General features: G+C 50.2%; 58 protein-coding genes, 3 tRNA genes and 1 pseudogene (1 of these 62 running past the window's edge). 21 read left to right on the top strand and 41 right to left on the bottom strand.

Annotated elements, in window-relative coordinates; translation table 11 throughout:
- The 7 genes from ACWKXX_RS00310 to ACWKXX_RS00280 all read left to right on the top strand — a co-directional run.
- Window positions 1-797, top strand: the 3' portion of a protein-coding gene (locus ACWKXX_RS00310; protein WP_017383139.1) for an AI-2E family transporter. Its footprint begins 313 nt before the window's first position; only the last 797 of its 1,110 coding nucleotides appear in the window; its start codon lies off the left edge, out of view; its stop codon occupies window positions 795-797.
- 114 nt (window positions 798-911) lie between these two features.
- Window positions 912-2,696 carry a diguanylate cyclase gene (locus ACWKXX_RS00305; protein WP_261666417.1) on the top strand — a complete coding sequence of 595 codons (1,785 nt, stop codon included), beginning with the start codon at window positions 912-914 and terminating at the stop codon, window positions 2,694-2,696.
- Between the two features lie 383 nt (window positions 2,697-3,079).
- On the top strand, window positions 3,080-3,574 hold the full coding sequence (locus ACWKXX_RS00300) for a molybdopterin-dependent oxidoreductase (RefSeq protein ID WP_023303170.1): 495 nt from the start codon (window positions 3,080-3,082) through the stop codon (window positions 3,572-3,574).
- A 17-nt stretch (window positions 3,575-3,591) separates the two neighbouring features.
- Entirely contained in the window at window positions 3,592-5,529 is a 1,938-nt protein-coding gene (locus tag ACWKXX_RS00295; RefSeq protein ID WP_261666418.1) for a putative bifunctional diguanylate cyclase/phosphodiesterase, read from the top strand.
- Between the two features lie 259 nt (window positions 5,530-5,788).
- Entirely contained in the window at window positions 5,789-6,046 is a 258-nt protein-coding gene (locus ACWKXX_RS00290; protein ID WP_003863178.1) for a YjhX family toxin, read from the top strand.
- 10 nt (window positions 6,047-6,056) lie between these two features.
- Complete coding sequence (locus ACWKXX_RS00285; protein WP_261666487.1) at window positions 6,057-6,803, top strand: SAM-dependent methyltransferase; 747 nt, start codon at window positions 6,057-6,059, stop codon at window positions 6,801-6,803.
- A gap of 487 nt (window positions 6,804-7,290) precedes the next feature.
- Window positions 7,291-8,202 carry a DUF2971 domain-containing protein gene (locus ACWKXX_RS00280; RefSeq protein WP_169724286.1) on the top strand — a complete coding sequence of 304 codons (912 nt, stop codon included), beginning with the start codon at window positions 7,291-7,293 and terminating at the stop codon, window positions 8,200-8,202.
- Between the two features lie 145 nt (window positions 8,203-8,347).
- Here the strand turns inward: ACWKXX_RS00280 and ACWKXX_RS00275 are convergent, their stop codons facing one another.
- From ACWKXX_RS00275 to ACWKXX_RS00260, 4 genes are all read right to left on the bottom strand, one after another.
- The gene (locus ACWKXX_RS00275; protein WP_169724285.1) at window positions 8,348-8,974 is read right to left on the bottom strand and encodes an AbiV family abortive infection protein; all 627 of its coding nucleotides are present in this window, start codon (window positions 8,972-8,974) and stop codon (window positions 8,348-8,350) included.
- A gap of 47 nt (window positions 8,975-9,021) precedes the next feature.
- Window positions 9,022-9,537, bottom strand: coding sequence for a hypothetical protein (locus ACWKXX_RS00270; RefSeq protein WP_257438977.1), 516 nt, complete (start codon window positions 9,535-9,537; stop codon window positions 9,022-9,024).
- Between the two features lie 571 nt (window positions 9,538-10,108).
- On the bottom strand, window positions 10,109-10,564 hold the full coding sequence (locus ACWKXX_RS00265; RefSeq protein WP_234833365.1) for a DNA-binding protein: 456 nt from the start codon (window positions 10,562-10,564) through the stop codon (window positions 10,109-10,111).
- Window positions 10,565-10,599: 35 nt separating this feature from the next.
- The gene (locus ACWKXX_RS00260; RefSeq protein ID WP_126290983.1) at window positions 10,600-10,788 is read right to left on the bottom strand and encodes a hypothetical protein; all 189 of its coding nucleotides are present in this window, start codon (window positions 10,786-10,788) and stop codon (window positions 10,600-10,602) included.
- Window positions 10,789-10,940: 152 nt separating this feature from the next.
- On the opposite strand from ACWKXX_RS00260, the pseudogene ACWKXX_RS00255 reads away from it, so the two are divergent.
- The 3 genes and pseudogenes from ACWKXX_RS00255 to ACWKXX_RS00245 form a co-directional block, all read left to right on the top strand.
- Window positions 10,941-11,251, top strand: a pseudogene (locus ACWKXX_RS00255) (tyrosine-type recombinase/integrase); the annotation flags it as partial.
- Between the two features lie 172 nt (window positions 11,252-11,423).
- Window positions 11,424-12,674: a DUF6538 domain-containing protein gene (locus ACWKXX_RS00250; RefSeq protein ID WP_045616431.1), complete on the top strand. Its 1,251-nt coding sequence runs from the start codon at window positions 11,424-11,426 to the stop codon at window positions 12,672-12,674.
- A gap of 291 nt (window positions 12,675-12,965) precedes the next feature.
- The gene (locus ACWKXX_RS00245) at window positions 12,966-13,637 is read left to right on the top strand and encodes an EAL domain-containing protein (RefSeq protein WP_063946034.1); all 672 of its coding nucleotides are present in this window, start codon (window positions 12,966-12,968) and stop codon (window positions 13,635-13,637) included.
- Between the two features lie 33 nt (window positions 13,638-13,670).
- Here ACWKXX_RS00245 and ACWKXX_RS00240 read toward each other — a convergent pair whose 3' ends face one another.
- The 10 genes from ACWKXX_RS00240 to ACWKXX_RS00195 form a co-directional block, all read right to left on the bottom strand.
- Window positions 13,671-14,348, bottom strand: a complete 678-nt coding sequence (locus ACWKXX_RS00240; protein WP_261666419.1) for a phage baseplate protein — start codon at window positions 14,346-14,348, stop codon at window positions 13,671-13,673.
- Complete coding sequence (locus ACWKXX_RS00235) at window positions 14,349-16,136, bottom strand: hypothetical protein (RefSeq protein WP_261666420.1); 1,788 nt, start codon at window positions 16,134-16,136, stop codon at window positions 14,349-14,351.
- Window positions 16,137-16,219: 83 nt separating this feature from the next.
- On the bottom strand, window positions 16,220-16,411 hold the full coding sequence (locus tag ACWKXX_RS00230) for a hypothetical protein (RefSeq protein WP_261666421.1): 192 nt from the start codon (window positions 16,409-16,411) through the stop codon (window positions 16,220-16,222).
- A gap of 134 nt (window positions 16,412-16,545) precedes the next feature.
- Window positions 16,546-17,580 (bottom strand): major capsid protein, encoded by a 1,035-nt coding sequence (locus ACWKXX_RS00225; protein WP_261666422.1) that lies wholly within the window; start codon window positions 17,578-17,580, stop codon window positions 16,546-16,548.
- Window positions 17,581-17,601: 21 nt separating this feature from the next.
- The gene (locus ACWKXX_RS00220; protein WP_261666423.1) at window positions 17,602-17,970 is read right to left on the bottom strand and encodes a hypothetical protein; all 369 of its coding nucleotides are present in this window, start codon (window positions 17,968-17,970) and stop codon (window positions 17,602-17,604) included.
- Window positions 17,967-18,185 (bottom strand): hypothetical protein, encoded by a 219-nt coding sequence (locus ACWKXX_RS00215; RefSeq protein WP_045350906.1) that lies wholly within the window; start codon window positions 18,183-18,185, stop codon window positions 17,967-17,969. The genes ACWKXX_RS00220 and ACWKXX_RS00215 overlap by 4 nt, the downstream gene beginning before the upstream one ends.
- 619 nt (window positions 18,186-18,804) lie before the next feature.
- The gene (locus ACWKXX_RS00210) at window positions 18,805-19,137 is read right to left on the bottom strand and encodes a hypothetical protein (RefSeq protein WP_261666424.1); all 333 of its coding nucleotides are present in this window, start codon (window positions 19,135-19,137) and stop codon (window positions 18,805-18,807) included.
- The gene (locus ACWKXX_RS00205) at window positions 19,130-19,513 is read right to left on the bottom strand and encodes a hypothetical protein (RefSeq protein ID WP_454540753.1); all 384 of its coding nucleotides are present in this window, start codon (window positions 19,511-19,513) and stop codon (window positions 19,130-19,132) included. The genes ACWKXX_RS00210 and ACWKXX_RS00205 overlap by 8 nt, the downstream gene beginning before the upstream one ends.
- A gap of 405 nt (window positions 19,514-19,918) precedes the next feature.
- Window positions 19,919-20,521 carry a helix-turn-helix domain-containing protein gene (locus ACWKXX_RS00200; protein ID WP_100160586.1) on the bottom strand — a complete coding sequence of 201 codons (603 nt, stop codon included), beginning with the start codon at window positions 20,519-20,521 and terminating at the stop codon, window positions 19,919-19,921.
- Window positions 20,522-20,574: 53 nt separating this feature from the next.
- Window positions 20,575-20,739: a hypothetical protein gene (locus ACWKXX_RS00195; protein WP_261666426.1), complete on the bottom strand. Its 165-nt coding sequence runs from the start codon at window positions 20,737-20,739 to the stop codon at window positions 20,575-20,577.
- A 2,343-nt stretch (window positions 20,740-23,082) separates the two neighbouring features.
- Between ACWKXX_RS00195 and ACWKXX_RS00190 the strand changes: the two genes are divergently transcribed.
- Window positions 23,083-23,643: a tyrosine-type recombinase/integrase gene (locus ACWKXX_RS00190; protein WP_023303153.1), complete on the top strand. Its 561-nt coding sequence runs from the start codon at window positions 23,083-23,085 to the stop codon at window positions 23,641-23,643.
- Window positions 23,644-23,730: 87 nt separating this feature from the next.
- Here ACWKXX_RS00190 and ACWKXX_RS00185 read toward each other — a convergent pair whose 3' ends face one another.
- Window positions 23,731-24,102, bottom strand: coding sequence for a hypothetical protein (locus tag ACWKXX_RS00185; protein WP_023303152.1), 372 nt, complete (start codon window positions 24,100-24,102; stop codon window positions 23,731-23,733).
- Window positions 24,103-24,379: 277 nt separating this feature from the next.
- Between ACWKXX_RS00185 and yecR the strand changes: the two genes are divergently transcribed.
- Entirely contained in the window at window positions 24,380-24,526 is a 147-nt protein-coding gene (gene yecR, locus ACWKXX_RS00180) for a YecR-like lipofamily protein (RefSeq protein WP_261666427.1), read from the top strand.
- A 48-nt stretch (window positions 24,527-24,574) separates the two neighbouring features.
- Here yecR and ACWKXX_RS00175 read toward each other — a convergent pair whose 3' ends face one another.
- The 5 genes from ACWKXX_RS00175 to proB all read right to left on the bottom strand — a co-directional run bounded on the left by ACWKXX_RS00175 (window position 24,575) and on the right by proB (window position 28,269).
- A complete protein-coding gene (locus tag ACWKXX_RS00175; protein WP_023303151.1) occupies window positions 24,575-24,817 on the bottom strand; it encodes a hypothetical protein in 243 nt (80 codons plus the stop codon).
- A 157-nt stretch (window positions 24,818-24,974) separates the two neighbouring features.
- Window positions 24,975-25,133, bottom strand: a complete 159-nt coding sequence (locus tag ACWKXX_RS00170; RefSeq protein WP_023303150.1) for a hypothetical protein — start codon at window positions 25,131-25,133, stop codon at window positions 24,975-24,977.
- Window positions 25,134-25,713: 580 nt separating this feature from the next.
- Window positions 25,714-25,789 (bottom strand) — tRNA-Thr (locus ACWKXX_RS00165).
- 111 nt (window positions 25,790-25,900) lie between these two features.
- Complete coding sequence (gene proA / locus ACWKXX_RS00160) at window positions 25,901-27,154, bottom strand: glutamate-5-semialdehyde dehydrogenase (protein ID WP_017694463.1); 1,254 nt, start codon at window positions 27,152-27,154, stop codon at window positions 25,901-25,903.
- A gap of 11 nt (window positions 27,155-27,165) precedes the next feature.
- Window positions 27,166-28,269 carry a glutamate 5-kinase gene (gene proB, locus ACWKXX_RS00155; RefSeq protein ID WP_015571369.1) on the bottom strand — a complete coding sequence of 368 codons (1,104 nt, stop codon included), beginning with the start codon at window positions 28,267-28,269 and terminating at the stop codon, window positions 27,166-27,168.
- A 305-nt stretch (window positions 28,270-28,574) separates the two neighbouring features.
- Here proB and phoE point away from each other — a divergent pair, with 305 nt between their 5' ends.
- Complete coding sequence (gene phoE / locus ACWKXX_RS00150) at window positions 28,575-29,627, top strand: phosphoporin PhoE (protein ID WP_048973781.1); 1,053 nt, start codon at window positions 28,575-28,577, stop codon at window positions 29,625-29,627.
- 132 nt (window positions 29,628-29,759) lie between these two features.
- On the opposite strand, the gene crl is transcribed toward phoE, so the two are convergent.
- The 3 genes from crl to gpt form a co-directional block, all read right to left on the bottom strand.
- Window positions 29,760-30,161 (bottom strand): sigma factor-binding protein Crl, encoded by a 402-nt coding sequence (gene crl, locus ACWKXX_RS00145; protein ID WP_006809999.1) that lies wholly within the window; start codon window positions 30,159-30,161, stop codon window positions 29,760-29,762.
- Window positions 30,162-30,217: 56 nt separating this feature from the next.
- Complete coding sequence (frsA, locus tag ACWKXX_RS00140; RefSeq protein ID WP_017694464.1) at window positions 30,218-31,462, bottom strand: esterase FrsA; 1,245 nt, start codon at window positions 31,460-31,462, stop codon at window positions 30,218-30,220.
- 104 nt (window positions 31,463-31,566) lie between these two features.
- On the bottom strand, window positions 31,567-32,025 hold the full coding sequence (gene gpt / locus ACWKXX_RS00135) for a xanthine phosphoribosyltransferase (RefSeq protein WP_003863205.1): 459 nt from the start codon (window positions 32,023-32,025) through the stop codon (window positions 31,567-31,569).
- Between the two features lie 260 nt (window positions 32,026-32,285).
- Here gpt and pepD point away from each other — a divergent pair, with 260 nt between their 5' ends.
- Window positions 32,286-33,743 carry a cytosol nonspecific dipeptidase gene (gene pepD / locus ACWKXX_RS00130; protein ID WP_063151724.1) on the top strand — a complete coding sequence of 486 codons (1,458 nt, stop codon included), beginning with the start codon at window positions 32,286-32,288 and terminating at the stop codon, window positions 33,741-33,743.
- A 55-nt stretch (window positions 33,744-33,798) separates the two neighbouring features.
- On the opposite strand, the gene dinB is transcribed toward pepD, so the two are convergent.
- The 8 genes from dinB to ACWKXX_RS00090 form a co-directional block, all read right to left on the bottom strand.
- Window positions 33,799-34,857 carry a DNA polymerase IV gene (dinB, locus tag ACWKXX_RS00125; protein ID WP_033487732.1) on the bottom strand — a complete coding sequence of 353 codons (1,059 nt, stop codon included), beginning with the start codon at window positions 34,855-34,857 and terminating at the stop codon, window positions 33,799-33,801.
- A gap of 107 nt (window positions 34,858-34,964) precedes the next feature.
- Complete coding sequence (gene nqrM / locus ACWKXX_RS00120) at window positions 34,965-35,165, bottom strand: (Na+)-NQR maturation NqrM (protein WP_003863212.1); 201 nt, start codon at window positions 35,163-35,165, stop codon at window positions 34,965-34,967.
- A 2-nt stretch (window positions 35,166-35,167) separates the two neighbouring features.
- Complete coding sequence (gene nqrF, locus ACWKXX_RS00115; protein ID WP_047052442.1) at window positions 35,168-36,391, bottom strand: NADH:ubiquinone reductase (Na(+)-transporting) subunit F; 1,224 nt, start codon at window positions 36,389-36,391, stop codon at window positions 35,168-35,170.
- A 10-nt stretch (window positions 36,392-36,401) separates the two neighbouring features.
- Window positions 36,402-36,998, bottom strand: a complete 597-nt coding sequence (gene nqrE, locus ACWKXX_RS00110) for an NADH:ubiquinone reductase (Na(+)-transporting) subunit E (protein ID WP_003863217.1) — start codon at window positions 36,996-36,998, stop codon at window positions 36,402-36,404.
- 6 nt (window positions 36,999-37,004) lie between these two features.
- The gene (locus tag ACWKXX_RS00105; RefSeq protein WP_003863219.1) at window positions 37,005-37,643 is read right to left on the bottom strand and encodes an NADH:ubiquinone reductase (Na(+)-transporting) subunit D; all 639 of its coding nucleotides are present in this window, start codon (window positions 37,641-37,643) and stop codon (window positions 37,005-37,007) included.
- The gene (locus ACWKXX_RS00100) at window positions 37,636-38,430 is read right to left on the bottom strand and encodes a Na(+)-translocating NADH-quinone reductase subunit C (protein ID WP_023295964.1); all 795 of its coding nucleotides are present in this window, start codon (window positions 38,428-38,430) and stop codon (window positions 37,636-37,638) included. The genes ACWKXX_RS00105 and ACWKXX_RS00100 overlap by 8 nt, the downstream gene beginning before the upstream one ends.
- On the bottom strand, window positions 38,423-39,658 hold the full coding sequence (locus ACWKXX_RS00095) for an NADH:ubiquinone reductase (Na(+)-transporting) subunit B (protein WP_261666428.1): 1,236 nt from the start codon (window positions 39,656-39,658) through the stop codon (window positions 38,423-38,425). The genes ACWKXX_RS00100 and ACWKXX_RS00095 overlap by 8 nt, the downstream gene beginning before the upstream one ends.
- Window positions 39,659-39,660: 2 nt before the next feature.
- On the bottom strand, window positions 39,661-41,004 hold the full coding sequence (locus ACWKXX_RS00090; RefSeq protein ID WP_032647337.1) for a Na(+)-translocating NADH-quinone reductase subunit A: 1,344 nt from the start codon (window positions 41,002-41,004) through the stop codon (window positions 39,661-39,663).
- A 300-nt stretch (window positions 41,005-41,304) separates the two neighbouring features.
- Here ACWKXX_RS00090 and dpaA point away from each other — a divergent pair, with 300 nt between their 5' ends.
- Entirely contained in the window at window positions 41,305-42,045 is a 741-nt protein-coding gene (dpaA, locus tag ACWKXX_RS00085) for a peptidoglycan meso-diaminopimelic acid protein amidase (RefSeq protein ID WP_006810008.1), read from the top strand.
- Here the strand turns inward: dpaA and ACWKXX_RS00080 are convergent.
- Together ACWKXX_RS00080 and lpcA are read right to left on the bottom strand one after the other, a co-directional pair.
- A complete protein-coding gene (locus ACWKXX_RS00080; protein ID WP_017383120.1) occupies window positions 42,016-42,783 on the bottom strand; it encodes a class II glutamine amidotransferase in 768 nt (255 codons plus the stop codon). The two genes, dpaA and ACWKXX_RS00080, sit on opposite strands and share 30 nt — an antisense overlap.
- A 48-nt stretch (window positions 42,784-42,831) precedes the next feature.
- Window positions 42,832-43,410: a D-sedoheptulose 7-phosphate isomerase gene (gene lpcA / locus ACWKXX_RS00075; protein WP_003863232.1), complete on the bottom strand. Its 579-nt coding sequence runs from the start codon at window positions 43,408-43,410 to the stop codon at window positions 42,832-42,834.
- A gap of 239 nt (window positions 43,411-43,649) precedes the next feature.
- Between lpcA and fadE the strand changes: the two genes are divergently transcribed.
- Window positions 43,650-46,094 carry an acyl-CoA dehydrogenase FadE gene (gene fadE, locus ACWKXX_RS00070; protein ID WP_023295961.1) on the top strand — a complete coding sequence of 815 codons (2,445 nt, stop codon included), beginning with the start codon at window positions 43,650-43,652 and terminating at the stop codon, window positions 46,092-46,094.
- A 107-nt stretch (window positions 46,095-46,201) separates the two neighbouring features.
- Window positions 46,202-46,972, top strand: coding sequence for an amidohydrolase (locus ACWKXX_RS00065; RefSeq protein WP_047052437.1), 771 nt, complete (start codon window positions 46,202-46,204; stop codon window positions 46,970-46,972).
- A 101-nt stretch (window positions 46,973-47,073) separates the two neighbouring features.
- Here the strand turns inward: ACWKXX_RS00065 and ACWKXX_RS00060 are convergent.
- Window positions 47,074-47,150: transfer RNA gene (locus ACWKXX_RS00060), tRNA-Asp, on the bottom strand.
- A gap of 132 nt (window positions 47,151-47,282) precedes the next feature.
- Complete coding sequence (gene dnaQ / locus ACWKXX_RS00055) at window positions 47,283-48,014, bottom strand: DNA polymerase III subunit epsilon (protein ID WP_207788757.1); 732 nt, start codon at window positions 48,012-48,014, stop codon at window positions 47,283-47,285.
- Here dnaQ and rnhA point away from each other — a divergent pair.
- On the top strand, window positions 47,968-48,546 hold the full coding sequence (gene rnhA, locus ACWKXX_RS00050; RefSeq protein WP_160840538.1) for a ribonuclease HI: 579 nt from the start codon (window positions 47,968-47,970) through the stop codon (window positions 48,544-48,546). The two genes, dnaQ and rnhA, sit on opposite strands and share 47 nt — an antisense overlap.
- Here the strand turns inward: rnhA and ACWKXX_RS00045 are convergent, their stop codons facing one another.
- On the bottom strand, window positions 48,547-49,263 hold the full coding sequence (locus ACWKXX_RS00045; RefSeq protein WP_017383714.1) for a class I SAM-dependent methyltransferase: 717 nt from the start codon (window positions 49,261-49,263) through the stop codon (window positions 48,547-48,549). It abuts the gene before it with no gap.
- Window positions 49,264-49,295: 32 nt separating this feature from the next.
- Between ACWKXX_RS00045 and gloB the strand changes: the two genes are divergently transcribed.
- Window positions 49,296-50,054, top strand: a complete 759-nt coding sequence (gene gloB / locus ACWKXX_RS00040; protein ID WP_196343712.1) for a hydroxyacylglutathione hydrolase — start codon at window positions 49,296-49,298, stop codon at window positions 50,052-50,054.
- 68 nt (window positions 50,055-50,122) lie between these two features.
- Window positions 50,123-51,487: a murein transglycosylase D gene (gene mltD, locus ACWKXX_RS00035; protein WP_023295957.1), complete on the top strand. Its 1,365-nt coding sequence runs from the start codon at window positions 50,123-50,125 to the stop codon at window positions 51,485-51,487.
- A 52-nt stretch (window positions 51,488-51,539) separates the two neighbouring features.
- On the opposite strand, the gene ACWKXX_RS00030 is transcribed toward mltD, so the two are convergent.
- The 3 genes from ACWKXX_RS00030 to ACWKXX_RS00020 all read right to left on the bottom strand — a co-directional run bounded on the left by ACWKXX_RS00030 (window position 51,540) and on the right by ACWKXX_RS00020 (window position 54,504).
- Window positions 51,540-52,313 (bottom strand): class I SAM-dependent methyltransferase, encoded by a 774-nt coding sequence (locus tag ACWKXX_RS00030; protein ID WP_015571390.1) that lies wholly within the window; start codon window positions 52,311-52,313, stop codon window positions 51,540-51,542.
- 77 nt (window positions 52,314-52,390) lie between these two features.
- Window positions 52,391-53,191, bottom strand: coding sequence for an endonuclease/exonuclease/phosphatase family protein (locus tag ACWKXX_RS00025; protein WP_026080641.1), 801 nt, complete (start codon window positions 53,189-53,191; stop codon window positions 52,391-52,393).
- A 137-nt stretch (window positions 53,192-53,328) separates the two neighbouring features.
- Complete coding sequence (locus ACWKXX_RS00020) at window positions 53,329-54,504, bottom strand: MFS transporter (RefSeq protein WP_261666429.1); 1,176 nt, start codon at window positions 54,502-54,504, stop codon at window positions 53,329-53,331.
- Between the two features lie 103 nt (window positions 54,505-54,607).
- Here ACWKXX_RS00020 and yafC point away from each other — a divergent pair, with 103 nt between their 5' ends.
- Window positions 54,608-55,513 (top strand): DNA-binding transcriptional regulator YafC, encoded by a 906-nt coding sequence (yafC, locus tag ACWKXX_RS00015; protein ID WP_015571393.1) that lies wholly within the window; start codon window positions 54,608-54,610, stop codon window positions 55,511-55,513.
- A gap of 30 nt (window positions 55,514-55,543) precedes the next feature.
- Here the strand turns inward: yafC and dkgB are convergent, their stop codons facing one another.
- A complete protein-coding gene (gene dkgB / locus ACWKXX_RS00010) occupies window positions 55,544-56,347 on the bottom strand; it encodes a 2,5-didehydrogluconate reductase DkgB (protein WP_047738146.1) in 804 nt (267 codons plus the stop codon).
- 160 nt (window positions 56,348-56,507) lie between these two features.
- Window positions 56,508-56,584 (bottom strand) — tRNA-Asp (locus tag ACWKXX_RS00005).
- Window positions 56,585-56,630 lie beyond the last annotated feature (46 nt).

Below are 56,630 nucleotides of genomic sequence, written 5' to 3'. Positions count from 1 at the left end.
TCATCGCCGGTATCTTCAATCGCCTGCCGGACTGGGCCAGCGGCTTCCTGGCGGATCACAACCTGACCAACGCCGCGCAGATTCAGAAAAAGCTTTCCGATGTCGCGTTACAGGGTGGACAGTATCTGGCGGGAAGCGCGTTCCTGATTGGTAAAGGGACGTTCGGCTTTGCTATTAGCTTCGGTATTATGCTGTACCTGCTGTTTTTCCTGCTCAAAGACGGGCCCTATCTGGTGCGCCAGATCCTCGACTCGCTGCCGCTGTCTGACTTCGCCAAACAGCACCTGTTCGCCAAGTTTGTCGGCGTCTCGCGAGCCACTGTAAAAGGTACGGCGGTCGTGGCAGTGGTTCAGGGTACGCTTGGCGGTATCGCCTTTGCCATCGTCGGTATTGACGGTAGCGTACTGTGGGGAGCGCTGATGGCGTTCCTCTCCCTGGTGCCCGCCGTCGGCTCGGCTATCGTCTGGGTTCCCGCCGCGATCTTCCTGTTTGCCACTCACCAGCTGTGGCAGGGTCTGTTCATTGTGGGCTTTTTTGTCATTATCGTCGGGCTGGTGGACAACCTTTTACGTCCGCTGCTGGTGGGCAAAGACACCAAAATGCCGGACTACCTGATACTGATCACCACGCTCGGCGGTATGGAGCTGTACGGCATTAATGGTTTTGTGATTGGGCCGCTGATTGCCGCCCTGTTTATCGCCTGCTGGAACCTCTTCTCCGGCCGCGACCACGCAGGCAACGCCGAGGAGCTGGACGCAGACTTTATCGAAGAGGGAAAAAACCCTCCGGATCTCTAACGAAACGCGTTTTGTCAGGCGGCCCTGTGCCGCCTTTTTTTTCGCGATAAATCAGGGGTTTTCTATAATCTGAAATGAACGCTCTTCCACATTTGTCGTAGAAGGATCCAACAGGTGCGAATCGCCACGATCACAAACTGGGCCTATGGTGTCACGGTGTGCCTGACCATTGCCTCCGGTATCGTCATGCTGATGGCTTCCCATGCCGACAACGTAGAGCGTCAGGCTGTTAAGCAACGACAAATTTTTGACCAGCTTACGGAAGAGATTGAAGCAGAAACCTGGATGCTCTCCGATTTAGCGCGCCTTTACGCCATCAAAAAAGAGCCCGATGTGCTGAAAGCGTACCAGGCGAAAGAAGGTGAACTGAAGAATATTGAACACAAAGTGGGACAGTTAAAAGATACGGGCGCAACGGGCGAAGAGCTGGCGCTGCTGTATGAAGGGCTGAAGATTGTTGATAGCCTACAGGATGAACAGCAGGCAGCAATTGCCAGCGTCGCCCGGGGTGAGGAACAACAGGCCATTGCGTTACTTTTCGGCAAAATCTACGAACTTGAAACGGAACGCGCCCAGAGCAAGATTGACCATTTTCGTATGCTGCTGGATAAGCGCATTATTGCCGATGTCCAGGCGGCGACCAACACGTCGAAAACGCTGCGTACCGCCTCAGAGGTGATGGTCGGCCTGACCGCCCTGCTCTTCTTATTCGTGATGGGCTTTATTCTCAAGCACCGCGTGCTGCGCCCGGTGGTGCGCCTCAGCGATGTGGTTCACCGCCTGGCCTCACAGGATTACGCCGTCGAAACGCCCAATTTCAACCAGGTCGATGAGATAGGCGATATGGCGCAGGCCATTCGCATTTTCCGCGAGAACGGGCTGGCAAGGCAGCGGCTTGAAAAAGAACGCGACGCAGACTGGGCCATCCGCGAGCTGCTCGCGCGAATGACCCAGCGCTTGCAGGGGTGCGAGAACGTCAGCGACGTGATTGAGGTGGCAGAGCTGTTTGCTCCCAACATTGCGCCGGGTATCGCCGGACGTCTGTATATCCTGGATCGAAACCCGTGGGAGATGCGCTGTGCGGCGGAATGGTTATCTCCACAGGGAGAAAAAAATGCTTTCCACCCCGATCAATGCTGGGCCATACGCCGTGGTCAGAGCCATCCACCGGTCAACGGCGAGCCGGATATCGGTTGCCAGCATCTGCCTGAATCACAAAAAGACAGCTCACTGTGCGTGCCGCTCATTGCGCAGGGGGAAGCCATTGGTTTGCTGTCGTTTCAGAACATCACGCCTGAAACGGCACCGTCCCGCGCATATCTCGAATTAATGGCGGAAGCCCTGGGTCTGGCGCTGGCCAACCAGCGTCTGCGCGATGCCCTCCTGGAAAAAGCGCTATTCGACCCGCTCACCGGCTTGCGTAACCGTCACCACCTGGAAGATACCCTGCGCACTCAGATAGCTCAGGCAATGCGCAATGATGAGCCGATGAGCTGCATGATGATCGACATCGATCACTTTAAAAGCATTAACGATCGCTTCGGCCATGAGGCTGGCGATCATGTGATTAAGAGCGTGGCGACAATCGTTCAGCGTGCCGTGCACGATGCCGGCCTGGCCTTCCGCTTTGGTGGCGAAGAGTTTCTGGTGCTGCTAACGGGTGCGGATGAGGAAGCGGCTCACGCCTGCGCAACTGAGATTTATAACGGCGTTCATACGCTGTCGCTGCGCTATGGGCTTGCTGAGATTGGCCCGGTGGATGTGTCGATCGGGATCGCCAGTTACCCGCAGCACGCCCAAAGCGACGACCTGCTGCGCGCGGCAGATGTGGCGCTTTACCGGGCGAAAGAGTTGGGGCGCTCGCGGATCGTCAGTTTCAGTATGCTGGAGACGGGTTAACCGAAACTCAGTGCAAATGACGTCAGAGGTACTCGCACTCTCTTATTCCCTCACATTGAGGGTGCGTTATCATTCTTTGTACAAATAAATTCATCTTAACGATGCCACCATTGATAAAAAATGGGGGTGCGTAAATATATCAATAAATCAAGGCGATCATTTTTTAAACCCGGGTGGCTAATTACACTGAGTTTTTATGTTTTAAAAAACGTAAGCTCCAGCCAGAGGTCTGCAATCACGGGGCAAACAACGATTATCCATTTGATTTTAAAACATTTAATGAAGTATCGTTTGCAAAAAGCCGTGGCGTTCAACAAAATAGACAAACTTATAGGATAATTAACTTATAATTCTTATACTTCTGTTAAAAAGAGGAGGCCAATATGCGAATAATCCTAATGCTGTGCTGCTTTTTGGTACAAAGTTTAAGCTGGGCTGGTGAACTGCCAAAGCCTGTGGGCAAACCCATCTTAACCATTACCGGTAATATAGAAAATACGAACGAAAATGGAAAAGCCGTTTTTGATATTGCCAGCCTGGAAAAACTGGGGATGGTGAGTTTCCAGACGACCTCTCCCTGGTATAATGGCCGCACGAAATTTGAGGGTATCCCTATGCGCAAACTCATGGAGTATGTGGGTGCTAAGGGTTCTGTTCTGAATGTGGTTGCACTCAATGATTATACTACCGTCATCCCTCTCAGCGACTTCCAGAAATACAACGCCATCCTGGCGTTAAAGGTCAATGGCGAATATATGCGCATCCGCGATAAAGGTCCGTCATTCATCGTCTACCCTTATGACAGTCTTCCTGAACTCAATAATCAGATTTATTACTCGCGATCGGCCTGGCAGGTCAGCAAAATGAAGATTGAATAGTAGTTCAGGAGAACATAATGAACAGGATACTGGTTGGTATCATTTTTTCTCTTTTTATCACTACGGGATATATAGCCTTTCTTGTCTACGACCGTCAGCAGGAGTTGCAAAAATTGACTCACTACACTGAGTCCTGGTCTGTAGCCCAACTGGTATCTGAATATTACCGATTTGAATCATGGATTGGACTGTACGCAACCGAGACTGATGACGTTACGGTAGACCAGGTTCGCATGCGCCTGGAAATCATGCTGAGCCAGAATGATTTATTGAAAGAGGGCGGCCTGGGTCGTTATATAAACAGCGCGAAAGCGCATCAGGCGCTCGCCTTACGCCTGGAAAATATACTGAACTATCTGGATGGTCATCTTGAGAAAATGAGCCGTTCAGAGTTAAAGCTCTATCTGAAAAATATGCATTCACTGGATGCCCCGCTAAGCCAGCTTTCATCAACGGCTTTAACAAAAGATGTTAATACAATCAATGAAACTAACCTAAAAATACAGGTTCTGTATTATATTTATTCAGCACTTTCGCTGTTACTGGTTATTTTAAGCTTCATACTGGGCTTTTTGATTATCTATCAAAATAAAAACATTCTCAAAGCACATACACAGGTTAAAACGCTGGCTGAAGAACTTCAGCTGTCCAAAGAAACCCTGCAAATCCAGAATACAAAACTGGAATACGATGTTTATCATGACTCCCTTACCGGCATGAAAAACCGTCTTTTCTTCTGGGATGATCTCAATAAACTTAATCTACAGGCTGAGGAAAAACATATTTCGGTCACGGTGATGTTATTCGATTTAGACCGGTTCAAAGAGGTGAATGATACCTACGGTCATGATGCTGGCGATTTACTGTTACGTGAGGTATCCACGCGCCTTAACGCTTTGAGCCGCTTTTCAGAGACATTTTATCGTTTGGGCGGCGACGAATTTGCTTTTCTCTCCAGTGGCTTAACCGAAGCCGCAGCCGTTTCACGCGCGCGAGAAATCAGTGATAGCATCAGCAAGCCCTATACAATTAATAATCAACTTATAAAAATAGCCACCTGTGTGGGTATTGTTTTATCGGATAACGAACGACGTTCAGATTACCTTTATAAATTTGCCGATCTGGCGCTCTATGAAGCCAAGAAAGAAGGTTCTCAGCAAATCAAAGTCTTCCGCCAGCGAATGCTACAGAAGTTGCAGGAAAGCAGAACCCTTGAAAATGATATGGCAAGAGCAATAGAGAATGATGAATTTGTTGTTTATTACCAGCCTATTGTGAATTCCGTCAGCAAGGAAATTTACGGCTATGAAGCGCTTATTCGCTGGATGCACCCCGTCAAGGGGATGCTCTCCCCGGATAGCTTTATTTTCGCCGCTGAAAAAACAGGCATGATCAACGAGATAGGTAAAACTGTACTTAAACTGGCGTGTAGGGAGGCGGTCTCCTGGGCTGTTCCGGCCAGGATCTCCGTCAACGTCTCGCCTGTTCAATTGGGCAGCAAATCATTTATTAATACGGTGCAGTCCGTTCTGGCTGAGACCGGGCTCCCGGCTAACCGTCTTGAGTTAGAGGTCACAGAGTCTTCCCTCTTCAGTGACAGAAATAACCCCATTGCGATCCTCAAAAAACTACGCTCACTGGGCGTAAGAATTTCTATTGATGATTTTGGCACGGGTTATTCGTCGCTCTCCAGACTCAGCGAACTGAATTTTGATAAAATCAAGATCGATAAATCTTTTGTCAATCCGATATCTACGCAGGAAGATGCGCTTAATATTGTGAAGCTGATTACCGGTATGGCTAAAAGCCTTAATATGGGCGTCATTGCCGAGGGCGTTGAGACCGAAGAGCAGCTTGAGCGGCTTCAGGCTCTGGGTTGCGAGCTTGTGCAGGGATATCTTTTCAGCAAACCACAGCCTCAGGTCGACAGCAAAATTAAGAGCGGCCAGGAATGATCCCCTCTCCTCAGCCCGATACCAACCAGGATCACATTTTTCACCCCTGGGTATTCACTGACAATAACCAGGTGTTATCATTCACCCCGTAAATACCTATCAACTCAATCCGAGGCTTTGATGCTGGAGAATGTAATCATCCGATAATCAGCTTCCCGACCTTTCCAGGCCGGACTGATTATCAATGCGCCGAAATCGTATGCGGACACCGCTGTGTGTTTGCACGTTTTGCACATGATGATTAAACAGGTTTTCCAGTATGAATTTATCCCGTCAGGAACAACGTACCTTACACGTTCTCGCCAAAGGTGGCCGTATTGTGCACGTCCGCGATACCTCCGGCCGCGTCACCGCCGTTGAATGCTATAGCCGCGAAGGGCTACTGCTGGCTGACTGCACGCTCGCCGTTTTCAAAAAGCTCAAAACCAAAAAGCTGATCAAATCCGTTAACGGTCAGCCCTACCGCATTAACACCACCGGGCTGAACAATGTTCGCGCTCAGCCTGATAATCGTTGAGGAGAGGATGATGGATATCCCACGTATTTTTACTGTTAGCGAAAGCGAACACCGCATTCATAACCCCTTTACACCAGAGAAGTACGCGACGCTGGGCCGCGTGTTACGCATGAAGCCAGGCACACGCATTCTCGATCTCGGCAGCGGCTCGGGAGAGATGCTTTGTACCTGGGCTAGGGATCACGACATTACCGGTGTCGGTATCGACATGAGCCCGCTCTTCACCGCGCAGGCCACGCGGCGCGCAGAGGAACTCGGCGTCAGCGAACGCGTCCATTTCATTCATAACGACGCGGCCGGCTACGTCGCGAATGAAAAATGTGACGTGGCGGCCTGCGTTGGCGCAACCTGGATTGCGGGGGGCGTAGCCGGGACAATGGATCTGCTGGCAAAAAGCCTCAAGCCTGGGGGAATAATGCTCATCGGCGAACCGTACTGGCGTCAGGTACCCGCGACGGAGGAGATAGCTCAGGCCTGCGGCATCTCGTCGATTGCAGACTTTCTCACTCTGCCCGGTCTGGTTGCGTCTTTCGATCAACAGGGCTATGACCTGGTTGAAATGGTGCTGGCTGACCAGGAAGGCTGGGACAGGTACGAAGCCGCAAAATGGATGACCATGCGGCGCTGGCTGGAGGAAAACCCAGATGATGACTTCGCGCAGGAGGTTCGGGCGGAGCTGACGATAGCGCCTGAACGTCATGTGACGTACACGCGGGAGTACTTTGGCTGGGGGGTGTTTGCGTTAATGGCGCGATAATATGGCGCTGGCGGTATAGCCTTTAGGGTTATGCCGCCGACCAACTTCTTTGAGGTACAAAACGATGACGCGAAATTGTGCAGCCAATAGCAATATTTGCTGCCATGGTCTGAGAATGAGATTTACTGGAATGGAGGGTAACTATTTGATTTAGATGGTGCGATAATAGGAACAGCACAAGGCATCCAACCCATTGAAATAAAATGATTATCTGTTTTTGTGATACAAAAATACCCCCAGAAGTACCCCCGGCGTTTTTCTTTGCTCAATAAACATACAACCATATGGCGAGTGCCTCAGAACCCTCCCTCAGGTAAGTATTTATCATTCAAGTCTAACTCTACTTGTCATCCATACGAACATGAAACAGTGTTTAAAATGAGATCTTCATAAAATTTGTTAATAATAGATCCGTATTTTCTTGCTCTATCTTTTTAATAAATAGTATTGTAAGAAGTAATAGCACTCATTTTCTTAAGGATTATACATGCGCTCACCGTATCGTTTACATGAACGTAGCTCCTTTTATAAATACATGCCCCTTTCCACAGCTGAAATTGTCCTGCAAAACGCTTCATTGCGATGGAGTTCACCACTAATATTCAATGACCCTTTTGATGTTCCGCGAGAAGTTATCCCAGATGTGAATGAACACGATATTAGCAGAGCATTAGCCAAGAAAATTTTGTTAGAATTAAAAAACCCACGACCTGACACATCCCAACTGAACTCTGGCATAAGGTACCTTCTTGAATTCTATAAAAATTACTTTCCATTTGGACTTCCAGAAGAGTTAATAAAAAAACAAACCGAGCTAATTTTAAACCCTCCCGTAGGTGAAGGAGCAAAGGATGCTTTAACAGGGTTTAGAAATTATTGGGATAACACACTACGAGATAGACGGATATTATGTCTTAGTGAAAGTCCGGTAATAACCTCAATGTGGAATCATTATGCTGACAGCTATAAAGGTATAGTTTTAGAATTTAGTTGCTTAGATGAACTTGATAGCGCTTGGCTTTTAGCTAAACCTGTGAAGTACACAGATGAAAAACCCTTAACTTATACTGCTGAAGGAATGGCTGAATTATTTTTCATGGATGAAGAAATCGTTAAAAATTATATAAATGAAGATATAACTTACATCAAAACCCTAGATTGGCAATATGAAAAAGAATGGAGAGTATCAACTCACAAAAGACCTCTTCAGGAAGGTCTTTATAGTGACCTAACCTTCAACATACACGAACTTAAAACAATCATACTCGGCCCCATGTTTGATATGGATAAATTACCTGCTATAAATGAGCTATCAGAGAAATATCCTTTAGCCAGTGTTTCAAGTGCGACAATTACGCGCTCTGGATTGATTGAAATAATTCCCTTAACTACAAATTGAAATTTATAAACTGCAAGAGGATGTGAAGAGGGTATAAAATAAAGTTAATGAATATCGTATCTATCTAATTTTTAATATTCATTAATAAAACCTCTTCACATTCTCATGAAAAATAAGAGCTATAACAATATTTAGAGCTATAATTTTAATCATCTAAAGATTGTTTTAAAACATGTTCGAATAACTGAGATAATCTTTTTTCAATGTCATAAGTTTTATCGCTATAACCAACTAATCTATCGTCTATAGTTTCAATAGATAAGAGCAACATTTCCTTAGACTTCTCCCTGTCAATCAGTTCATTAGGAGTAATAAGTGAACCGTCCTTGTTAGAGAAATAAAGTGCTTCCTCCCTCAAAGTTCTCAAAGAACCATTTATAACTTCGGAGTATAATTCCTTACATCTTTTTTCACCTAAAGCCTCCAGCAATCTTTTACCCATAAATACCGTTGGAAGAACTGCCATTTTATGTTTAGATAAATGATTGTAAAGTGGATCTTTCTTTCTATTTTGTTTTTCGTTTTTATTATCCCTACGATAAATACCAATCTCAGCCTTCGCAGTCTCTTCTATAGCTGTTACGCTTAGAAATACCGAGGTTCCAAATGACCGGCGCTCATAACACATAAAGGCATCTTCAATAAGTACCATGATATGACCACAAGCCTTATCAAAATCTTGTGTAAACTTATCATGACTAAAAAGTACTGCTCCTGCGTCTGCTGCCTGAAAAATCAATTCCCATCCTGCCAACATCGATTCTTTACTCATGAGACCACCTTATATCTAAAGAAGTAAAAACCATAAATAATCAATCACTATCTTTTTGAAAGAACATGGTTTTTAGAATGATAAAAAGCTATCGCACTGGCGAAGTAGGCTTCGGATATTTGCACAAAAAAACTTATTAAATACGCTGAATCATTTATATCAATAGATGTGGCATGTTCATGCCCCTTAGATACCTTCTTAAAAAAATCAATAAACTTACTTTTATCAGCTTCAGTTAACTTGTAGTTTAAATTGTGGCTTAATTTATTCCTTATACTATTAAAATCTTTCAACCTTATGTAAATCTCATTATAAGGAGGCTCTACTTTTTCTTTTTGCAATAAAGCAATTTTTTGAGAGAAATTTAACTTAGCTTCGTTCCAAGAAAGTGAAGGATACTTTAAAGAAAGATAGTCACTAATATATTTCTCAACACTAAGATGAGCAGTAAGAAATCCTCCGATGAATTCTACATCCACTCCTTCCACCCGATTCCATATACTACCTTCTGAATTTTCGGCCCCAGTGTAGATGGCTGTATGTGCTAAATCTTTCCAATCCATAATTAATCCGTTCTCGTTAAAACATTGTTATGGAGATAATCTTAGAACATCTTATAAAACAAGCTTGAAGTACGATCCTATCATACTGATGGAAGCAACTGTAACTTAGAGCGCGTTCTGCCAAAAATCCCCGCTGGCTGTGCCGGTGGGAGACAAGTTTTGACAACTCAATCTGAACGCCAGCTTCCGGGCAAACCAGAACATCGATCTGAAAGAGGCTCGAGGCTGGTTGTAAATGGGGAGTGCTTAACACCTCCCCTTCACGAGTTCGTGTACCTGAAGTTTTCTGAAGCGGTAGCGGTTGACACTTTCCCCTAGTTTTCCCTAGTAAGGCATAACAAACCATAACAGGCTGACAGCTGCCCTGCTTCGCATCAGGATTAACAAAAGCTAACAGCCAAGGCTCAACAAATCTCAACGCCAGCCCTTTACACTTCTGCTGTAGCTGCTGTTCGTAGGCGTCAGGATCCGTTAGGTTGGGTTGACACTTTTCCCAGTTTCTCGCGAAAAGTGTCAAGTTTGAGGGGCTGGGAGGTTTACAGTTTTTCGCCGTCCAGCAGGCAGAGTGGCATTAAACCAGTTTTGTTCCAGTCATCCAGCGTATCGGGGTGCATCGTGGCAACGAAGCCAGCTCAGAACGAAGAAACCGTAAAGCGCCCGCTGCACGGTCTTTGCCATAGAAGCTGTGGGTTTCTTCATCCAGTCGGAAGAGAATCAGCAATTGTTCATCGGGCTCGTGCTGAACATCAAAACCCAGTTCAGCGGCTGCTGCCTCTATACGCTGGCCAGCATCAATATCCGCCGGCAACTCTTTCCCGCCGTCATGCTTCCATACCCATGCGGCGGCCTGCGCCCATGTCATTTCAGTCTGGTGTTCGCCAGCACCAGCAGAATTTTGTTTAGCCTGCGATGCTTCGACATCCACTTTATCGCCTGAAATTACAATTTCACCGCGGGCTATCCAGCCGTAAACAGTTTGCCGGCTGACGCCCATATGCCTGGCGTAGGCTGATTTACTTAATAGCATCGTGATGTTTCCCTCCGGGCAGAAAAAAGCCGCCCTCAGGCGGCCTGGTTCTCTTCAGAATGTGTCTGCCGCTGGCTGCCTTTGAGCATCGCGCTGACATGTTCGCTTAACTGATCAAGGCCGGTCATGCGTGGCTGAACTTCTGATGGATCGTCGTTCTTCCCGTACACGAGATGTTTTGCCTGTCCGCTCAAATCCAGATCGTTTCGGATGACGTCCAGCAAATCCGCCTCAGCTTCGGCCTGCTGTACCGGGGGTCTTTCTCTCCTTGCAGTACTCGTGATTAAACTCCCGCATGGCGCTTTCTATTCCTTCTGAAAATTATTTCGGCGTCAGCGGCTTGTCGAAGCCGTTCGTCTCTAAGAATGCCAGCTAAACAGCAGCGGTCAGAAAAATGCGGACAGATAGTAATAAGGCATGGAAGGGGGCACTAAAGCGGGCAGGAATTAGCAATTTCCGCTTCCATGACCTCAGGCATACATGGGCGAGCAGGCTCGTTCAGTCTGGCGTTTCACTTCTGGCGCTGAAGGAAATGGGGGATGGGAGACACTGGAAATGGTTCAACGATATACGCATTTATCTGCCGGACACCTGACAGAGCACGCTAGCAAAATTGATGCGATTATTGGTCTCAATGCCACAAATACGGCACAGGAGGAGAACGTAGTTTACTTGAATGTAAGATAAGTAATTGAAATAACTGGTGCCGATAATAGGAGTGTAACACGCGATAAATCTTGTGTTCGGGTCTTCTTCTACGACCTTCGCAACTACCTGATTTAACGATTTTTACGCACGCTGATAATCTGGCATTCACCCTGCACATGATAAACGCCCCTCAACTTTAACGGGGTGGAAAATGAAATACAAGCCGGATCAATACATCATTTCCGATAGTTACGGAGTTTATTACGTCAGGATATCAATTCCTGTATGGCTCCGTAATGCATTTGGTGGAAGAAAAACTCTCGTCCGTAGTCTGAAAACTTCCGATCTTCGTGTGGCTCGTAGGAAGCGTGATGTTATAGCCGATGAATTTCACCACATCAGGCAAATTGCAGAGCCTCCAAAACCGGACAGCTTGCAGGACACGATCAGCTATTTAAAGAGCGTGGCTAAGTACGCGAAAGCTGCCCCGAAAGCATCAGCGCCGATTATCTACCAATGCCCTTCTCTGATTAAGATGTTAGAGATCTACCTTATGCATAACGCTGATCGCCTGAAAATGGGAACATTAAGCAAGACCAGGAAAGCCGTAGAACTATTCCTGAATTACCTGCGAAAGAAGGATGTGGAACTTAACGATATCAACCGTACCACCGTTACAGGCTGGCTTGATCATCTCAGAGAGACAAAGGCAGTCCAGACAGTGGCTAACTATCTATCAGCAATGGCAAACATTTTCGATCTTGCCTCTTCCCGATACCAGGACGCCCCACCGCTGGAAAGTAACGTGTTCAGGGGGCATAAACTCAACACAGCGCAGAGCCGCCAGAGTTACGAGGCATTCACGGAAGAGGATATTACGAAGCTCATTAGCGCGTTTAACAAGTTAGGAGAGGACGAGCTAAGGGATGTGACCACTATCGCCGCTTATAGCGGGATGCGCATTAATGAAATAGCCAGTTTAAAATCAGACAATATCTGTGAAGTAGAGGGGGTGCTATGTTTCGAGGTTACGGAGGGTAAGACACGCAATGCGGCGCGGTTGGTTCCACTTCATAGTGCGATTAGAACAATGGTTCTGGAACGCTGCCAGAAGCCGCACAACGGTTTTTTATTCTACCGTGCAAGTGTGACCAAGAGAGAGGACGGCAAGCGCTCCTCGTGGCATGTAAACCGCTTTGGACGACTTAAACGCGACATTCTCCCAGGGCAGGAAAACAAGGTGTTTCACTCGATCAGGCATCTCGTTGCTCAAACTCTGGATAGGGGCGGGGTTGGTCGAGATAAGTTAAACCCCGTCCCAGAAGATCGCATAGCCCTTCTTCTGGGACATTCGAGAGGAGAAACGGAGAGTTTCAAAACATACAGCAAGAATGCCGCCTCCCCTGTTGAGCTACAGCAGTACATCGAATTGCTACGCTATTCAAAAATTGACAACCCATAAGAAAAGGGGCGTAAGCCCCTCGTTAACTTATCGAATAGAACATTATTACATTACTTATATATTTAGGTGAATATGAACCAGTATCAAACAAAAAACCGAGCAAAAAAACAACCAGAAATACATCACAAGACTAATATAAAAATCAGCAAACACCCACCGCAAAGTAAAAAATCATGTTATATCAATCACTTAGTCAAAACCCTGCATCCGTACCACAAATTTTAGCAATACTATTGCTTTATTGTGATAAAAATTACAATATAATTTTAATTAAAATTTAAGGTATTTGTTATGGATACTGCATTCATTGCTGAGCCTATAGTGAGCATTGACGAGAGGTTGTTAGGCGTTGAGCTTCTCACTCGCTTCATTGCCTCAGATGGACGCCCCCTTCACCCTGAATTCGTAATTTCATCTTGGGATTTAGATAGGAAGCGGCTTTTCCTATACGAACAATGTGGAAACATTGCCACTATGCAAACGTGGTTCGAACGAAAGAATCTATTTTGTACACTGAACATTGATCAGCAAATGGCTTTTTTAATACGTCATGACTACATACTTAGACAAACTTTCGAATCGATGTCATTCATCAAACTTGAACTTTCTGAGCATTTCCCTGGTTTGGATAAGGGATTGAAAAGTCCCTTATTAAAATCGCTGAGCCAGGGTGTAAATGGGCTATGGCTCGATGACCTTGGCGCAGGAAACGCGAATGTAGTTAGTTTGATCGAAGGATACTTTGAGGTTGTAAAGGTAGATCGCTGCTTCTTTAATGAACAGGTGCAGAAACCAACCTTCAACCAGTTGATTGCATCAATCAAAAAACACTGCGACAAAATTATTATTGAAGGGATTGAGAATAGAGATCATATGGGGTTACTGCGTGAGGTGGGAATTTGGGGATTACAGGGCTATCTTTTTAAATCTGTCCCTTTTAAAAATGTGGATTCATTACTTTAGTGTTGAAACCATCAAAAAAGGGGCACAAGCCCCTCATTTTTTAAACTCCGTCGTAACAGTGTCAGATTCAGTTTTCTTAGGTGCATTGTTCACTACCTTCTGTTTAACAGTCCCGCCTACAGATTTATTTCCCTGCGTTTTAGTAGCGATAACATTAACTGTAGCTTTACTGACAAGCCTGATCTGTTCAAATTCAAGATCGAATTGCATCGCGTATTCAGATTTATAATCGTAGGAGATGCCCGAGAGAATAACATTCTCGTACACTTTTTGCTCTGTCACTAATGTGATGGGCTGGCGACTGTCAAACATCTTATCGAGGTATTCGATAGCTTGACTGATACGAGTGCCATTCACACCAGCGCTGTATAACAAATCCTTTTCCAGCCTCAACGGAGTTTCGGAAATAATCCCCGATAGCTTGAATGTATTATTCTTAATCTGAACGTGATCGCTCACCTCTGCCCCGCTCTCAACGGGATAGCTGGTAATATCAGCCTGTCTACGGACTCCCGTGTCCGTCACAGCATCAAACACTATCGCCTGATAGTTTTGAATGTAGCTATCTGAGGACGAATTATATACAGATGCAAGGATGGTGAAGCCGTTTTCACCTTTGGTGCGGGTAGCACTGCTATTATTACTATTAGAGGTGGAATTGATACGGGAGGCATCGCTGCCCCCGATTGTTAGACTTCCAGGTGTTGCCACTTAGCCCCCCGTCCCTTGTCCAGATGAAACAGCCAGCACCATACGCTGATTGTTATCATTGATACGCTGATCAACGGTAGCATTAAGCATGTTTCCAAACGTTGGATCAGGAGAAATAGTTAGATGGATGAGCCCTTCCGGTAGCTGATTCTGCAACACTACAGGTTGCATGATCGGTGCATTGGCTGGCTTAACTGGCGCTGCTGCACTCTGTTTCAACATTGACACAGGAGAGTAATCTCCGTTGGTGCTCTGCGCGTAGCTGCTCACATCTTTAGCGTCGCTTGTCCCGTTCCACCAATCATGGAAAGTATCGAACACATTCGGCTCATGTGTGGCTTTAGGCTGGCTGGCTCCATAGGCGTTAGCCACTGGATTACTTCCAGCCTGTACAGGTGCTGACGTAGTGCCGTAATGCTGGCTAACAGCTTCTTTAGAGGTGTTATCCCCATTGAGTAGGTTGAGCTTACCTGTGATCCAGTTGGTTAGCTTCATCAAGCCGGATACAAGATCTCCGGCTGCTGCCCCTGCCCCCTTGAAGAACGGAAGAGCCTCCTGCATAGCTTCCTTAAACTCTCGCATGGTTTCAGGGTCAATCTCTGACATAAACCCTTCGAAGAATGCCAGCTTCTGGCTATCGGAGAGAATGCTAAGCTCCTGGTTAAACTTACGGTAGGCTACAAGCTGATCCTGCTGTGCTTCATCCAGCCACTGACCATTACGCTTGAGCACGTCCACCTGATCAGTGAGTGCCTTACCTTGATTGCGGAAAGCCCCCACATACAACCCCATGTCATCACCAAGCTGTTCCAAAGATGCGAGGATTTGCTCTGAGGATTTCCCTTGTTTTTCCAAGGTGTTAACATAGGCAGAGGTAAAGCCCATCGGGTTTGTTTGGTAACGGCGTAAATCGTCCATCGTGAATCCGGCAGTGTTCACTGCTGACAGAATCCCCTGATCGCCACCTTTCCACTCTCCAGATTTCTTATCGTATTTAGCCTCATTGAGAGTTTGACCTATGCGGTCCTGGATGTCTTTGTAGTTGTCCAATAGCTTGCGCTGGCCTTGAATACCCATACCGGAATCAATACCGTTAGCCGTCGCATACTGGCTCTGTGCGGCTAATGCGTTAACGTCAACGTTCCCTAATCTGGCACGCTGCACAATCTCGCTACGTTCTTCCTGTGCTGTAACAGCCTCTTTCCCCCATGAATAAGCGCCATAAGCCGCCGCCCCGATACCAGCGCCAGCCAGCGCACCAGTGCCTAAGCCCATCAGAGAGCCAGAGATAGCCCCTGTAGCCTTACCACCGCCACCAAGAGCGTTAGCCCCTCCCGCTTTCGCCGCAGCCCTACGCTCAGCGTTAATGCGTCTGTAGCTCTGCTGTAAGCGCTTAAGCTCGCTGGTCTGCCGTTGTAGGGAGATCGTTCCATCAGCATAACTACGGGTAATCTTGCTGGCCTGTAATGCCGCCTGGGTTAATTCGACGTTGGTAAGGTGTTGCATACTTCTAAAGCTGCTGGCAGTGTCCAAGAGCTTCAATTCAGCCCGTTCACGGCGCTGTGCGTTTCTTGCGGCCTCTTTCGCTGCCTGAGCCTCTACACGGGCTTGCGCCTTAGCTGCCCTTGCCTTTTCTCGTTCATCGCTATTACGTGGCTTAGAGGCTTTCTTATTCAGCTTGTCTAATTCTCTTTCAGCAGATTTAAGCCCCTGGCTGAATTTTTTCATATTCAACGTGGGATCTTTAATGCCTTTGGCTTTCTTCTGAATTTGATCGAAAGCGTCCATAGCGTCCTTCATTGAATTACGGTTAACCACGAATTCGACGGTATTACGGATCGTACTCGTATTAACGATTAGTCCACCTGACATTATTCACCACCTTTCTTACTCATCAGGTAGTTGAGTGCCTCTGATACACTACGCCCACGGTGTAATAACTGACGCAGATGACCGTGATCTATTTCAAGCACACGACACACTCCCGCCAGATTTAATAACTCTTCTGCTGTTTCAGCATTTACGGCGAGGTGAAGCCCCGCGCTTTTTAAAATCACTTGCATCTATCTTTCCTCATTCTGGAAATAAAAAAGGGGCAAGGGCTGGCGCATTTGCTTTGCGTGTTCCAGTTCCCTACGCCCCTGATTAAAGCTCTTCTGTTATTTTTCAGACGTGAAGAGCTAACGTCTATCGCTCGTTATTCTGAGGCTTTGATGTGAACAGAGAAGCCCAACCCGTGGTTAACACTTAGCGCTGAGTTTTCCGAGATCACGTTCACCACGTCGCCACGTTCGCTTTCATAACTCCAGCTATAGGTTTCTGCTGGGGTAGAATCAAGTAGCTGGAAGGAACTCGAAGGGGCACCAAAAATATTTTGGTAAACGCCGGAGCCAGCCGCAAATTGCGGAATAGCGATAGCATCAGCATCACCCATTTGCGCTAAGAGCAGCGGATCTGTCACCTTGATCACGTCCACATTTGAGCCAGGAATGCTGAAAGTGCTTACACCTGGCAGTAGTTCACGGCGCTGATAAACAACGTTCCCTTCATCAAGTGGTGACACGTATCGGAAAGCCGCTTCCATCGCAGGGCTGAAACGCAAATCGCTATAGAATCCACCTTTAGCGAAAACGATAATCCTCTCTACCTGTGACGCCATACCTTGAGCCGCTTCGGTGATCTGGCTCACCATATCGTCAATTGCGCGTAGGGTGCTGCTGTCTGTAGCTGTGAGATCAAGCGTGGTGTTCATTGGCGCTACGCCGAACAGATCGCCAAAGTCGATCAGCACATCATCAGTTTTTGGAGTGTTCACCGTACCGGAGAACAGAGAACGTGCAAGATAGCTCTCACGAGTACGCATAAACGCCACGCTGTGCTTGTGAGTGTAATCAGTGAATAAATCGGTGAGGGTTTCTTGAGTGTCCGTGCCAGGTTTGCGCTTGCCCTGGATATCTGCTGGAGTGATCTGATCCTCACGCATATAGAAGGGAAGCTCCACAAGATATTCTTTCCCGTTCTGCCGTGCTGTCACGTTATGCTCACTTGAGAAACGCGCTGTAGGCTCATTGAACAGAGAACGGTTATCTTCAACAAGACGGCTCACCGCCACTTTATGAGAAGAAACGCCCACACCATCGAACAGCCCCAGTGAGGCCAGCAGATAATTGCGTGTTGGGTTAAGATTGAAGAGTGGAGAAAGATCCACGTAGTTTTGACCTAAAATAGCCATGTTATTATTTTCCTTCCTTGATTAACTGGTGAAGAATTCGCGCATCTGGAAGCCCTGAGCAGCCAGAGCAGCTACAGCGGCATCGTGTGCGCCATCAGCAGCGGTGAGGTTGTCCGATTTGATGCAGACAAGAGAGCCACGCGCCGGAGAGCGTAGGACGTTCACAGCTTTATTCGATCCGGCAGTGATAAATTCACTAACTACCACAAAGGCATCAGCGCCGGAGGCGTAGAGAGCACCCGTGCTATCAAGCACATCGCCGCATTCAACATCAGCAGGAAGAGATGCAAAAATTTTGCTTTCCACAGAGGCGAAAGTGTCTGTGGCATAACTGACAATATCAGTTGGTGATAGGCGCTGCGGGAACAGCGTATCAAGATCAATAATCATTGTTTGGTTGATTCCTTTACTTTACGTGCAATCAAATCCTGAATAGTGGTTTCTTGTTTTGGTGATTCGTCAGGAAAATACGTATCCATCGCTTTGATCACTTCATCAACCGAACAACCAGCATACTGAGCCACCATCTCAATCATCTGAGGATTGACGGTGAGAACATCATTTTTATATTTGAGTACACGCGATTTGTTATTAAGTAGAAACATCTTTTTTGTTTCCTTCGCGTTGCATTAACTTATTTGTTACTGTGGGATAAAAAGAAAGCGGCAATAAAGCCGCTTCTTTGGGATAGCTGGAAATCTTATAAACCAGCCTGGGGATCATTCCGTGTCGTTGCAAAACACGCTTAGGATGAATGATCGCCCTATGGAATTTCTTATCACTACCAAGCCTTTCGACTTAATAATTAATAAGGAGACAATACAACTCGACTAAAGAAAAAATGTTCCAGTGTCTGAATTCTCTGTATTGTCTGACAACTGCGCATTATAAAGACGTATAACGATTTCAGTTGTAAAGAGCGGGATTGCTCTTCTATAAAATCACTCGTTGTGAATTACTACCCTTAGAAGGTGCTCTCCACCGGATATCCCCTATTTACTGTGACAAGCAATAAATAAGGCAGTGGAGATCCCTTGTTAGAAACAAGGGAAACGTAGCAATAAAGGACACAACCAAAAATCACAGAAGGAATGATTTTAGAGAAGAGGGCTACCCTACAAGGGAGGAGTAGCCATCTATGGGAGAAGTGATTCGAATACTCAACCCTTATCTCTATTATGACACAAATAGCACAATATGCCAAGACATTTCGTGACTTTTATGTTATGCGAATTCTTCCGCGATCTGGATGGCAAGCTCTCCGAGTTCAACGGTAATGTGTTGCATAGCCAAGGCGAGTTCCTCCATATCATTGGCAATGCGCCACGCCTGATCCACGGTGACGGTATCCCCGTTCATCTGCACCAGGTGCTCTACAGCAGCATACCAGTGTTCAAGGGCAGTGATTGCCTGTTCAGTGTATTGCACCGCCTCCAGGAGCGCGGAGGGCGTTCTCTCACGCCACGCCTTATTAACAAGCTGCACGGCTGGTAAATGCCAGATATCGTGGAAAGAGTTAATTAGGGTGTTCACGATGTCCATAGTTTTATTATTCATTGTTGTTTTCCTTGTCGTCAAAGAGAATGTCAAAATCTTGTATGTGGTGAGATAAGCCGTTAGTTTGGGAATACCCCACCCAGTCAATATAGTTTTCTGCGTATAGCTGCCACCTCTTAAGATTCGATGAATCAACACGGTATTCACGGCGGCGGCGTGGTTTATAGAAGACGTTATCCGAAGATGCTAAAACATCCTGCAATAGTTCATACTCTGCCCCTACGGGCACCGTTGCAGGGTATTCTATTATTTCGGTGATCCATTCTCCTGGAATAAACTCTCGGGTGAGGTCTTGTAGAGAAGAGGTGTATTTACGTTTGCTGGCGCGTGTTGCTTGTTCTATCCGTTTAATTGGATTTCGTTCTTTTCGTCCCATTCATTTCTCGTTGAGGGAAACTCCGTGTTTTCTCGTTAATGTCCATACTGCGTAAAATGCAAATAACCAATACATAGCGATGATCATAAAAGTTTCCCTATTGTGTGTTTTAGAAATTAGAGTAGATAAATTCTACATTGTCTCGTTCGATGTGTTTCAGCGTGAATGAGAGATAATGGCTTTCATCATCGATATCAATCACACCAATGTTTCGCAGCGCACGAAGCCAGAACCTGATCCCGTTATCACTTACACCGGATTTATCAGATAGCTCTCCGTAAGAAATTTTAGTTTTTCTGCCCTTCCAGAACCAGATAAGCGCATAATAAACGCCCTTCCCGCTATCGTTGATCTGTATCTGGTTTGTGTTGTTCAATTTTATGTATTGTATCAATTAGGTCTCCGTTAAAATGGTATCGTTGATTGTTCAATCTGGGTGTATTCATACGGGTGTGTTTCCTGAAATAGTTGCTCGATTCCCATTGAATGATCTATTCCGATTCGTTGAAGCACTCTTGATGACCAGGAATAAAAGCTCTCGTCCTCTCGTCGTTGTGAGAGATTTTCAAACAGGTGTTTCACTGCGTCAGAAGTACGGATTCTTTGAGGCGTTATCGCTGGTGTGTCTTCGTGGGTTTCTACTGTCTTCACTGGCTCAGGGGCTGGCACTTCGTCAGACACTGTTACAGGTGGCTTCTGGTGATATGGCAGAACAATGTAAATGTTCGTCATCCCTTTTCGGCCTTCACTAACAACTTGCACCCAACCAAAAGACACGAGGTCTTTAATGTGGCGGCGTACAGTTTGATCTGTACCAAGTCCGAGCCGTTTACCAATACCAGTTAACGAAGGTGTCACCTGTTTAAATGTGCCGGATAAACTCAAAAGATAGGAATATACAATCTTGTGATGGAGTTTTACTTCGTGCGTTTCGCCGTTAACTTCTACGGAATTGAATCCGAGTAGGTCATAATCCACCATCAGAAATGGCGTAGTGTGTTTTGTCATTAAATATCCTTCGATGTAATCGCGCTCACGGCGCTACTATGGTGATAATGGGATCACTTGCCCTTGTTAAGATTGACTGCCTCTTTATTCAGAACGTTGAGAATGTATTCTGTGACGGTCACTCTCTGACTTCTCGCTTCTCTGAATAAAACCTGGAAGGTTTCATCTGGAATATGTAGACAAGTGCGTGGTTGTTTCTTCTTCTGGATTTCGCTCATTTGGTTTCTCCTCCTGGTTTATTCGTTAGTTTCTTTCTGTTCCGCTCGGATTAGATCGAAACGGCGAAGCACTTCATTAAAGAACTCTTCACGATCTTTATAACCTTGTCTGCGGTTGGTGTTGCGGATTGCTTTAATCTGAAAGCGAGTGACCTCGCCATTTACAAGCTGTGACACCGTAGTGTCAATGTCAAAATACTTAATTTTGGTTCTCCTTGCGTGAGATAAACGAAAACACCATCTAGGGAGAACGTTAATAACGTTGCCTGATAGTGCAGTGTAATTTAGATTGTTTAAGAGGCTGAACACCTCAGAGATAGAAGGTAAGAATCTTTTTCTTAGCTCTTAATACTACTCTAACACAAAAAATCCATGCTGTCAATGATTATTTTTACCCACTTCAGATCATATCACACCCTTCAGTTGAGATCAACCTCTATCAATCACCATAAAACGCGCTGTATCGCGTCATACGAGGTTTGCATACACATGCACCACATCGGTATTCCCTGCACCGTTTAAAGCGCTCTACGGGCTTCCTGTGCGCCCTCTGGCACTTACCGAAACCAATAGCATAACTACAGAGGGATAACGGTAGTTATCAGGATAGTAGGTGTTGGTATTGGATTGAGGCTGGATGAACTGGCACACGGTACGAGTGATAGTGAAGCCTTAGCCACTGACTTTCTGAAACCTTGCACGTAATGAAATGGAGGGTGAGAGTTGAAGTTAGTCGGCTTATCAGATGGACAACGATAGTTGTTCAGATGGTAATTCTGCGCACAGCGCAAAGATATTGTGCCTCGTTTCACGAAGGCCAAAAGCCTGGCACAATCACAGAGGGGTGTAACTTGCGTAGCGTCGTGAGCGGAACGAGGCCAGCCAACGTAGCCCGAAAGGTAGCGGAGTAAGGCTGCTTGCCAGGAGTGACGGCGATAGACGCCAGGCAAATGATCTTTGCGACCAGCGCGAAACCATAAAAGAATAAAGATCATTCTTATTAGGTTAATTGTTATTAACTTATTCTTATCGGGTATCAGACTTGATAGGGGTACTCCTGTCAAAGTTGATAGGGGTAGGGGGTATCAGTTCTGACAGGGGTATCAATCTTGATAGGGGTACTCCTGTCAAAGTTGATAGGGGTATCATTTCCGGCTCTTCATGCGAGCGAGCCGATCTTATGGCTACGCCATTTGCACAATCAAGCTGATTACGAGGGTATCACGTAAGAGGGGGTATCATTTTAAATGATAAGCCCTTTTACATTTATTTTGATACCTTCGGAAAGTGTAGGCTCACAATGAACCAGCGATCAGCGGGTGAATGTCGCATGAAAAAGTATCTGCTCATGATCATCCTGCACAATGATGTATGTTCGAGGAATACGAGAACATAAGAGAGATAATTAATAACCTTAATTTAATTAAGGGTAGTTAGTAGTTGGTTTGTGTCAGTGAGTGAAGCGAACATGACAAGTTTCTATACAGGAAAAATCTCTTCTCAACAATAACTTTCAGTAGAGGTTACTTTCATGCGCGTGATCAGCGCATACCAAATTGTACAGTCCACTTTATGGAGAATTAACCCTACATCCCTCGTTTCACTCATGATTGCGTGTTAATCGCGAATACTCGCCTCCATAGCGCCGGAAAAACCCCACGCTAAATACATTCTAAATACCAGGTATAGCGATGCTTATTCCATCCTAAATAACCAGCCTGTAACGCTCTCTGAGCGCCTTTCTCACTTTCAAAGTATCTTTCATCACTTATACGAAAGCCTTGCGCCGTGCGGCTCACAGCGATCATTGTCCACAATGTACACTTTCATGACAGCTGCAATGTGCTGAACGAGTTTTCTAAATTGAAACGATGTTTCTTTTTTCATGCCGAAACCCGCCAATTAATTAGCATTCTAATCATTTCTTGATGCAATCAACTCAGATGGGAATCATTATCATCTACGGTGCAATATCCCTACCTCAAGGTTCTATACTAATGTGAGATAGAACACCTAAGCAATTGATTTAGATGACATTAACCACTTTACCTTCAACTTTCCTCTTTAAGATATGCAATGAATCTGCATAAACCGTGCATAGCCTCGCCAGGATTTGGCAACGTTCAAACATCTGTTTAGACTTGCCAACATTATGATTTCGTTCAAGATATTCCTAAATTGTTCGAATTTCAAACAGGAGTCCGTGCTTTTTCGCGTTCAGTAGTGCTGGAAATGGCGCAACCTTCCACCACTCCGTCAAAAAATGTGAGATTGAATAGTTGTAACTTACTGAAAACGATCATAATCTTATTTCACAGTTTCAAGATTTACGGAGATAAGCAGATGGCGACCACGAAGATAATCACCCAGGCAGAGGCTTTTAAGCTGATTAACTGGCTTGAAAGTCATAACAAACAGCTATTCGCAGACGTAGCGGTAACAATGGCCTCTTTATGCTTACGTGTCGGGGATACGGTGAATTTAAAGTTCACCCAGTTCAAGGAAGGAAATACGCTGGAAGTGCTGGAGAGTAAGACGTGCAAGAAGAAAGAAATCATCGTCCCTGCGAAGGTGTGGGAGATTGTAGAACGTCGCCGCCAGGCATTCCCGAAAGACGAATATGTTTTTACGTCACACAGCAATCGTGCATCAGGAAAAGCCCCTGTCAGCCGTGAACAGGTGAACCGTGAGATCAAACAGGCTGCGGAGAATGTGGGGATCAAAGGAACAGTAGGATGCCATTCTTTTCGCAAGTTTTCTGCCACACAGGTGTGGGAGAAGTCTAACGGGAATTTGGCTTTAGCAATGAAAGCGCTGAACCACTCAGATCCCAAAGTCACCATGAACTATTTGAAAATTGACGTTAAGAGCGTGGGCGCTGCCCTTGCAAACATTTGGGAGTGAGCAATATGAAACGCTTGATTGTACTGCCGCTGGCGCTCATGAGACTGAAAGGTTAGCGCAAGGCGCACCAGAGCATTTGGAAAGTAATCAGAACACACCAGCAGTGAGGGTGCACTTGGTAAACTTGTAGTGATCATAAGTGAACTCACAGTACACATTACCCACACCTTGCAGAGATACATCCCCCTGATACTTTCTCTCTCGTGTGTCGGGATCAAATTGGTTGAGGTAAAACTCCCCAAACATACTAAAAAACTTCTTCGCCCCAAATCTGCTCACACGAAGTTCGAAACTATCTATATAACCAGATGAACGCATCTCGACGGCAATAATACGCGCGATGGCAATCGCCTCCTGTTTACTTAACCAGTTATTCACAAACAAGAACACAATAAAAGAGCAACCTAATGTTTCAGGTAATGCCAAGATAGAAACAATTAACATTATCACGCGCAGCAACTATTATTCCTTCTTTCAAGAATCAGACAGAAATCATTAAGAAAACTCTTAAAGTTTTTGAGGCTATATTTTAAGTTAGCAATCTTACCGCAACAACTTAACACAAAAACTCTTGGTAGGGATGATCCTTGATGCGTAAAAGTTTATTGATGTTGTTAGCTTCTTCTCTGCTTCTGTCTGGGTGTGCTGTATAGAAACAACAGGTTCTAACTGGTGGTAGCAAGTCTGATGGGACTGTAAAAACGAGTTATTCTTTCGGGATGTTCGCCCCCCTAAAGTGAACGTCCAGCAAGGCGCTCAAGCAGCAGCACAGCGTTGCGCTGCATGTGGCTATTCTGGTGCTGAGCCTTTCGGCGGTTATACTTCAGTTTGTTCTCAACCATCCTCAAGCGGATGTATGGAAACACTGGTCTCAATGGAGTAGCAATGTACTGGCGATATTAAAAAATAAAATAAAGGGGACATCGCCCCCTTATGCCCTTGCCAACCATTTTGTAGGGATCTCTTCCCACTTTTTGCTTACTTCATCAAAGAAGAAAACATCATCAATGCCATGCTCAAGGAGGTTAACTGTCTGAGTAGCTGTCGGTATATTCAAATCTTCAACAAGCGCTGACAACACGGTATTGATTTGATCACATCCGTCCCATTCAATAATTTTCTCTTTATGTTTTCCATGAAACCCATAGTGGATACGTAACTGCTTATTGGTCATTACCATCCCCCTACTGTTAGTATTATCCTGATACATTGACTCAACAAAATCTCGTTGCTCTCCAGTCAAGGTGAGTGTCTCCAAAGAAAGAGCCCACTAAATTGTGCAACTAATAGATTTTAGACGATATAAGCCATTTAGCACCGTGATGGGTAGCTTAAAACATGTTGTTAGCCGTTCGCGCCAGCTTGATTTCCTCTCGCTCTTCCTGCTTCTTAGCAAGCCAAGCTTTACCTTCTGGCGTAGCAAGGAATTTACGAGCGTGAATCTTACGGTTGTTGCGCTTAGTGGCTGCCTTATTCGTGGCTTTTGACATGATATCACCTCCGCTGAATCTGCCAGCGCTCAACGTACAGCAGAGAGACAGTACAACGAAAGTTACAATCGTGCAGATAATGGATGACCATTACGTGCCGTGTTGGGCACATAAGAAAAGGCGGCGCGTAGCGCTTCCGCAGGGTGTAATCCCTTCGCAGGGAGGATAAAGCCTTAGCACGTTCTCTTATCAGGTGATCGTTATACTCCGGTGATCGAAACCGTGGCAGAGCCGGATTCTTTCCCGATCCGGTTAGTCTTCCCAACATTACGCCTGTTTATTCTCTGCAACGTCATCTCGACGTGTAGCATCATTGAGCGCCGCACGAAGCGCGGAACGTATCGCTAAGGGTTCAAGTGATGTGTTTAGAGAGTCCGGCAACTCTTTTAGCTTCAAGGGATGGCATAATTTCTAATGCTGTTCGGGCTTGAGCCTGGTAACTACCCGCCAGTACGTTGTACAATACTTGAGCCGATACAACGCAAAGGCGTTTACCAGTGCTAACAGACGTTAGAACAGAAGTTACAAACCGTTAGATAAACATGCTAAAGAATGCTGTTTTTACGGGATTTTCTGTTGATGGTGCCGATAATAGGAGTCGAACCTACGACCTTCGCATTACGAATGCGCTGCTCTACCAACTGAGCTATATCGGCCCTGAAAGGCCGGTTACGAGCGTAACCACGGGGCAAAAGAGTAGATCTAACCGGGTGATGCGTCAATGCCCTTTTGAATCAAACGGCTATTTTTGCATCACCCGCGATTATTTACCCACGAATCGTATCATCACCGTAGCCGATCCACTTGTAGGTGGTCAGTGCTTCCAGCCCCATCGGACCGCGGGCGTGCAGCTTCTGAGTGCTCACAGCCACCTCCGCGCCCAGACCAAACTGGCCGCCATCGGTGAAGCGCGTCGAGGCATTCACGTAAACCGCAGACGAATCCACTTCATTCACAAACCGATCGGCATTGCGCAGGGTGCGCGTCAGGATCGCGTCAGAATGCTGGGTTCCGTGTTCACGAATGTGCGCAATAGCGTCATCGAGATCCGCAACCACCTTCACGTTCAGATCCAGCGACAAATACTCATCGTCGTACTGCTCCGCGTTAACCGGAACGACCTTCGCCGGACCGTCTTTCAGCAGGGCGAGAGACTTCTCATCCGCATGCAGCGTGACGCCACTTTCCGCCATCTGCTTGCTCAGCGCTGGCAGGAAGGTACTGGCGATGCCCTGATGCACCAGCAGCGTTTCCACCGTATTACAGGTGCTTGGACGCTGTGTTTTAGCGTTGACGATAATCTTCAGCGCAGGTTCTACCTCCGCGGTGTCATCCACTACGATATGGCATACGCCAATACCACCGGTGATCACCGGAATGGTAGATTGCTCACGGCACAGCTTGTGCAAGCCCGCGCCGCCGCGTGGGATGAGCATGTCGATGTATTTGTCCATGCGCAGCATCTCGTTGACCAGCGCACGGTCGGGGCTTTCAATCGCCTGCACGGCACCCGCCGGTAAACCACACTCCTCCAGCGCCTGCTGAATGACGTTTACCGTCGCGGCGTTGGTGCGCCAGGTCTCCTTCCCGCCACGCAGGATCGCGGCATTACCGGTCTTCAGGCACAGGGAGGCGACATCCACCGTCACGTTTGGACGCGCTTCGTAAATCACCCCAATGACGCCAAGCGGCACGCGGCGACGCTCAAGGCGTAATCCGCTGTCGAGCACCCCACCGTCAATCACCTGCCCTACCGGGTCGGCGAGGTTGCACACCTGACGGACGTCGTCGGCAATACCTTTCAGACGCGCCGGGGTCAGCGCCAGACGATCGAGCATCGCTTCACTCAAGCCGTTGCGACGCGCTTCCAGCAGATCCTGCTCGTTGGCGAGCAAAATTTCCTGCGACTGAGATTCCAGATAATCAGCGATTTTTTCCAGCACGCGATTTTTCTCGCGGCTGGAAAGGAGCGCCAGTTTATAAGAGGCGGCTTTCGCGGCTGCGCCCATTTGTTCCAGCATGTTCTGGCTCCTTAACGAATAATCATGTCGTCACGATGCACGGCAACCGGGCCATATTCATAGCCCAGGATGGCGTCGATCTGCTGGGAATGGTGACCAGCAATCCGACGCAACGCGTCGCTGTTATAACGACTTACGCCATGAGCGATGTCGCGACCTTCAAGGTTACGGATTCGGATCACTTCACCACGCGAGAAGTTGCCTGTCACGCTTTTAATTCCTTTTGGAAGTAACGAGCTTCCTCTTTCCAGAATAGCGGCGGTCGCGCCTTCATCCACGGTCAATTCGCCAGCCGGGGGCGCACCAAAGATCCAGCGTTTTCGGTTTTCCAGCGGGGACGCCTGGGCGTGGAAGCGAGTGCCCACAGAGATGCCTTCCATCACATCACCGATCACACCCGGACGGCTGCCCGCGGCGATGATGGTGTCGATACCGGCTCGGCACGCCACGTCCGCGGCCTGGAGCTTGGTGCCCATGCCGCCTGTCCCCAGACCAGAAACGCTGTCACCCGCAATGGCACGCAGCGCATCGTCAATGCCATGAACGTCTTTGATCAGTTCAGCCTGTGGATTAGAGCGCGGGTCAGCGGTAAACAGCCCCTGCTGATCGGTCAGAAGCAGCAGCTTATCGGCCCCTGCCAGGATCGCCGCCAGCGCAGAGAGGTTATCGTTGTCGCCCACTTTGATTTCAGCGGTGGCAACAGCGTCGTTTTCGTTAATGACCGGAACGATATGGTTATCCAGCAGCGCACGCAGCGTATCGCGGGCGTTCAGGAAACGTTCTCTGTCTTCCATATCCGCACGCGTCAGCAGCATCTGCCCGACGTGAATGCCGTAGATGGAGAACAGTTGTTCCCAGAGCTGTATAAGTCGGCTTTGTCCCACAGCGGCCAGCAGCTGTTTGGAGGCGATCGTCGCGGGGAGTTCGGGGTAGCCCAGGTGTTCACGCCCGGCGGCAATCGCCCCGGAAGTCACAATCACAATACGATGCCCTGCGGCATGCAACTGAGCGCACTGACGTACAAGCTCAACGATATGGGCACGATTCAGGCGGCGCGATCCGCCTGTTAACACACTGGTACCGAGTTTTACCACCAGCGTCTGGCTGTCACTCATGATTCTCTGCCGTTCAACAATAAGGGAAAATGATGTCAGTCAGACGTTTTAACAGGTGTCAGCTCCGTTGCCAACTGCCTTAGCGCATGACCCGTCACTTTGTTGCGCGGGATCAGGAAGCGTAGCGGCAGATTTTGACAATTTTATTACCGAAAAATTAAAACATACTTTTTTAGACATATTCTTACTTTGTCATAAAACTTTCACCCACGAACGATAAAACCCTTCCTGTTTTTCACGGGGTAATAAGTCGAATCTTATTGCTCAGCGAATATTAGCGCGTTTTTATAAAATCAGGATTGAAAATGAAAAAGAGCACTCTGGCATTAGTGGTAATGGGCGTAGTTGCTTCCGCATCTGTTCAGGCAGCAGAAGTTTATAATAAAAACGGGAATAAACTGGACGTGTACGGCAAAGTAAAAGCAATGCACTACATCAGTGATGATGACGCTAAGGATGGTGACCAGACTTACGTTCGTTTCGGCTTTAAGGGTGAAACGCAGATTAACGATCAGCTGACCGGCTACGGACGTTGGGAAGCTGAGTTCGCAGGTAACAAAGCTGAGAGCGACTCTTCTCAAAAAACACGTCTGGCATTTGCCGGGCTGAAACTGAAAGACTTCGGCTCACTGGATTACGGCCGTAACCTGGGCGCGCTGTATGACGTCGCCGCATACACCGATATGTTCCCGGAGTTCGGCGGTGACGGCCTGGCGCAGACCGATAACTTCATGACGAAACGCGCCTCCGGTCTGGCCACATACCGTAATACCGATTTCTTTGGCCTGGTTGACGGCCTGAACATGACCCTGCAATACCAGGGCAAAAATCAAAACCGCGACGTGAAGAAGCAAAACGGTGACGGCTTCGGTACCTCCCTGAGCTATGACTTCGGCGGCAGCGATTTTTCTGTGATTGGTGCCTATGCCAGCTCCGATCGCACTAACGATCAAAACCTTCAGGCACGCGGCGAAGGTAAAAAAGCAGAAGGCTGGGCAACCGGTTTGAAATATGATGCCAACGATATTTATCTGGCCACTATCTATTCCGAAACCCGCAATATGGCCCCTATTTCCGGTGGCTTTGCAAATAAAGCGCAAAACTTCGAAGTGGTCGCACAATATCAATTTGACTTTGGTCTGCGTCCATCTCTGGGCTACGTGCAGTCTAAAGGCAAAGATATCGAAGGTATCGGCGATGAAGATATCGTGAAATACATCGACGTAGGTGCGACATATTATTTCAACAAAAATATGTCTGCGTTTGTTGATTATAAGATCAACCAGATCGATGACGATAATAAACTGGGCGTAAGCAGCGATGATATCGTTGCGCTGGGCATGACCTACCAGTTCTGATGTTGTGGTAATAAAAAAACCGGCGCTGAGCCGGTTTTTTTGTGCCCGGTGACGCTGTGCTTACCGGGCATACGGGATAGTACATTTTTCATGCCGGGTAAGGCGTAGCCGCCACCCGGCGCTGTGACATCATCAGGCTCTCAGTTTCACCGCTTCGCTGGAAAAATCGTCCGCAGGCTCCAGCTTCAGATCCAGCGTTGCCAGCAGGTCGCGAGCTTTGCCGTGAAATTCTTTTAGCGTATGCTCCAGGCGATCGATCACTTCCTGATCTTTGATGCTCGTCGCCTGCCAGTGCCCGTCTTTATTAAACAGGCCAAACTGATAGCTATAGGTAAAACGGTTTTCCTGTGCTTCCATTTCCATCCACCAGCCCCAGAACTCACGTTTTTCGGGTGCAGGCTTCACGTTGACGCAAACAGCCAGGCAGTCGAAAAAAAAGCGATTCTCTTCACACTGCTCTTCTCGAATATACGGGCCAAGAGCCATGAACTTCTTAATCAGTCTACTTTTCGGGTGTCCACTCGGTAACGTCATTGCGATCTCCTTTTGTGAAGCACTGTTTTACCAAACCAACGAAATTTAGCAAACTATTAACACAATCTCTGCGTGATCCAGCGTGTGATCTCTTTCAGCGCTTTGTCAAAATTCTGGTACACCGGGCTGAAGGGTACCTCCAGCAATTTACCATCAGAAGATGACGACGTGATTAAGCGTGACTCCTCTTCCGGGCTAAACGGATCGTTCTTCCAGAAACCGGACATCATCGGGGTTGGGCAGCGGCGGCCGAGTAAGCCCTGCGTTTTTAATGAATAACGATTAAGTTCAATGCGCAACGCTTCGTCTGAAGCATCATGCATGCCAAGTCGGCTCGCCAGCACGTCCAGATACATCTCAGGAACGCTACCCTGACGCGCAGGATCGCTTAACAGAGCATGCACCACCGGGCCAAGACAGGCGACGGCCTTTAGGCGTGAAGATTCAAGGTAGGCAAGCCGTACCGCGACGTTAGCGCCAAAGCGGAAGCCAAACGCGCCAACCCGGGTGTGGTCAACCCAAGGGATATTCTCCAGCGCTTTTAAAGCATGCTGGTGCAGCAGGCTGGAGTCTTGCGTAAGTTTCCATTTGGATGAAAAACCAATGGAAGGCATATCAAGCGTCAGCATGGCGATTCCGTTTGGGGCAAAGTAGCGCTCATACAGGCTGTAATAGTCAATTTGTAACGAGTCCAGTCCACCGCACATCAGAACCGTCGGGAACGGCCCTTCCCCCTCCGGCATATGCAGGAATCCGGTCACCGGGCTGCCACCGGGAATGGCGAACTCAATTTCACGCATCCGGCCAGGCAACCGCTGCGCGGCCTCTTCATAAGCCCGGTTTGCCAGCGCCTGGGCCTGCTCTGCCAGTTCGTCGCCTTTAAGATGCGGATATGCAGCGATGCTGTACAGATTTGCCGCATGCAGCCAGTGCTTTCCGCTGAGAGTGGCGTCTTCTTCCTGGCTCGCTTTTTGCTGCCAGAGCATGGCCTGCTTTGACCATTCGTAGATCCAGTTTCCACCACGGTAGCCCACCACCGTATCGTAGAGATCGCCGTCGGTACGCTCGGACTCACTCATCACGATACGCGCCTGCACGTCGAGGATTTCACGCGGATCGATGCCGCGCCAGATCCACATCAGGCGGTTAATCATTCGATACCAGTGGGGCACGTTCTTACCGTCTAACGCTGACTGAACGGCAGGCATTGTCCCCGGATTAAACCGACGCACCAGCGTCGACGTTTCAGGGTGCTTGAAACGGGGTTTGAAGAGAGTTTCGGTAAGATTCGCCTGCGTCATTGCGTTGCCTCCATGGATACGTCATATGAAGACCATTGTAACGCGTGGCAGGCTAAAAAGAACAACGCCCGGCATAACCGGGCGTGTAAAGTTACGTACTGAAATTAACGGCCAGAGATAGGCGGTACGAAGACCACGCCCATATCCCATGGCTGTTCAATCCAGGTATCCTGCGGGATATCAATAACGTAATCATCAACCAGTGGGCGACCCGCTGGTTTCGCGAAGATAGTGACGAAGTGCGCTTTTGGATACATTTCGCGGATAGCCACCGCAGTACCGCCGGTGTCCACCAGATCGTCGATAACGATAAAGCCTTCACCGTCGCCTTCCGCGCGTTTCAGCACTTTCAGTTCGCGCTGGTTGTCGTGATCGTAGCTGGAGATACATACGGTATCGACATGACGAATACCCAGCTCACGTGCCAGCAGCGCCCCCGGTACCAGACCGCCACGGCTGACGGCAATAATGCCTTTCCACTGTTCGGAAGGCATCAGACGCGCAGCCAGTTTGCGTGCGTGAATCTGCAACATGTCCCAGGTGACGACGTATTTTTCGCTCATGTGAAGTGTCCCAGCCTGTTTATATACGGCTTAAAAAAAAATGAGGGTGAACCAGGTTGCGCGAGATTATAGAGATCTGACGCACTAAAAACCAGTGTTACGCGCCATGAGCCTGAGTTTTTACATGCTTAATGCTACCAGCCACGGGAGAAAGTGGTATTCTCAGTTGCATCTCGCAAGCCTGACTTGTGGTAACGATTAACCTGCTAACCCTGTGACCTGCAACATTGTTTTGCAGCGCATCGACAAGGAGACCTATCGTGTCTGAACTGTCTCAATTATCTCCACAGCCGCTGTGGGATATTTTTGCCAAAATCTGCTCCATTCCGCACCCTTCCTATCACGAAGAACAGCTTGCCGAACATATTATGGGTTGGGCGAAGGAAAAAGGTCTGCACGCTGAGCGCGACCAGGTTGGCAATATTCTTATCCGCAAACCTGCCACCGCAGGTATGGAAAACCGTAAGCCAGTGGTATTGCAGGCGCACCTGGATATGGTTCCGCAGAAAAACAACGATACCGTTCACGACTTCACAAAAGACCCGATTCAGCCGTACATCGACGGCGAGTGGGTGAAGGCGCGCGGCACGACCCTAGGCGCAGATAACGGCATTGGTATGGCTTCCGCGCTGGCCGTGCTGGCTGACGACAGCGTTGAACACGGTCCGCTGGAAGTGCTGCTGACCATGACTGAAGAAGCGGGCATGGATGGCGCGTTCGGTCTCCAGGCAAACTGGCTGCAAGCGGACATTCTGATCAACACCGACTCCGAAGAAGAGGGTGAGATCTACATGGGCTGCGCGGGCGGGATCGATTTCATCTCTACCCTGCCGCTGTCCCGCGAAGCGATCCCTGCCGGATTCGAGACCTTTAAGCTGACGCTGAAAGGGCTGAAAGGTGGTCACTCCGGCGGTGATATTCACCTGGGCCTGGGCAACGCCAACAAACTGCTGGCGCGTTTCCTGGCGGGCCATGCCGCTGAACTGGATCTGCGCCTGGTGGACTTCAACGGCGGTACTCTGCGCAACGCGATCCCTCGCGAAGCCTTCGCTACCGTGGCGGTATCTGCGGCGAAAGCGGACGAGCTGAAAAAACTCTCCAGCGTGTATCTGGAGATCCTGAAAAACGAACTGTCTGCAAAAGAGAAAAACCTGACGGTGGTGCTGGAGTCCGTTACGACGGATAAAGCCGCGCTGACCGCACAGTCTCGTGACACGTTCGTCCAGCTGCTGAACGCAACGCCAAACGGCGTGATCCGCAACTCTGACGTGGCGAAAGGCGTGGTGGAAACCTCCCTGAACGTGGGCGTGGTGACCATGGGTGACGACAGCGCAGAGATCATCTGCCTGATCCGTTCCCTGATCGACAGCGGTAAAGAGTACGTTGTGAGCATGCTGGAATCTCTGGGTACCCTGGCGGGCGCGAAAACGTCTGCAAAAGGCAGCTACCCGGGCTGGCAGCCGGATGCAAGTTCTCCTGTCATGGCACTGGTGCGTGAAACTTATCAGCGTCTGTTCAACAGCACCCCGAACATTCAGGTTATTCACGCGGGTCTGGAGTGTGGTCTGTTCAAGAAACCGTATCCGGATATGGACATGGTCTCCATCGGGCCAACCATCACCGGGCCACACTCCCCGGATGAGCAGGTTCACATTGAAAGCGTCGGTCACTACTGGACGCTGCTGACTGAGCTGCTGAAAGCAATTCCTGTTAAGTAATTAGCCGTTTGATGCCCGGCGGCGCTACGCTTGCCGGGCCTACGATTAGCGTAATCTACAGTCCCAACACCAGTTGACGCTCCAGCTGCGGATCCAGCAAGGTGACGTGCAGCCCCACCAGCCTCACCCCTCGTCCGCCCCGCCGTTCTTCCCACGCCTTTTTCGCCGTCGCGATAAGATCCTCTTTGTTGAGGCGTGGCCAGACGTGCTCCTGCGTCGTCTGCTGAAAATCGTTAAATTTCAGTTTGATGCCCTGTCGGGCAATAAGCAGATCCGGTTTGACCTTCAGTAAGCGTCGTTCAAGCTCAGGATAAAGCTGTTCCGTAATAATGGTTTCACACTCGGTCCAGTCATGGATATCTTCGCTGAGCGTGCGTTCAACGCCGACCGATTTACGCAGCCGTTCGTTGTTCACATCCCGGTCATCAATGCCCTGACTGCGTTCCCACAGTACGCGGCCAAACTTGCCAAAACGCTTAAGCAGCAGCGCCAGATCGCTGCGCTGAACGTCTTCGCAGGTGCGTAGCCCCATACTTTCCAGCTTCGCGGCGGAGACTTTGCCCACGCCGGGGATTTTGCTGAGCGGCAGCGTCCTTAAAAACGCCGGAACCTCTTCCGGAGTGATGACGTACTGGCCGTTGGGCTTATTTAAATCGGAGGCGATTTTGGCGAGAAATTTGACCGGCGCGACGCCTGCCGATGCCGTCAGGTTCAGCTCGTTAAAAATAGTCTGGCGGATCTCCTGCGCCATCAGGGTGGCGGAGCCGTGGCAGTGCACGCTGTGGGTGACATCCAGATAGGCTTCATCCAGCGATAACGGTTCAATCAGTGAGGTGTAGCGGGAGAAGATCTCCCGAATGTGGCTCGATGCTTCTTTATAGGCATCAAAACGTCCGGGCAAAAGAGTGAGATGCGGGCACAGTTTCAGCGCCATCGCTGTCGGCATGGCGCTGCGTACACCGTATTTGCGAGCAGGATAGTTGGCGGTGCTGATGACACCGCGCTGAACCCGGCTGCCGCCAATGGCGATCGGAATATCCCGCAGCGCCGGGTTGTCACGCATCTCCACTGCGGCAAAAAAGCAGTCCATATCGACATGGATTATTTTGCGCATAGTAAGCCCTCACTTATTACTGGATAAGTATACAGTAAACAAATGAGGGTTGAGAAGTGCGCGCAGGAATTGTCGGGTGGCGGCGTTGCCTTACCCGACCTGGAAGACTAAATAATGCGTTGCTGCTCGCGAGCCATCCGCTTTTTCCGCGCATCGCACGGTTCCGGACAATCGCACACTTTTTCCATTCCGATGGAAGAGATGCCTCCGCAACTGCCTTGAATGCTTTTACGCTTGATGATCCAGCCTAAGGACATGCCGAAGATCACCAGCACAAACACCGCAAAGGTCGCCAGAAAAGTCAGCATAATCAGCCTCCGAAATCATCAAGCATGATGTTCTCATCTTCCACGCCAAGATCTTTTAGCATCTTAATCACGGCGGCGTTCATCATTGGCGGACCACACATATAGAACTCGCAGTCTTCCGGTGCCGGGTGCTGTTTGAGGTAATTTTCATACAGCACGTTGTGGATGAAGCCCGTATAGCCTGTCCAGTTATCTTCCGGCTGCGGATCGGATAGCGCCACATGGAAGGTAAAGTTAGGGTTATCACGCGCCAGTTGTTCAAACTCATCGTCATAGAACATTTCGCGCAGTGAACGCGCCCCGTACCAGAAGCTGATCTTACGCTTGCTGCCAAGTCGTTTGAGCTGGTCAAAAATATGCGAACGCATCGGCGCCATACCCGCACCGCCGCCGATAAAGACCATCTCCGCGTCAGTATCTTTGGCAAAGAATTCGCCGAACGGGCCGGAAATCGTCACTTTGTCGCCAGGCTTGAGGGACCAGATATACGACGACATGACGCCAGGAGGGGCATCAGGCACATTCGGTGGCGGCGTGGCGATACGCACGTTGAGCATAATAATGCCCTTCTCTTCCGGATAGTTAGCCATGGAATAGGCGCGAAGCGCGGGCTCTTTTACCTCGGAAACAAAGCGGAAGAGGTTAAATTTATCCCAGTCTGCCCGGTACTCCTCGGGCACGTCGATGTCAGCATACGCGACGGTGTGTGCCGGACATTCAATCTGGATATACCCACCCGCACGGAACGGGACGCTCTCCCCTTCAGGGACACGCAGCTTGAGCTCTTTGATGAACGTGGCTTTGTTATCGTTAGAGATAACTTCGCACTCCCATTTTTTCACGCCGAAGATCTCCTCCGGCAGCTCAATCTTCATGTTCTGGCGCACAGCGACCTGGCACGCCAGACGGCATCCCTCTTTCGCTTCACGCTTCGTGATATGCGACAGTTCCGTTGGCAGAATATCACCGCCGCCCTCTTTGACCGTCACACGGCACTGGCCACAGGAGCCACCGCCGCCACAGGCAGACGAGACAAAAATCCCGTTGCCGGAGAGCGTGTTAAGCAGCTTATCCCCTGCCGGGGTACGGATCTGATTCTGCGGATCGTCATTGATATCAATGATCACATCCCCGGAATTGACCAGCTTCGCACGCGCCGCCAGGATCAGCCCTGACAGCACCAGTACTATCAGCGTGAACATCACCACGCCAAGAATAATTTCCATCTGTTAGCCCTTATAGCTGCACACCGGAGAAGGACATAAAGCCCAACGCCATCAGGCCGGTGGTGATAAAGGTGATCCCTAAGCCACGAAGCCCCGCAGGTACGTTGGCATATTTCATTTTTTCACGGATCCCCGCCATGGTGACAATCGCCAGCATCCAGCCGATACCGGAACCGAAGCCATACACAACCGATTCACTGAAGTTGTAATCGCGCTGAACCATAAACGAGACGCCGCCAAAAATGGCGCAGTTCACGGCGATCAGCGGCAGGAAGATCCCCAGCGCGTTGTACAGCGACGGGAAGTATTTATCGAGGATCATCTCTAGGATCTGAACAAGCGCCGCAATCACTCCGATAAAGGTGATGAAGTTCAGGAAGCTAAGATCAACCCCCTCCACCAGCGCGCCATCGCGCAGCACGAAGTTGAATACCAGGTTGTTAATGGGAACGGAAAGCCCCAGCACAACGGTAACTGCCACGCCCAGACCAAATGCCGTCGATACCTTTTTAGAAACGGCAAGGAACGTACACATGCCCAGGAAGAAAGCGAGCGCCATGTTTTCAACAAACACCGCGCGCACAAATAAACTCAGGTAATGAGCCATTGTCGGTTACTCCTTTTCCTGCTGTTCAGGCTTCAACGTACGAATCAGCCAGATCAGCAAACCGATAATGAAAAATGCGCTTGGGGCCAGCAGGAACAGGCCGTTCGGCAGATACCAGCCGCCGTTCTGTACCGTATCCAGCACCGGAATGCCAAACAGCTTGCCGCTGCCAATAAGTTCGCGCAGGAAACCAACCGTCAACAGGATCACGCCGTAACCCAGACCGTTGCCGATACCGTCCATAAAGCTCGCCAGCGGTGGCATTTTCATCGCATAGGCTTCAGCACGCCCCATCACGATGCAGTTGGTGATTATCAGGCCGACAAACACCGAAAGCTGCTTCGAGGTTTCATAGGCGAAGGCGCGCAGGAGCTGATCGACCACGATCACCAGCGAGGCGATAATAGCCATCTGCACGATGATCCTCACGCTGTTGGGTATGTGGTGGCGGATCATTGAGATAAACATGCTGGAAAACGCTGTCACCAGCGTTACCGCCAGCGTCATGACCACTGCCGTTTCCAGCTTGGTGGTCACCGCCAGCGCCGAGCACACCCCCAGCACCTGTAGCGTTATCGGGTTATTGGCTAACAGCGGGCCAATCAGCACCTTTTTAACTTCTTTCAGTTCACCCGTATCAGCCATTATTCAGCGCTCCTTCACGTACATTCTTCAGGAAGGGACCAAAGCCCAGTTCACCCATCCAGAAATCAAAGCTGTGCTGCACACCGTTAGAGGTGAGCGTGGCGCCGGAAAGGCCATCAACGGCAAATTCATCGCCGGGACGCGCGCCCCCTTTCACCACCTTCAGCGCAGGCTGGCCGTTGTCGTCGAGCACTTTTTTACCAACAAACTGTGCCCGCCAGTTAGGGTTCTCAACTTCGCCCCCCAGCCCTGGTGTTTCGCCCTGATCGTAATAAGTAATGCCTTTGACCGTACGACCATCGGTATCCAGCGCCACAAAGGCGTACATCATTGACCATAAACCGTTGCCATAGATGGGCAACACGATTTCCTGGATGCGCTTTTGCTCGTCACGGACGAGGTAAATCTCCGCGACATTGCTGCGGCGCTTAATGCCTGCCGGATCCTGCGAGGCGTCAAGCGTGGTGCTCATCTGCGGATCTTTTAGCGCCAGCGCCTGGTTGTATTTCGCCGGGTCTTTATCCATTAACTCCCCGGTTTTTAAATCCACCAGCCGTGCGGTAATGCGTTCGGCAAACACCGCTGCGACGTCATCCTTCGTCATGCCTTCCTGCATCAGCCCGGCCACGGCCAGGATGTTACGCTGTTTATCCAGCGCTCGTTGCTCTTGCTGTAGCGGCTTTAACCCTACGGCAGAACCGGCCACGACAATGGAACAGACCAGACACAGTACCAGCACCACCAGCAGCGTTTTGCTGATGCTGTCGTTATTTTTGATCTCAGCCACGCGCCTTCCTCCGCTTAATGTTGGCGCGCACGACCAGGTAGTCGAACAGCGGCGCAAACAGATTGGCAAACAGAATGGCCAACATCATCCCTTCCGGATAAGCCGGGTTGACCACGCGAATCAGTACACACATCACCCCAATGAGCGCGCCGTAACACCATTTACCTCTGTCGGTAAACGAAGCCGAGACCGGATCGGTGGCCATGAACATCATGCCAAACGCAAAGCCTCCCAGCACAAGGTGCCAGTACCACGGCATGGAGAACATCGGGTTTGTGTCTGAACCAATGAAGTTGAAAAGCGTGGCGGTGAGTACCATCCCGAGCATGACGCCTGCGACAATGCGCCAGGACGCCACGCGGCCAAAGAGGATGATGGCCCCGCCGATCAAAATCATCAGGGTAGACACTTCACCGATGGAGCCCGGAATATTGCCGATAAACGCATCAAACCAGGTGACAGGCTGTCCGGTTGCATTATTGACCAGCGTTTCGCCGCCGCCAGCCGCCCACTGTGAAAGTGGCGTCGCGCCGGAGAATCCGTCTGCTGCCGTCCACACCAGGTCGCCCGAGATTTGCGCCGGATAAGCAAAGAACAGGAACGCGCGCCCTGCCAGCGCCGGATTGAGGAAGTTGCGTCCGGTCCCGCCGAAGATCTCCTTGGCAATCACCACGCCAAAGCTGATCCCCATCGCCGCCTGCCAGAGCGGCAGCGTTGGCGGAACAATCAGCGCAAACAGAATAGAGGTAACAAAGAAGCCCTCGTTGATCTCATGTTTGCGAATAATAGCGAACAGCACCTCCCAGAAACCGCCCACGATAAAGACAGTCATATAGATAGGGAGGAAGAAGACAGCGCCCAGCGTCATCATGCTGACCCAGCCGGCATCTGTCGCAAAGCTCACCCCCAGCGACTGCGCCAGACGATAGTGCCAGTCAGACTGAATCACCTGCGCCAGCTGCTCTGCATCGTACATATGATGCAGCGCCGGAATAGTTTGCAACCCAACGTTATACATCCCCCAGAACATGGCCGGGAAGACCGCAAACCAGACCAGAATCATCATTCGCTTGAGGTCGATGGCGTCGCGCACGTGCGCCGCGCCTTTCGTCACCAGACCCGACGTGTAGAAAATGGTCGTGGTCGCTTCATACAGCGGGTAGTACTTTTTGAGCTTCCCTTCGGTAAAGTGCGGCTCAATTTTTTCAAAGAGGTGTTTTAAGCCCATGGTTATCCTTCCTGCTCAATGCGGGTTAACACCTCGCGCAATACGGGTCCATATTCGTATTTACCTGGACACACATAGGTACACAGCGCCAGATCTTCTTCGTCCAGCTCCAGACAGCCCAACGCCTGGGCACCGTCGGTATCGCCGGCCAGGAGATCGCGCAGCAGCACGGTGGGCAGAATATCCAGCGGCATCACGCGTTCGTAGTTGCCAATCGGAACCATGGCGCGCTCACCGCCGTTGGTGCTGGTGGAGAAGTTAAACAGCTTACGACGCAGGAAGTGGCCGAGCGTGGTGCGCGTTACCGAGTATTTTTCTGCACCAGGCAGCACCCAGCCGAACAGCTCTTTCTCGCGTCCTTCAAGCACAACGCTCACCTGAAGATGGAAACGACCCAGCCAGGCCATCGGGCCTGTCGCGTGCCTTCCGCTCAGCACCGAACCGGAAATAATACGGTTTTCACCCTCTTTCGTTTCGCCAGCCAACAGCGCCGTCAGGTCCGCCCCAAGCAGCGTGCGAACCAGACGCGGTTGGGTTGCCTGAGGGCCGCCGATGGCAATAATGCGTTCTGCGCACAGTTCACCCGTGGTGAACAGCTTACCGATAGCGATCACGTCCTGATAATTAAGATGCCAGACCTGTTTCGTCAGGCTTACCGGCTCCAGGAAATGAATATGCGTTCCCACCAGCCCGGCCGGATGCGGGCCGGCAAATTCATTAAAGGCCACCTGCCCTTGCGGATGCCCGCCCAGCTTACCGCCGCTGGCCTGGCAGACATGCACTTTGCCCGGCGTCAGGCGCGTTAACACGGTGAGGCCGGCATCGAAAGCGTTTCGTTCCGCCAGGATAAGAGGCTGCGGATCTGCGCTGAGCGGGTTGGTGTCGATGGCCGTAACGAAGATAGCGGCCGGCACAGTGCCTGGCACGGGCGTTTTGCTATAGGGGCGCGTGCGAAGCGCCGTCCACAGTCCCGACTCCAGCAGTTGCGTCTGCACCGCGTCGTGGCTGAGGGTGGCAAGATCGGCGGCGTCAAAACGCGCAAATTCGCGTTTCTCATCGCCTTCAATTTGAATAACAACCGATTGCAGGACGCGACGCTCACCACGATGGATGGCGACAACGGTGCCGCTGGCTGGGGCTGTAAACATAACGCCAGGATTTTTTTTATCCTCGAAGAGCGCCTGGCCTTTTATTACGCGATCGCCTTCCTGTACCAGCATCGCGGGACGCATGCCCACGTAATCATCACCTACAATAGCGACATGATGAATACTGGCGCCGGTGGTAACGTGCTGTTCAGGCACGCCAGAGATTGGCAGATCGAGTCCTTTTCTGATTCTAAACATGTGGTTAGCAGGTATCCATGAACAACAATCCAGAGAGGCCGGAGTGTACCATTTTCGGCCCTGCCAGGGGCAGTAAATCCGCCGTCTGGCGCGCCGAAATGCGAGCTATTGCGCAAAGTTCCTGGAGTCAGGACATTATGAATGGGTTATAAAGTAAAACTAATTTGTAAACGCAAAGGTTGGCTCTTGCGAAAATCTCCATCGGTGCTAATGTGAGCGCTCCTGTCCAGATTAGTCTGATTTCGGGTGTCTTTTGCCGTTCTGGCAAGTTGGTCATTGTTTTATCAAGGAACCAGTAGTATGCGTAAAATCGCATTGTTCATTGCGATGCTTCTGATACCGTGCATGTCGTTTGCCGGGCTGCTTGGCAGTAATAGTTCAACGACGCCGGTCAGCAAAGAGTATAAACAGCAGTTGATGGGATCCCCGGTTTATATTCAAATCTTCAAGGAAGAGCGCACACTCGATCTGTTTGTCAAAATGGGCGAGACGTATCAGCTGCTCGATAGCTACAAAATCTGTAACTATTCTGGCGGGCTGGGGCCGAAACAGCGCCAGGGTGACTTCAAAAGTCCGGAAGGGTTTTACAACGTTCAGCGTAACCAGCTAAAACCGGACAGCCGGTTCTATAAAGCGATTAACATCGGTTTCCCCAATGCCTTCGACCGTGCACACGGTTACGAAGGGAAATACCTGATGATTCACGGTGCCTGCGTGTCAGTCGGTTGTTATGCGATGACGGATTCCGGCATTGATGAAATCTTCCAATTTGTCACTGGCGCACTGGTCTTCGGCCAGCCGAATGTTCAGGTCAGCATCTATCCGTTCCGTATGACGGATGCGAACATGGCGCGCCATAAGTACTCTGTTTACACAGATTTCTGGAAACAGCTAAAACCGGGCTATGACTACTTCGAGCAGACCCATAAGCCGCCGGTGGTGTCCATCGTCAATGGCCGTTACGTGGTGAGTAAACCGCTCAGCCATGAAGTGGTTCAGCCGCAGCTGGCGTCAAATTACGCGGTCCCCGAGACAAAATAGCGCCCACTCGCCTGGCATGATCTTTTGCCAGGTTTCGTTGCCGGTCAGCGGCTGCGTTGCAATGACAGTGACCACATCGTTCGGTGTGGTCTCCTTCTGAAAATCAATTTCCACATCCTGATCGAGCAGCGTGGCGACGCCAAACGGCGCACGTCGGGTGATCCAGAACAGATTCGTCGAGCAGAACGCCATCACGTAGCGCCCGTCAGACAGCAGCATATTAAAGACGCCCTTCTCGCGTAACTCAGACGCCAGTGACGCTATGTACTTAAAAACGGCGGTCATGTTGCCGGGCGTACGGGGGTAGCGCTCGGTCAGCTTGTGCAGCAGCCAGCAAAATGCTTTTTCGCTGTCCGTTTCACCGACAGGACGGAAATTGCCGGTTTCCAGCGACTTATAGCCCGAAAGCTGCCCGTTGTGCGCATAGGTCCAGTTACGGCCCCACAGTTCACGGGTAAACGGATGGGTATTTTCCAGCGCCACTTCGCCGCGATTTGCCTGGCGGATATGGGCGATCACCGAACAGGATTTAATAGGATAGTCCTGCACCAGTCTGGCAATGGGTGAGTTAAAGCTGGGTTGTGGATCTTTGAACGTGCGACATCCTTTGCCTTCGTAGAAGGTAATACCCCAGCCGTCTTTATGCGGCCCGGTTCCTCCACCGCGCTGAACCAGCCCGGTAAAACTAAAGCAGATATCGGTTGGCACATTGGCGCTCATCCCGAGCAGTTCGCACATAGATCACCTCCACAACAGCGGGGGGCACCGGCGCCCCCCAGCGAAGTCTTACTTAACCATCTCTTTTTCGATCAGTTGGATCAGGATGTGGATCACTTTGATGTGAATTTCCTGAACGCGATCCGCATAACCGAAGTGTGGTACACGGATTTCAATGTCCGCTGTACCGTCCATCTTACCGCCATCTTTCCCGGTAAGGGTGATCACTTTCATGCCCTTCTCACGCGCGGCGGCGATCGCTTTGATCACGTTAGCAGAGTTACCGGACGTGGAGATACCCAGCAGCACGTCGCCTTCACGGCCTACGGCTTCAACGTAGCGGGAAAAGATATGGTCGTAACCGAAGTCGTTGCCTACACAGGAGATGTGGCTCACGTCGGAAATCGCAATCGCCGGGTAGCCCGGACGGTTTTCGCGATAGCGTCCGGTCAGCTCTTCGGCGAAGTGCATGGCGTCACAGTGGGAACCGCCGTTACCGCAGGAGAGCACTTTACCGCCGGCTTTGAAGCTGTCGGCAAGCAGGACCGCCGCGCGCTGAATAGCGTGAATATTGGCATCATCTTTCAGAAAATTCGCCAGCGTTTCCGCCGCTTCGTTCAGTTCGTTACGAATAAGATCCTGGTACATGAGGATAATCCTTCAGTATTGATGAAATAACACAGTGGAGTGTACCGGATAGCAGTAAAAGCGAGAAGCTAAAGCCATGCGAATCGTCCGGCGTTTTGATTTTTTGTGCCGGCTAAAACGCGAACAATGTGAACCAGGTTGTAATTATTTTGTAAACACATTGCTAAAGGAAATGACATCAACTACAACCATATCATCACAAGTGGTCAGACCTCCTACAAGCAAGGGAGCTTTTCTTTATGATGATTTTGAGCATTTTCGCAACCGTTGTGCTGCTCGGTGTGTTGTTCTATCACCGTGTCAGTTTATTCCTGAGTAGCCTGATTCTTCTGGCCTGGACGGCTGCACTTGGCGTCGCTGGTCTGTGGAATATCTGGGTCCTTGTTCCCCTGGCCATCATTTTGCTGCCGTTCAACCTGACGCCGATGCGTAAGTCGATGATCTCTGCGCCGGTGTTCAGGGGATTCCGTAAAGTGATGCCGCCGATGTCGCGTACAGAGAAAGAAGCGATTGACGCCGGTACAACCTGGTGGGAAGGCGATCTGTTCCAGGGCAACCCCGACTGGAAAAAGCTTCACAACTATCCGCAGCCGCGTCTGACCGCCGAAGAACAAGCCTTTATTGATGGTCCGGTAGAAGAAGCGTGCCGCATGGCAAACGACTTTGCCATCACTCACGAAATGGCCGACCTGCCGCCTGAGCTGTGGGCATACCTGAAAGAGCATCGCTTCTTCGCGATGATCATTAAGAAAGAGTACGGCGGTCTGGAATTCTCCGCTTACGCTCAGGCTCGCGTACTGCAAAAACTGGCGGGTGTCTCCGGGATCCTGGCGATCACCGTTGGCGTGCCAAACTCCTTAGGCCCGGGCGAGCTGTTACAGCATTACGGTACAGAAGAGCAGAAAGATCACTACCTGCCGCGTCTGGCGCGTGGTCAGGAAATTCCGTGCTTCGCGCTGACCAGCCCGGAGGCAGGCTCCGATGCAGGCGCAATTCCTGATACCGGCGTGGTTTGCATGGGCGAATGGCAGGGCCAGCAGGTGCTGGGCATGCGCCTGACCTGGAACAAACGTTATATCACCCTCGCACCTATCGCCACGGTGCTGGGCCTGGCGTTCAAACTCTCTGACCCGGAAAAACTGCTGGGCGGTGAAGAAGAGCTGGGTATTACCTGTGCGCTGATCCCAACCTCAACCCCGGGCGTTGAAATTGGGCGCCGTCACTTCCCGCTGAACGTACCGTTCCAGAACGGTCCTACCCGCGGTCAGGATATCTTTGTCCCGATTGACTACATCATCGGTGGCCCGAAAATGGCCGGGCAGGGCTGGCGTATGCTGGTGGAATGTCTGTCTGTGGGCCGCGGCATTACCCTGCCGTCGAACTCAACAGGCGGTCTGAAATCGGTGGCGATGGGGATTGGGGCTTACGCGCATATCCGCCGTCAGTTCAAAATCTCCATCGGCAAGATGGAAGGTATCGAAGAGCCGCTGGCGCGTATTGCGGGCAATGCCTATGTGATGGACGCCGCAGCCTCGCTGATTACCTACGGCATTATGCTGGGTGAAAAACCCGCCGTGCTGTCAGCGATTGTGAAGTATCACTGTACCCACCGCGCACAGCAGTCAATTATTGATGCAATGGATATCGCAGGCGGTAAAGGTATCATGCTCGGCGAAGGCAACTTCCTGGCGCGCGGCTATCAGGGTGCGCCGATTGCCATCACCGTGGAAGGGGCAAACATCCTGACCCGCAGCATGATGATCTTCGGCCAGGGTGCGATTCGCTGCCATCCGTACGTGCTGGAAGAGATGGCTGCCGCGCAGAATAATGATGTGGATGCCTTCGACAAGCTGCTGTTCAAACATATCGGTCACGTCGGCAGTAACAAGGTGCGCAGCTTCTGGCTCGGCCTGACGCGTGGACTGACCAGCGCGACGCCAACCGGCGATGCGACCAAACGTTACTACCAGCACCTGAACCGTCTGAGCGCCAACCTGGCCCTGCTCTCTGACGTCTCAATGGCCGTCCTGGGCGGGAGCCTGAAGCGTCGCGAACGTATCTCCGCCCGTCTGGGTGATGTGCTGAGCCAGATCTTCCTGGCCTCTGCGGTGCTGAAACGCTACGACGATGAAGGCCGTCAGGAAGCGGATCTGCCGCTGGTGCACTGGGGCGTTCAGGATGCGATGTATCAGGCCGAACAGGCGATTGACGATCTGCTGGCGAACTTCCCGAACCGCTTCGTAGCGGGTGCCCTGCGCGTGGTGATCTTCCCGACCGGTCGTCATCACCTGGCGCCGTCCGACAAGCTGGATCACAAGGTAGCGAAGATCCTCCAGGTACCGAGCGCAACCCGCTCTCGTATTGGTCGGGGTCAATATCTGGCACCTACCCCGCATAACCCGGTAGGTTTGCTGGAAGAGGCGCTGCTTGACGTGATGGCCGCCGACCCGATTCACCAGAAGATCTGCAAACAGCTTGGCAAAAACCTGCCGTTTACACGACTGGATGAGCTGGCAAAACAGGCGCTGGCGGGTGGCATCATCGACAACAGCGAAGCTGCGATTCTGGTGAAAGCCGAAGAGAGCCGTCTGCGCAGTATTAATGTGGATGATTTCGAACCTGAAGAGCTGGCGACACAGCCGGTAAAGCTGCCAGAGAAGCACCGCAAACCTGAAGCGGCATAAGGCCTTTTGCTCTCACAAACCCCGCCCCGCGCGGGGTTTTTTATTGCCACATTTTCTGGTAATGACGTGCTACAGTGTCAAAAAGTGTTTATTAAGGAGCCTGTATCGTGCCTGGTTTAAAGATTTCTGTTTTGCAGCAACCTTTAGTGTGGATGGACGGCCCCGCCAACCTTCGCCATTTTGATCGCCAGCTGGAAGAGATTACCGGACGCGATGTGATTGTCCTGCCGGAGATGTTCACCACAGGTTTCGCGATGGAGGCAGCAAAACAGTCCATGCCGCAGGACGAGGTGGTGGCCTGGATGCACGCCAGGGCGCAGGAAACAAACGCGCTGATTGCCGGTAGCGTCGCACTCCAGACCGGGCGCGGACCGGTCAACCGCTTCCTGCTGGTCGAGCCGGAAGGAAACGTCCATTTCTACGATAAGCGCCATCTGTTCCGCATGGCGGATGAACATCAACATTATGAAGCCGGAAGCGAACGCGTAGTATTTGAATGGCGCGGCTGGCGTATTCTGCCGCTGGTCTGCTATGACCTGCGCTTCCCGGTGTGGTCGCGCAACCGCAACGATTATGACCTGGCGTTGTACGTCGCCAACTGGCCCGCCCCACGCTCGCTGCACTGGCAGGCTTTACTGACCGCGCGCGCGATTGAAAATCAGGCTTATGTCGTTGGCTGTAACCGCGTAGGAACGGACGGCAACGGGCATCACTATCGCGGTGACAGCCGGGTGATCAGTCCGCAGGGTGAGATTATTGCCACCGCCGAGCCGCATCAGGCAACACGAATTGACGCTGAGATCTCGTTAACGGCGTTAAAGGAGTATCGGGAGAAGTTTCCGGCCTGGCAGGATGCAGACCCGTTTACGATCGGATAAACGCAACCCGCGATGTTACCCTGGCTTATCGCCTTGCGTAACATCAGGGGAAAAGCAGAAATGAAAAAGGCCCACGTTATAAATAACGTGGGCCTGAATAGTGGCGGAACGGACGGGACTCGAACCCGCGACCCCCTGCGTGACAGGCAGGTATTCTAACCGACTGAACTACCGCTCCACTGTTCCCGTTTGGGGAACGAGGCGAATATTACGGTTTGCCTCTGAACTCGTCAACGCTTTTTCTTAGGTTTTGAATCGTTTGCTGCAAAATTCACCCAAACGGTGATTTAACAAACGTTTCGGCACATTTTCACGTGCGCCACAGACAGCTTCCGCCCTTCTTCTGCACTAAATCGAGACGAGATTCATGGTTCATCAGTTCTTCATCACTGGCTAAAACAACCCGCAGGCGATTCGCCTGACGCACAATGCGCTGAATTCCCCCTTCATCCCGCGTCTGCTGGAATTCATTTTCCATACTGAATTTCATCGACGTTTGCCCGCCGGTCATGGTCAGGTAGACATCGGCCAGGATCTGGGCATCGAGCAATGCGCCGTGCAGCGTTCGCTTGGTGTTGTCTATCTCATAGCGAGAGCACAGGGCATCAAGGCTGTTACGCTTGCCGGGGAACATCTTCCTTGCCAGCGCCAGGCTATCCGTGACTTTACAGAACGTATTCGTCTTCGGAATATCGCGGTTGAGCTTGCTGAACTCATAGTCCATAAAGCCGATATCGAACGACGCGTTATGAATGACAAGTTCCGCACCTCTGATGTAGTCGAGAAATTCATCTGCGACGTCGGCAAAGGTGGGCTTATCCAGCAAAAACTCATCGGCAATTCCGTGAACGCCGAACGCTTCCGGGTCCACCAGCCGATCGGGTTTAAGGTAAACGTGGAAGTTGTTGCCCGTAAGGCGACGGTTCACCACTTCAACGGCACCAATCTCAATGATTTTGTGCCCTTCGTAGTGGGCGCCAATCTGGTTCATACCGGTGGTTTCGGTATCAAGAACAATCTGGCGAGTAATTGCAGTGCTCATAGCGGTCATTTATGTCAGACTTATCGTTTTACTGAACGTTTCAAATACAGGAAGTCTACCAGAGATGCGTAAACAGGTAGAAATTTTCACCGATGGATCTTGTCTCGGTAACCCAGGGCCCGGCGGCTATGGCGCCATTATGCGCTATCGCCAGCATGAAAAAACATTTAGTGAAGGCTATTTCCTGACCACCAACAACCGCATGGAGTTGATGGCGGCCATCGTGGCGCTGGAAGCGTTAAAAGAACATTGTGACGTGGTGCTGAGTACCGACAGCCAGTATGTCCGCCAGGGCATTACCCAATGGATCCACAACTGGAAAAAGCGGGGCTGGAAAACGGCAGAGAAAAAACCCGTCAAGAATGTCGATCTCTGGAAGCGTCTTGATGCCGCCCTCGGTCAGCACGAAATCAAATGGGAGTGGGTAAAGGGGCACGCCGGTCATCCTGAAAACGAACGCTGTGACGAGCTGGCTCGCGCGGCGGCATCCAACCCGACCCATGAGGATGCAGGTTATCAACCTGAATCCTGATCACGGTTTTTTGTACTGCCGCGTGGCCCCCACGGTCTGGCGGATCCGCGTTTTTGATTTGCTTTGCTTCATCGGGTTGAGCGTAAGGGGGATCGTCCTCTTACGCGCGACAATAAATTGCATGCAGCCCAGCGCGGGTAAATGGGTGCTTAATAAGACCCCGCCTTTACGCGTCCAGGGGATGACCTGAAAACCCCCGTAGCTTAGCACTTCGAAATTTAACAGTGAAAGCCAGTCCAGCTGGCGCATCATGGTAAACATCCTGCTGTTATAAGGCGGCGTGCGACGCAGAACGGGCGTCAGTTTACGTAGCCCCATCAGACTCAGCGGATTAAAACCGCTCAGGATCAGCCAGCCGTCATCAATCAAAACGCGGTCGGCTTCCCGCAGCAGACGATGGGGATCGCTGCACCAGGGCAGCGTGTGGGCGAGCAGACAGGCATCAATGGATTTTTCCGCAAACGGCAAATGCAGCGGATCCGCTTTCACCTGAACCGGGGAGCCATTAAGCGATACGCTAACCTGATGCGAGATAGCGCAGCTTTCGGTATTGATTTCTGCGCTCAGATTGCCAATCTTAAGCAGGTGAAAACCATACATTTTCGCGAGCCAGGGTTTAAGCTGAAGTTCTAAGGCCTCGCGATAATATTCACCCCAGGGCAACTCTGCCCAACGTTCCGGTGGTGCGACAGTCTGAGGTATCCTTGCCGGTTTCATCAAAACACCCGCCACGCTATAAGAGGTAATGCATGAATCTTATCAGTATTTCCGCCTTTCAGGACAATTACATCTGGGTTTTAGTCGACCACGATCGCAGATGCATCATTGTTGATCCAGGCGAATCCGCACCGATCCTGCACGCGATTAAAGAAAACGGCTGGCAGCCGGAGGCGATCCTTCTTACCCATCACCATCACGATCATGTCGGCGGTGTTCCCGATCTCCTTGCACGCTATCCCCATCTACCCGTCTACGGACCAGCAGAGACACAGGATAAGGGTACAACGCAAGTTGTCGAAGAAGGCGAAAGTATCCTCATCCTCGGGTGGGAGTTTTCCGTATTTGCTACGCCAGGTCACACTTCCGGGCATATCTGTTTCTACAGCAAACCTTATCTGTTTTGTGGCGACACGCTGTTTTCTGGCGGCTGTGGAAGGCTGTTTGAAGGCACGCCAGAACAGATGTATCAATCTTTACAAAAAATTAATGCGCTGCCAGCCGACACCGTAATTTGTTGCGCACATGAGTATACATTAGGGAATATGAAGTTTGCTGCAAGCGTGCTGCCTGAGGATCGGGCGATTCAGGATTATTACCAGAAAGTGAAGGAGTTACGTGCAAAAAACCAAAAAACACTCCCCGTAATTCTGAAAAATGAGCGACAAATAAATTTATTTTTAAGAACTGATGATGTTGATTTAATTAATAAAATTAATCAAGAAACAAATTTGTTACAACCTGAAGCGCGATTTGCATGGTTAAGGTCAAAGAAAGATAACTTCAGATAATTGCGGGTTGCCTTTTCAAAATTTCGCCGTTATCATCGCTCGTCTTTTAAGCAACTATTGACACACACATGAAGGCAAAAGCGATATTACTCGCCTCTGTCCTGCTTGTAGGTTGCCAGTCACAAAACGGCAGCAACGTACAACAGCACGCACAGAGCCTTTCTGCGGCTGGTCAAGGGGAAGCAGGGAAGTTTACGAGTCAGGCGCGATGGTTGGACGATGGGACATCCTTTGCGCAGGAACAAGACTTGTGGGCCTCTATTGGCGACGAGCTAAAGATGGGAATTCCGGAAAACAGCCGGATTCGCGAACAGAAACAGAAGTATTTGAGAAATAAGAGCTATCTCCACGATGTAACATTACGGGCAGAGCCGTATATGTACTGGATAGCCGGGCAAGTTAAGAAACGTAACATGCCTATGGAACTGGTACTACTACCCATAGTGGAGAGCGCTTTTGACCCGCACGCGACGTCTGGCGCCAATGCAGCAGGCATCTGGCAGATCATTCCGAGCACAGGGCGAAATTATGGTTTAAAGCAGACCCGCAACTACGATGCGCGTCGTGATGTTGTCGCTTCAACGACAGCCGCTCTCGACATGATGCAACGTCTGAACAAGATGTTTGACGGCGACTGGTTATTGACCGTCGCGGCGTATAACAGTGGTGAAGGTCGTGTACTGAAGGCAATGAAAGCGAATAAAGCGCGTGGTAAACCCACAGACTTCTGGTCGCTCTCACTGCCACAGGAAACAAAGATTTACGTACCGAAAATGCTGGCACTGGGCGATATTCTCAAGAACAGCAAACGTTACGGTGTACAACTGCCAACACCAGACGAAAGTCGTGCACTGGCGCGTGTCCGCCTCAGCAGCCCGGTTGATATTCAACAGGTTGCCGATATGACGGGTATGTCGGTAAGTAAGCTTAAAACCTTTAATGCAGGTGTTAAAGGCTCCACGCTGGGCGCTAGTGGCCCTGGCTATGTGATGGTTCCGCAGAAACATGCGGAACAGTTACGAGAGTCTTTGGCTTCGGGTGAAATTGCAGCCGTTCAGTCCACGCTGATCGCTGATACGTCGCCTGTAAGCAGCCGCAGCTATAAGGTGCGTTCAGGTGATACGCTTTCAGGTATTGCATCACGTCTTGGCGTGAATGCGAAAGATCTCCAGCAGTGGAATAATCTGCGCGGATCTGGTCTGAAAGTGGGTCAAACGCTGACCGTAGGTGCAGGTAGCAGCGCACAGCGTCTCGCTAAAAACAGCGATAGCATTACCTATCGCGTACGTAAAGGCGACTCGCTGTCCAGTATTGCTAAGCGTCACGGCGTAAACATCAAAGATGTGATGCGCTGGAACAACGATACTGACAACCTGCAACCTGGCGACCAGCTGACGTTGTTTGTGAAAAACAGCGCTACGCCAGATTCCTGATAGTACGATCGCTTGTTAAAAAGGCACCGATTCCCCTCGGTGCCTTTTTTATTTATCCCGCTTTTTGCGCTTCAGCCATAATGGTGTCGCTGGTAAACGAACCATCGTCATGCAGTTCAAAGTACGCCTTCACGTCAGCAGAGGCGCTCTCCTGATACAATCGGATCGCCTGAGTCAATGCCTCGGGTGTGCGCATCCGTGCAATCCATGATGTGAACTCCAGCGGCAAACGGTCGGTTATCAATGAGCGTGAAATCAAGCCGGCTTCGGTGATAAACGTAAGCCACTCTCCACTGGAGTAGTTTTGCACGTGCGAGGTATCACGCAGCGCTTCAACCGTCTGGAGCCAGATATTTCGTACCGGATGTCCGGGAGACATCACGTCCATGATGATGAAGATTCCGCCCGGTTTGAGCACGCGTTTCACTTCCCGTAATGCCTGCCCCACATCATGCCAGTGGTGTGCAGAGTAACGGCTAATCACAACCTCAAACGACGCATCCTCAAAGGGTAAAGATTCAGCGTAGCCCTGGCGCGTCGTGACGTTATTCAGCCCTTTCGCTTTCGCCGCTTCAGCAACCACATCCAGCATCTGGCTCGATAAGTCATATGCCGTCACCTGAGCAACCTGCTGTGCGGCGGTAAAACTGGCGTGCCCCGCCCCGCAGCCTAAGTCCAGCACGTGCGCGTCAGGAAACGCGGCGAGCCGTTCGCCGAGACGCACCAGGTCGCGGCCAGAGGCGTGCACGGCGCTGCTCAGGTAGGCACTTGCCTGAGAACCAAACTGTTTTTCGACGTTGTCATGATGGGAGTGTGTTGTTGTCATGTTGCTGTCCTTTTATGGGTTAAAAAATAAAGGGCAGCACCCGCACAGGCCTGCCCCACGGCAGACCTGACGCACCATTATTTATCAGGTTTGCCGGGACTGAATTCAACTAGTAGAGGATTATGATCGGAGGCGCGCGTCACCAGAACGGAGGCGTCGTGCACGCTTAAACCCCGATAGAAGACAAAATCGAGAGGACGACCAAACGCTTTCTTGCGCTGGTCATCGTTAAAACGAACTTCACGCAGCGACATTTCACGCGCGAAGCGGTACAACGCGTTCATACGTGGACGGCTCCAGGCATTGAAGTCCCCGGCCATAATGATCGGCCCACTGTGATGAGCAATCTGATCGCCAATGGGTAGTAACTGCTTACTGTACACATCAACACCCAGGCTGAAGTTCACCGCATGAATGTTTACCACCATCAGCAGACGGGTGTCGGGCAACGGATAGACCGTGACCAGCGCCGATTTTGCCAGACGCAGGATTGGCTCACGTTCACGCAGCGGGCAGCAATAGACCGGATGTGCGGCTGAAAGGGTCATCACCCCAGAAGGATGCTGTGGCAGAACAAAGGCAGGCACCTGATCGGCTGCAAGATAGTTTGTCGTTGCAAACCTGACCAGCTCAGGCGTGGTTTGCGCCTCCTGTAACAGAACCAGATGCGCATCTTTACCAAAATTTTTAAGTACGGATAACCACTCCGCACGCTGTTGTTTAAAGATGTTCCACACCAGTACGCGAATTTTTTCGTCACTGCTTAATGGCGTGCCCGCTGGTAATGCCTGACCCAGGCTCGCAAACGACCCCGGAGGCAAGATCCTCTCCGCGGGCATTCCGGCAACATAACGCATGGCATAGGTATTTTTTCGCACTTTTGGAAACGACCTCTGTAACATGAACCAGCCCGGAAAACGGACTGGTTCTAATGTTATAGGGATTTTAGGTCACACTTTCAACGCAATTACTGAGAAACCGCTTTCCAGTTTTGTAAGCAAGCACTTACTGATACTTATCCAAGCGCGATACGAGCGGGTTTATCAAGCCGTCCACTCAGACCGATAAGCAGGAAAGCGACAAGCACAATTACCGCACCAATCCATGGCGTTTGGGTTAATCCAACGTGTTCAACCGTCTGCCCGCCGATAACCGATCCGAGTGCGATACCGATATTGAATGCGGCGATATTCAGGCCGGATGCGACATCCACCGCATTGGGCGTATAGCGTTCGGCTTTCTGTACAACATAGACCTGCAATCCCGGTACGTTACCAAACGCGAATATTCCCATAACCAACACAGTTACCAGCGCAGCGTATTGTATCGACGCGGTGAACTGGAAAATCATCAGCAGGACAACCAGCGCGGCGAAGATAAATTTTAGCGCCGGTACCGCACCATGCTTATCTGCAAGCTTGCCGCCCCAGATATTGCCGATTGCGACGGAGATACCGTAGCCCAGTAAAATCCAGCTCACTGCGCCCGGAGAAAAACCAGCCAGCTCCTGCATCATCGGTGCAAGGAAAGTGAACGCAGTGAACACACCTCCATAACCCAGAGCCGTAACGGCATAGATCAGCAGCAGGCGCGGGTGTGTCAGAACCTTAACCTGATCGCTCAGGCTGGCGCTCGCGCGCCCCGGAATGCTGGAGGGCACCAGTAGCAGGCTGGCTACCAGAGCAATTACGCCCAACAGCGATACCGCAAGGAAGGTTTCTCGCCAGCCAAAATGTTGCCCAATAAACGTTCCTAACGGCACGCCGGTGACCAGCGCGACGGTTAAGCCGCCAAACATAATCGCAATGGCTGACGCCGCTTTCTCTTTTGGCACCAGGCTGGTTGCAATCGTGGAACCGATGGAGAAGAAGACACCGTGCGCGAGGCCAGTCAGCAAACGGGCAATGACCAGGGTAGTGTAGTCCGGAGCCTGCCACGCCAGAATATTGCCGGCAGTGAAGAGCACCATCAGGGCAACTAACAGTTGTTTACGTGGAAAGCGTCCAGTCAGTGCGGTCAGCACAGGCGCCCCAACAGCGACGCCTAACACGTAAATAGATACCAGCAGCCCGGCAGAAGGCAGCGAAATGGCGAGTTGTTCAGCAATAGTGGGAACAAGTCCTACAATAACAAATTCGGTCGTGCCAATTGCGAAGGCACTGATCGTCAGGGCAAGAAGCGCCAGTGGCATAAATACTCCGTCTCTTCAGGATTAAGATGACAGGCAGTATGCGTCAGTGTTTAAATAACAAAAATGGTTAGAATCTCAATAGAATTTTGCGGATGATGCAATAATGAAAGCCACATCGGAAGAACTGACTATCTTTGTTGCCGTTGTTGAAAGCGGCAGCTTCAGCCGTGCGGCCGAACAGCTCGGGCAGGCGAACTCCGCCATCAGCCGCTCGGTGAAAAAGCTGGAGATGAAGCTCGGGGTAAGTCTGCTCAACAGAACAACGCGGCAGCTCAGCCTGACGGAAGAAGGTGAACGTTATTTTCGCCGCGTACAATCCGTTTTGCAGGAGATGGCGGCAGCTGAGACGGAAATAATGGAGTCGCGTAGCACTCCGCGTGGATTGCTACGCATTGATGCGGCGACGCCGGTCGTGCTTCATTTTCTGATGCCGTTAATCAAGCCATTCCGGGAACGTTATCCGGAGATGACTCTGTCCCTGGTCTCTTCAGAGACGTTTATTAACCTGATTGAGCGTAAAGTTGATGTGGCGATCCGCGCGGGAACCCTGACGGATTCAAGTTTACGCGCTCGCCCACTGTTCACCAGCTACCGCAAAATTATCGCGTCACCGCAATATATTGCAGAGCATGGCAAACCGGAGACCGTTGAGGAGCTGAAGCAGCACCTGTGCCTGGGCTTTACGGAACCTGTCTCGCTGAACACCTGGCCCGTGGCCTGTCATGACGGACAACTTCATGAGATCACTTGCGGACTTTCGTCTAATAGCGGAGAAACGCTGAAACAGCTTTGTCTTGAAGGAAATGGGATCGCCTGTTTATCAGACTATATGATTGATAAGGAAATAGCTGCGGGTCAGCTTGTAGAACTGATGGCTGACAAACGCTTACCTGTAGAGATGCCTTTTAGCGCAGTGTATTACAGTGACAGAGCGGTAAGTACGCGCATACGCGCTTTTATCGACTTCCTTAGCGAACATATAAAAACAGCTCCCGGAGGAGCTGTGTGAGGGTTTAAGGGTACAGAGGAAGGGCTTTTATTAATCCCAGTCTGGTGCTAACCCTTCCGGGCTGACCAGACGATCGTTACATTCCAGTGCAGCGATCGCGTTTTTATCTTCATCATCAAGCTGAAGATCCCGCACTAACAGGTTACTTGCCAGGTTTTCACGTTTGGTTGAAGACGGGATCACGGCATAGCCCTCACCCATCGCCCATGCCAGGATCACCTGTGCGGCTGTCGCATTGTGTTTTTCAGCGATGCGTGCAATCACTTCATCTTTCAGCGCCTTACCATATGCCAGCGTCATGTACGAGGTGATGTGAACACCATGCTGTTTCGCCCAGTCCACGACTTTGTGGTTTTGCAGGTAAGGAGAGAGTTCAATCTGGTTGGTGGCAATATTCTCTTTACCCACTGCGGCAATGGCCCTTTCCATCAACGGGATGGTGAAGTTAGAGATGCCAATTTCACGCGTTAAGCCCTGCTCTTTCGCTTCCAGCAGCGCCTGCATGAACTCCTCCACAGAGACGGCATCGTCAGGTGATGGCCAGTGGATCAGCGTAAGATCAACATAGTCAGTACGCAGCTTTTTCAGACTTTCCTTCAGGCTTGGGATCAGCTTGTCTTGGCCGAGATTCTCAATCCAGATTTTAGTGGTGATGAAAAGTTCGTCGCGCGGTACGCCACTCTCTTCGATGGCCTGGCCTACGGCAGCTTCGTTATCATAAATCTGCGCCGTATCAATAGCACGATAGCCCAACTCGAGTGCGGTTTTAACAGATGCAATAACAACATCGTCTTTCAGGCGGAAAGTGCCCAGACCCAGTGCAGGGATAGTCATATGATTCCTCAATCGTTATGTTCATAAACTGAGGAGAATTATCGCTGTAGTTGTTATGACGAAAAAGATCGTGAAACGCAGAGGATTTTTGCTAATTTCGCAACAATCAAACGACAGATAAGAAAAAAGCCCTGAGCGTTAGCTCAGGGCTTTTAATAAGTGGCGGAACGGACGGGACTCGAACCCGCGACCCCCTGCGTGACAGGCAGGTATTCTAACCGACTGAACTACCGCTCCACCGAATACTTCTGTAACCACCGGATTAATGCACCGGCTTACTACT

The sequence above is a fragment of the Enterobacter sp. UPMP2061 genome (assembly GCF_053709615.1).
The sequence above is the reverse complement of the archived record's forward strand: the minus strand, read 5'-3'. Positions and strand labels throughout refer to the sequence as shown.

Excerpts from the sequence above, each read along its gene's own strand:
- ACWKXX_RS00300 (WP_023303170.1), top strand. The coding sequence starts at position 3,080 with ATGCGAATAATCCTAATGCTGTGCTGCTTTTTGGTACAAAGTTTAAGC.
- ACWKXX_RS00295 (WP_261666418.1), top strand. The coding sequence starts at position 3,592 with ATGAACAGGATACTGGTTGGTATCATTTTTTCTCTTTTTATCACTACG.
- ACWKXX_RS00290 (WP_003863178.1), top strand. The coding sequence starts at position 5,789 with ATGAATTTATCCCGTCAGGAACAACGTACCTTACACGTTCTCGCCAAA.
- ACWKXX_RS00285 (WP_261666487.1), top strand. The coding sequence starts at position 6,057 with ATGGATATCCCACGTATTTTTACTGTTAGCGAAAGCGAACACCGCATT.
- ACWKXX_RS00280 (WP_169724286.1), top strand. The coding sequence starts at position 7,291 with ATGCGCTCACCGTATCGTTTACATGAACGTAGCTCCTTTTATAAATAC.
- ACWKXX_RS00275 (WP_169724285.1), bottom strand. The coding sequence starts at position 8,974 with ATGAGTAAAGAATCGATGTTGGCAGGATGGGAATTGATTTTTCAGGCA.
- ACWKXX_RS00270 (WP_257438977.1), bottom strand. The coding sequence starts at position 9,537 with ATGGATTGGAAAGATTTAGCACATACAGCCATCTACACTGGGGCCGAA.
- ACWKXX_RS00265 (WP_234833365.1), bottom strand. The coding sequence starts at position 10,564 with ATGCTATTAAGTAAATCAGCCTACGCCAGGCATATGGGCGTCAGCCGG.
- ACWKXX_RS00250 (WP_045616431.1), top strand. The coding sequence starts at position 11,424 with ATGAAATACAAGCCGGATCAATACATCATTTCCGATAGTTACGGAGTT.
- ACWKXX_RS00245 (WP_063946034.1), top strand. The coding sequence starts at position 12,966 with ATGGATACTGCATTCATTGCTGAGCCTATAGTGAGCATTGACGAGAGG.
- ACWKXX_RS00235 (WP_261666420.1), bottom strand. The coding sequence starts at position 16,136 with ATGGACGCTTTCGATCAAATTCAGAAGAAAGCCAAAGGCATTAAAGAT.
- ACWKXX_RS00230 (WP_261666421.1), bottom strand. The coding sequence starts at position 16,411 with ATGCAAGTGATTTTAAAAAGCGCGGGGCTTCACCTCGCCGTAAATGCT.
- ACWKXX_RS00225 (WP_261666422.1), bottom strand. The coding sequence starts at position 17,580 with ATGGCTATTTTAGGTCAAAACTACGTGGATCTTTCTCCACTCTTCAAT.
- ACWKXX_RS00220 (WP_261666423.1), bottom strand. The coding sequence starts at position 17,970 with ATGATTATTGATCTTGATACGCTGTTCCCGCAGCGCCTATCACCAACT.
- ACWKXX_RS00215 (WP_045350906.1), bottom strand. The coding sequence starts at position 18,185 with ATGTTTCTACTTAATAACAAATCGCGTGTACTCAAATATAAAAATGAT.
- ACWKXX_RS00210 (WP_261666424.1), bottom strand. The coding sequence starts at position 19,137 with ATGAATAATAAAACTATGGACATCGTGAACACCCTAATTAACTCTTTC.
- ACWKXX_RS00205 (WP_454540753.1), bottom strand. The coding sequence starts at position 19,513 with ATGGGACGAAAAGAACGAAATCCAATTAAACGGATAGAACAAGCAACA.
- ACWKXX_RS00200 (WP_100160586.1), bottom strand. The coding sequence starts at position 20,521 with ATGACAAAACACACTACGCCATTTCTGATGGTGGATTATGACCTACTC.
- ACWKXX_RS00195 (WP_261666426.1), bottom strand. The coding sequence starts at position 20,739 with ATGAGCGAAATCCAGAAGAAGAAACAACCACGCACTTGTCTACATATT.
- ACWKXX_RS00190 (WP_023303153.1), top strand. The coding sequence starts at position 23,083 with ATGGCGACCACGAAGATAATCACCCAGGCAGAGGCTTTTAAGCTGATT.
- ACWKXX_RS00175 (WP_023303151.1), bottom strand. The coding sequence starts at position 24,817 with ATGACCAATAAGCAGTTACGTATCCACTATGGGTTTCATGGAAAACAT.
- ACWKXX_RS00170 (WP_023303150.1), bottom strand. The coding sequence starts at position 25,133 with ATGTCAAAAGCCACGAATAAGGCAGCCACTAAGCGCAACAACCGTAAG.
- proA (WP_017694463.1), bottom strand. The coding sequence starts at position 27,154 with ATGCTGGAACAAATGGGCGCAGCCGCGAAAGCCGCCTCTTATAAACTG.
- proB (WP_015571369.1), bottom strand. The coding sequence starts at position 28,269 with ATGAGTGACAGCCAGACGCTGGTGGTAAAACTCGGTACCAGTGTGTTA.
- phoE (WP_048973781.1), top strand. The coding sequence starts at position 28,575 with ATGAAAAAGAGCACTCTGGCATTAGTGGTAATGGGCGTAGTTGCTTCC.
- crl (WP_006809999.1), bottom strand. The coding sequence starts at position 30,161 with ATGACGTTACCGAGTGGACACCCGAAAAGTAGACTGATTAAGAAGTTC.
- frsA (WP_017694464.1), bottom strand. The coding sequence starts at position 31,462 with ATGACGCAGGCGAATCTTACCGAAACTCTCTTCAAACCCCGTTTCAAG.
- gpt (WP_003863205.1), bottom strand. The coding sequence starts at position 32,025 with ATGAGCGAAAAATACGTCGTCACCTGGGACATGTTGCAGATTCACGCA.
- dinB (WP_033487732.1), bottom strand. The coding sequence starts at position 34,857 with ATGCGCAAAATAATCCATGTCGATATGGACTGCTTTTTTGCCGCAGTG.
- nqrM (WP_003863212.1), bottom strand. The coding sequence starts at position 35,165 with ATGCTGACTTTTCTGGCGACCTTTGCGGTGTTTGTGCTGGTGATCTTC.
- nqrF (WP_047052442.1), bottom strand. The coding sequence starts at position 36,391 with ATGGAAATTATTCTTGGCGTGGTGATGTTCACGCTGATAGTACTGGTG.
- nqrE (WP_003863217.1), bottom strand. The coding sequence starts at position 36,998 with ATGGCTCATTACCTGAGTTTATTTGTGCGCGCGGTGTTTGTTGAAAAC.
- ACWKXX_RS00105 (WP_003863219.1), bottom strand. The coding sequence starts at position 37,643 with ATGGCTGATACGGGTGAACTGAAAGAAGTTAAAAAGGTGCTGATTGGC.
- ACWKXX_RS00095 (WP_261666428.1), bottom strand. The coding sequence starts at position 39,658 with ATGGGCTTAAAACACCTCTTTGAAAAAATTGAGCCGCACTTTACCGAA.
- ACWKXX_RS00090 (WP_032647337.1), bottom strand. The coding sequence starts at position 41,004 with ATGTTTAGAATCAGAAAAGGACTCGATCTGCCAATCTCTGGCGTGCCT.
- dpaA (WP_006810008.1), top strand. The coding sequence starts at position 41,305 with ATGCGTAAAATCGCATTGTTCATTGCGATGCTTCTGATACCGTGCATG.
- ACWKXX_RS00080 (WP_017383120.1), bottom strand. The coding sequence starts at position 42,783 with ATGTGCGAACTGCTCGGGATGAGCGCCAATGTGCCAACCGATATCTGC.
- lpcA (WP_003863232.1), bottom strand. The coding sequence starts at position 43,410 with ATGTACCAGGATCTTATTCGTAACGAACTGAACGAAGCGGCGGAAACG.
- fadE (WP_023295961.1), top strand. The coding sequence starts at position 43,650 with ATGATGATTTTGAGCATTTTCGCAACCGTTGTGCTGCTCGGTGTGTTG.
- dnaQ (WP_207788757.1), bottom strand. The coding sequence starts at position 48,014 with ATGAGCACTGCAATTACTCGCCAGATTGTTCTTGATACCGAAACCACC.
- ACWKXX_RS00045 (WP_017383714.1), bottom strand. The coding sequence starts at position 49,263 with ATGAAACCGGCAAGGATACCTCAGACTGTCGCACCACCGGAACGTTGG.
- gloB (WP_196343712.1), top strand. The coding sequence starts at position 49,296 with ATGAATCTTATCAGTATTTCCGCCTTTCAGGACAATTACATCTGGGTT.
- mltD (WP_023295957.1), top strand. The coding sequence starts at position 50,123 with ATGAAGGCAAAAGCGATATTACTCGCCTCTGTCCTGCTTGTAGGTTGC.
- ACWKXX_RS00030 (WP_015571390.1), bottom strand. The coding sequence starts at position 52,313 with ATGACAACAACACACTCCCATCATGACAACGTCGAAAAACAGTTTGGT.
- ACWKXX_RS00020 (WP_261666429.1), bottom strand. The coding sequence starts at position 54,504 with ATGCCACTGGCGCTTCTTGCCCTGACGATCAGTGCCTTCGCAATTGGC.
- yafC (WP_015571393.1), top strand. The coding sequence starts at position 54,608 with ATGAAAGCCACATCGGAAGAACTGACTATCTTTGTTGCCGTTGTTGAA.
- dkgB (WP_047738146.1), bottom strand. The coding sequence starts at position 56,347 with ATGACTATCCCTGCACTGGGTCTGGGCACTTTCCGCCTGAAAGACGAT.